Annotated in this window: 55 protein-coding genes, 1 pseudogene and 1 riboswitch; of the genes and pseudogenes, 26 read left to right on the top strand and 30 right to left on the bottom strand. The window is 67.8% G+C overall.

The features are described 5' to 3' along the window. A pseudogene (locus NF876_RS17765) lies at positions 1–245 on the top strand (IS630 family transposase); the annotation flags it as partial. 29 nt (positions 246–274) lie between these two features. Here NF876_RS17765 and NF876_RS17760 read toward each other — a convergent pair. After that, positions 275–565: a hypothetical protein gene (locus NF876_RS17760; protein ID WP_262270110.1), complete on the bottom strand. Its 291-nt coding sequence runs from the start codon at positions 563–565 to the stop codon at positions 275–277. Positions 566–940: 375 nt separating this feature from the next. On the opposite strand from NF876_RS17760, the gene NF876_RS17755 reads away from it, so the two are divergent. Both NF876_RS17755 and NF876_RS17750 read left to right on the top strand, forming a co-directional pair. After that, complete coding sequence (locus NF876_RS17755) at positions 941–1,114, top strand: hypothetical protein (RefSeq protein WP_262270109.1); 174 nt, start codon at positions 941–943, stop codon at positions 1,112–1,114. A 122-nt stretch (positions 1,115–1,236) separates the two neighbouring features. Then, positions 1,237–2,730: a tetratricopeptide repeat protein gene (locus NF876_RS17750; protein WP_262270108.1), complete on the top strand. Its 1,494-nt coding sequence runs from the start codon at positions 1,237–1,239 to the stop codon at positions 2,728–2,730. Positions 2,731–2,805: 75 nt separating this feature from the next. Here the strand turns inward: NF876_RS17750 and NF876_RS17745 are convergent, their stop codons facing one another. Next, positions 2,806–3,654, bottom strand: coding sequence for a type 1 glutamine amidotransferase (locus tag NF876_RS17745; RefSeq protein ID WP_262270107.1), 849 nt, complete (start codon positions 3,652–3,654; stop codon positions 2,806–2,808). 146 nt (positions 3,655–3,800) lie between these two features. After that, a complete protein-coding gene (locus tag NF876_RS17740; protein ID WP_262270106.1) occupies positions 3,801–3,962 on the bottom strand; it encodes a NepR family anti-sigma factor in 162 nt (53 codons plus the stop codon). A gap of 225 nt (positions 3,963–4,187) precedes the next feature. Between NF876_RS17740 and NF876_RS17735 the strand changes: the two genes are divergently transcribed. Continuing rightward, positions 4,188–5,621: a pyridoxal phosphate-dependent decarboxylase family protein gene (locus tag NF876_RS17735; protein ID WP_262270105.1), complete on the top strand. Its 1,434-nt coding sequence runs from the start codon at positions 4,188–4,190 to the stop codon at positions 5,619–5,621. A gap of 17 nt (positions 5,622–5,638) precedes the next feature. On the opposite strand, the gene NF876_RS17730 is transcribed toward NF876_RS17735, so the two are convergent. The 3 genes from NF876_RS17730 to NF876_RS17720 form a co-directional block, all read right to left on the bottom strand. Beyond that, on the bottom strand, positions 5,639–6,115 hold the full coding sequence (locus tag NF876_RS17730) for a VOC family protein (RefSeq protein WP_262270104.1): 477 nt from the start codon (positions 6,113–6,115) through the stop codon (positions 5,639–5,641). A 152-nt stretch (positions 6,116–6,267) separates the two neighbouring features. After that, on the bottom strand, positions 6,268–7,641 hold the full coding sequence (locus tag NF876_RS17725) for an MBOAT family O-acyltransferase (RefSeq protein ID WP_262270103.1): 1,374 nt from the start codon (positions 7,639–7,641) through the stop codon (positions 6,268–6,270). A 483-nt stretch (positions 7,642–8,124) separates the two neighbouring features. Beyond that, positions 8,125–8,277, bottom strand: coding sequence for a hypothetical protein (locus NF876_RS17720; RefSeq protein WP_262270102.1), 153 nt, complete (start codon positions 8,275–8,277; stop codon positions 8,125–8,127). Between the two features lie 627 nt (positions 8,278–8,904). Between NF876_RS17720 and rpsU the strand changes: the two genes are divergently transcribed. Continuing rightward, positions 8,905–9,195, top strand: coding sequence for a 30S ribosomal protein S21 (rpsU, locus tag NF876_RS17715; RefSeq protein WP_262270101.1), 291 nt, complete (start codon positions 8,905–8,907; stop codon positions 9,193–9,195). Positions 9,196–9,336: 141 nt separating this feature from the next. Beyond that, positions 9,337–10,422: a PLP-dependent cysteine synthase family protein gene (locus NF876_RS17710; RefSeq protein ID WP_262270100.1), complete on the top strand. Its 1,086-nt coding sequence runs from the start codon at positions 9,337–9,339 to the stop codon at positions 10,420–10,422. A 451-nt stretch (positions 10,423–10,873) separates the two neighbouring features. On the opposite strand, the gene NF876_RS17705 is transcribed toward NF876_RS17710, so the two are convergent. Next, entirely contained in the window at positions 10,874–11,764 is an 891-nt protein-coding gene (locus tag NF876_RS17705) for an NAD(P)H-binding protein (protein WP_262270099.1), read from the bottom strand. Between the two features lie 141 nt (positions 11,765–11,905). Between NF876_RS17705 and NF876_RS17700 the strand changes: the two genes are divergently transcribed. Together NF876_RS17700 and NF876_RS17695 are read left to right on the top strand one after the other, a co-directional pair. Then, complete coding sequence (locus tag NF876_RS17700; protein ID WP_262270098.1) at positions 11,906–12,907, top strand: AraC family transcriptional regulator; 1,002 nt, start codon at positions 11,906–11,908, stop codon at positions 12,905–12,907. Beyond that, the gene (locus NF876_RS17695) at positions 12,904–13,176 is read left to right on the top strand and encodes a DUF2312 domain-containing protein (protein WP_262270097.1); all 273 of its coding nucleotides are present in this window, start codon (positions 12,904–12,906) and stop codon (positions 13,174–13,176) included. The genes NF876_RS17700 and NF876_RS17695 overlap by 4 nt, the downstream gene beginning before the upstream one ends. 132 nt (positions 13,177–13,308) lie before the next feature. Here NF876_RS17695 and NF876_RS17690 read toward each other — a convergent pair whose 3' ends face one another. Continuing rightward, on the bottom strand, positions 13,309–13,935 hold the full coding sequence (locus NF876_RS17690; RefSeq protein WP_262270096.1) for a hypothetical protein: 627 nt from the start codon (positions 13,933–13,935) through the stop codon (positions 13,309–13,311). 507 nt (positions 13,936–14,442) lie between these two features. On the opposite strand from NF876_RS17690, the gene NF876_RS17685 reads away from it, so the two are divergent. Continuing rightward, entirely contained in the window at positions 14,443–14,763 is a 321-nt protein-coding gene (locus NF876_RS17685) for a hypothetical protein (RefSeq protein WP_262270095.1), read from the top strand. Positions 14,764–14,979: 216 nt separating this feature from the next. On the opposite strand, the gene NF876_RS17680 is transcribed toward NF876_RS17685, so the two are convergent. Together NF876_RS17680 and NF876_RS17675 are read right to left on the bottom strand one after the other, a co-directional pair. Next, positions 14,980–15,876, bottom strand: a complete 897-nt coding sequence (locus tag NF876_RS17680) for an aminoglycoside phosphotransferase family protein (protein ID WP_262270094.1) — start codon at positions 15,874–15,876, stop codon at positions 14,980–14,982. 393 nt (positions 15,877–16,269) lie between these two features. Continuing rightward, positions 16,270–17,184: an alpha/beta fold hydrolase gene (locus NF876_RS17675; protein WP_262270093.1), complete on the bottom strand. Its 915-nt coding sequence runs from the start codon at positions 17,182–17,184 to the stop codon at positions 16,270–16,272. Between the two features lie 135 nt (positions 17,185–17,319). On the opposite strand from NF876_RS17675, the gene NF876_RS17670 reads away from it, so the two are divergent. Continuing rightward, positions 17,320–18,219 carry a LysR family transcriptional regulator gene (locus NF876_RS17670; RefSeq protein WP_262270092.1) on the top strand — a complete coding sequence of 300 codons (900 nt, stop codon included), beginning with the start codon at positions 17,320–17,322 and terminating at the stop codon, positions 18,217–18,219. 132 nt (positions 18,220–18,351) lie between these two features. Here the strand turns inward: NF876_RS17670 and NF876_RS17665 are convergent, their stop codons facing one another. Together NF876_RS17665 and NF876_RS17660 are read right to left on the bottom strand one after the other, a co-directional pair. Then, positions 18,352–18,627, bottom strand: a complete 276-nt coding sequence (locus NF876_RS17665) for a hypothetical protein (protein WP_262270091.1) — start codon at positions 18,625–18,627, stop codon at positions 18,352–18,354. Positions 18,628–18,808: 181 nt separating this feature from the next. Next, positions 18,809–19,018: a helix-turn-helix domain-containing protein gene (locus NF876_RS17660; RefSeq protein ID WP_262270090.1), complete on the bottom strand. Its 210-nt coding sequence runs from the start codon at positions 19,016–19,018 to the stop codon at positions 18,809–18,811. A gap of 209 nt (positions 19,019–19,227) precedes the next feature. Here NF876_RS17660 and NF876_RS17655 point away from each other — a divergent pair, with 209 nt between their 5' ends. Further along, positions 19,228–19,752 (top strand): YqhA family protein, encoded by a 525-nt coding sequence (locus NF876_RS17655; protein ID WP_262270089.1) that lies wholly within the window; start codon positions 19,228–19,230, stop codon positions 19,750–19,752. Between the two features lie 559 nt (positions 19,753–20,311). Next, complete coding sequence (locus NF876_RS17650; RefSeq protein WP_262270088.1) at positions 20,312–21,250, top strand: DMT family transporter; 939 nt, start codon at positions 20,312–20,314, stop codon at positions 21,248–21,250. A 48-nt stretch (positions 21,251–21,298) separates the two neighbouring features. Here the strand turns inward: NF876_RS17650 and NF876_RS17645 are convergent, their stop codons facing one another. Then, entirely contained in the window at positions 21,299–22,189 is an 891-nt protein-coding gene (locus tag NF876_RS17645; RefSeq protein WP_262270087.1) for a LysR substrate-binding domain-containing protein, read from the bottom strand. A gap of 216 nt (positions 22,190–22,405) precedes the next feature. Between NF876_RS17645 and NF876_RS17640 the strand changes: the two genes are divergently transcribed. Next, complete coding sequence (locus NF876_RS17640; RefSeq protein ID WP_262270086.1) at positions 22,406–22,732, top strand: DUF1127 domain-containing protein; 327 nt, start codon at positions 22,406–22,408, stop codon at positions 22,730–22,732. Here the strand turns inward: NF876_RS17640 and NF876_RS17635 are convergent. The 3 genes from NF876_RS17635 to NF876_RS17625 form a co-directional block, all read right to left on the bottom strand. Next, positions 22,729–23,466, bottom strand: coding sequence for a DUF937 domain-containing protein (locus NF876_RS17635; protein ID WP_262270085.1), 738 nt, complete (start codon positions 23,464–23,466; stop codon positions 22,729–22,731). The genes NF876_RS17640 and NF876_RS17635 overlap by 4 nt on opposite strands. 91 nt (positions 23,467–23,557) lie before the next feature. Next, positions 23,558–24,940 carry an MATE family efflux transporter gene (locus tag NF876_RS17630; protein WP_262270084.1) on the bottom strand — a complete coding sequence of 461 codons (1,383 nt, stop codon included), beginning with the start codon at positions 24,938–24,940 and terminating at the stop codon, positions 23,558–23,560. Beyond that, positions 24,940–26,787, bottom strand: coding sequence for a monovalent cation:proton antiporter-2 (CPA2) family protein (locus NF876_RS17625; RefSeq protein WP_262270083.1), 1,848 nt, complete (start codon positions 26,785–26,787; stop codon positions 24,940–24,942). Before NF876_RS17625 ends, NF876_RS17630 begins: the two co-directional genes overlap by 1 nt. Before the next feature lie 311 nt (positions 26,788–27,098). On the opposite strand from NF876_RS17625, the gene ispH reads away from it, so the two are divergent. Genes ispH through rnhA form a run of 3 tightly spaced genes read left to right on the top strand, consistent with a single transcriptional unit; the run spans position 27,099 to position 29,491 of the window. Then, positions 27,099–28,058, top strand: a complete 960-nt coding sequence (gene ispH / locus NF876_RS17620; protein WP_262270082.1) for a 4-hydroxy-3-methylbut-2-enyl diphosphate reductase — start codon at positions 27,099–27,101, stop codon at positions 28,056–28,058. Between the two features lie 3 nt (positions 28,059–28,061). Further along, positions 28,062–29,027: a homoserine kinase gene (locus NF876_RS17615; protein ID WP_262270081.1), complete on the top strand. Its 966-nt coding sequence runs from the start codon at positions 28,062–28,064 to the stop codon at positions 29,025–29,027. Continuing rightward, positions 29,024–29,491, top strand: coding sequence for a ribonuclease HI (gene rnhA / locus NF876_RS17610; protein ID WP_262270080.1), 468 nt, complete (start codon positions 29,024–29,026; stop codon positions 29,489–29,491). Before NF876_RS17615 ends, rnhA begins: the two co-directional genes overlap by 4 nt. 225 nt (positions 29,492–29,716) lie before the next feature. Here rnhA and NF876_RS17605 read toward each other — a convergent pair whose 3' ends face one another. After that, positions 29,717–30,199 (bottom strand): peroxiredoxin, encoded by a 483-nt coding sequence (locus NF876_RS17605; protein ID WP_262270079.1) that lies wholly within the window; start codon positions 30,197–30,199, stop codon positions 29,717–29,719. A 41-nt stretch (positions 30,200–30,240) separates the two neighbouring features. Continuing rightward, positions 30,241–31,056 carry a protein-disulfide reductase DsbD domain-containing protein gene (locus NF876_RS17600; protein WP_262270078.1) on the bottom strand — a complete coding sequence of 272 codons (816 nt, stop codon included), beginning with the start codon at positions 31,054–31,056 and terminating at the stop codon, positions 30,241–30,243. Positions 31,057–31,162: 106 nt separating this feature from the next. On the opposite strand from NF876_RS17600, the gene NF876_RS17595 reads away from it, so the two are divergent. Beyond that, positions 31,163–31,774, top strand: coding sequence for a YqgE/AlgH family protein (locus NF876_RS17595; protein WP_262270077.1), 612 nt, complete (start codon positions 31,163–31,165; stop codon positions 31,772–31,774). A 12-nt stretch (positions 31,775–31,786) separates the two neighbouring features. Here the strand turns inward: NF876_RS17595 and NF876_RS17590 are convergent, their stop codons facing one another. From NF876_RS17590 to thrC, 3 genes are all read right to left on the bottom strand, one after another. Beyond that, on the bottom strand, positions 31,787–34,666 hold the full coding sequence (locus tag NF876_RS17590) for an EAL domain-containing protein (protein WP_262270076.1): 2,880 nt from the start codon (positions 34,664–34,666) through the stop codon (positions 31,787–31,789). Between the two features lie 201 nt (positions 34,667–34,867). Continuing rightward, positions 34,868–36,151 carry a M16 family metallopeptidase gene (locus NF876_RS17585; protein ID WP_262270075.1) on the bottom strand — a complete coding sequence of 428 codons (1,284 nt, stop codon included), beginning with the start codon at positions 36,149–36,151 and terminating at the stop codon, positions 34,868–34,870. Continuing rightward, the gene (thrC, locus tag NF876_RS17580) at positions 36,148–37,563 is read right to left on the bottom strand and encodes a threonine synthase (RefSeq protein WP_262270074.1); all 1,416 of its coding nucleotides are present in this window, start codon (positions 37,561–37,563) and stop codon (positions 36,148–36,150) included. Before thrC ends, NF876_RS17585 begins: the two co-directional genes overlap by 4 nt. Before the next feature lie 138 nt (positions 37,564–37,701). Between thrC and NF876_RS17575 the strand changes: the two genes are divergently transcribed. After that, positions 37,702–38,058, top strand: a complete 357-nt coding sequence (locus NF876_RS17575) for a hypothetical protein (RefSeq protein WP_262270073.1) — start codon at positions 37,702–37,704, stop codon at positions 38,056–38,058. Here the strand turns inward: NF876_RS17575 and NF876_RS17570 are convergent. The 8 genes from NF876_RS17570 to coxB all read right to left on the bottom strand — a co-directional run bounded on the left by NF876_RS17570 (position 38,041) and on the right by coxB (position 44,680). Beyond that, positions 38,041–38,805: an SURF1 family protein gene (locus NF876_RS17570; protein WP_262270072.1), complete on the bottom strand. Its 765-nt coding sequence runs from the start codon at positions 38,803–38,805 to the stop codon at positions 38,041–38,043. The genes NF876_RS17575 and NF876_RS17570 overlap by 18 nt on opposite strands. Next, positions 38,805–39,173: a DUF983 domain-containing protein gene (locus tag NF876_RS17565; RefSeq protein WP_262270071.1), complete on the bottom strand. Its 369-nt coding sequence runs from the start codon at positions 39,171–39,173 to the stop codon at positions 38,805–38,807. The genes NF876_RS17570 and NF876_RS17565 overlap by 1 nt, the downstream gene beginning before the upstream one ends. A 216-nt stretch (positions 39,174–39,389) precedes the next feature. Beyond that, positions 39,390–40,253 (bottom strand): cytochrome c oxidase subunit 3, encoded by an 864-nt coding sequence (locus tag NF876_RS17560; RefSeq protein ID WP_262270070.1) that lies wholly within the window; start codon positions 40,251–40,253, stop codon positions 39,390–39,392. Between the two features lie 68 nt (positions 40,254–40,321). After that, the gene (locus NF876_RS17555) at positions 40,322–40,912 is read right to left on the bottom strand and encodes a cytochrome c oxidase assembly protein (RefSeq protein ID WP_262270069.1); all 591 of its coding nucleotides are present in this window, start codon (positions 40,910–40,912) and stop codon (positions 40,322–40,324) included. Positions 40,913–40,919: 7 nt separating this feature from the next. Further along, positions 40,920–41,081, bottom strand: a complete 162-nt coding sequence (locus NF876_RS17550; protein ID WP_262270068.1) for a cytochrome c oxidase system small membrane protein — start codon at positions 41,079–41,081, stop codon at positions 40,920–40,922. A 4-nt stretch (positions 41,082–41,085) separates the two neighbouring features. Further along, the gene (locus NF876_RS17545; RefSeq protein ID WP_262270067.1) at positions 41,086–42,042 is read right to left on the bottom strand and encodes a heme o synthase; all 957 of its coding nucleotides are present in this window, start codon (positions 42,040–42,042) and stop codon (positions 41,086–41,088) included. 131 nt (positions 42,043–42,173) lie between these two features. Then, the gene (gene ctaD, locus NF876_RS17540; protein ID WP_262270066.1) at positions 42,174–43,793 is read right to left on the bottom strand and encodes a cytochrome c oxidase subunit I; all 1,620 of its coding nucleotides are present in this window, start codon (positions 43,791–43,793) and stop codon (positions 42,174–42,176) included. A gap of 29 nt (positions 43,794–43,822) precedes the next feature. Then, complete coding sequence (gene coxB / locus NF876_RS17535) at positions 43,823–44,680, bottom strand: cytochrome c oxidase subunit II (RefSeq protein WP_262270114.1); 858 nt, start codon at positions 44,678–44,680, stop codon at positions 43,823–43,825. A 326-nt stretch (positions 44,681–45,006) separates the two neighbouring features. Between coxB and NF876_RS17530 the strand changes: the two genes are divergently transcribed. Both NF876_RS17530 and NF876_RS17525 read left to right on the top strand, forming a co-directional pair. Then, positions 45,007–45,519 (top strand): invasion associated locus B family protein, encoded by a 513-nt coding sequence (locus tag NF876_RS17530; RefSeq protein WP_262270065.1) that lies wholly within the window; start codon positions 45,007–45,009, stop codon positions 45,517–45,519. Positions 45,520–45,546: 27 nt separating this feature from the next. After that, the gene (locus tag NF876_RS17525; RefSeq protein WP_262270064.1) at positions 45,547–46,128 is read left to right on the top strand and encodes a hypothetical protein; all 582 of its coding nucleotides are present in this window, start codon (positions 45,547–45,549) and stop codon (positions 46,126–46,128) included. A 406-nt stretch (positions 46,129–46,534) separates the two neighbouring features. Here the strand turns inward: NF876_RS17525 and NF876_RS17520 are convergent, their stop codons facing one another. Further along, entirely contained in the window at positions 46,535–47,839 is a 1,305-nt protein-coding gene (locus NF876_RS17520) for a hemolysin family protein (RefSeq protein WP_262270113.1), read from the bottom strand. A 169-nt stretch (positions 47,840–48,008) separates the two neighbouring features. After that, positions 48,009–48,100, top strand: a riboswitch (glycine riboswitch). A 155-nt stretch (positions 48,101–48,255) separates the two neighbouring features. On the opposite strand from NF876_RS17520, the gene gcvT reads away from it, so the two are divergent. The 6 genes from gcvT to NF876_RS17490 all read left to right on the top strand — a co-directional run bounded on the left by gcvT (position 48,256) and on the right by NF876_RS17490 (position 53,883). Continuing rightward, positions 48,256–49,404: a glycine cleavage system aminomethyltransferase GcvT gene (gene gcvT / locus NF876_RS17515; protein ID WP_262270063.1), complete on the top strand. Its 1,149-nt coding sequence runs from the start codon at positions 48,256–48,258 to the stop codon at positions 49,402–49,404. A gap of 24 nt (positions 49,405–49,428) precedes the next feature. Next, the gene (gcvH, locus tag NF876_RS17510; protein ID WP_262270062.1) at positions 49,429–49,803 is read left to right on the top strand and encodes a glycine cleavage system protein GcvH; all 375 of its coding nucleotides are present in this window, start codon (positions 49,429–49,431) and stop codon (positions 49,801–49,803) included. A gap of 125 nt (positions 49,804–49,928) precedes the next feature. Next, a complete protein-coding gene (locus tag NF876_RS17505) occupies positions 49,929–50,405 on the top strand; it encodes an OsmC family protein (protein ID WP_262270061.1) in 477 nt (158 codons plus the stop codon). Positions 50,406–50,426: 21 nt separating this feature from the next. Continuing rightward, positions 50,427–51,767: an aminomethyl-transferring glycine dehydrogenase subunit GcvPA gene (gene gcvPA / locus NF876_RS17500; RefSeq protein ID WP_262270060.1), complete on the top strand. Its 1,341-nt coding sequence runs from the start codon at positions 50,427–50,429 to the stop codon at positions 51,765–51,767. Then, positions 51,767–53,413, top strand: coding sequence for an aminomethyl-transferring glycine dehydrogenase subunit GcvPB (gene gcvPB / locus NF876_RS17495; protein ID WP_262270059.1), 1,647 nt, complete (start codon positions 51,767–51,769; stop codon positions 53,411–53,413). The genes gcvPA and gcvPB overlap by 1 nt, the downstream gene beginning before the upstream one ends. Before the next feature lie 50 nt (positions 53,414–53,463). Then, the gene (locus tag NF876_RS17490; RefSeq protein ID WP_262270058.1) at positions 53,464–53,883 is read left to right on the top strand and encodes a GNAT family N-acetyltransferase; all 420 of its coding nucleotides are present in this window, start codon (positions 53,464–53,466) and stop codon (positions 53,881–53,883) included. Positions 53,884–54,041 lie beyond the last annotated feature (158 nt).

Here is a 54,041-nt window from a genome sequence, read left to right as displayed (position 1 = left end):
TCCACCTGCACTTCACCCCGACTTCGGCTTCGTGGCTCAACCTGGTCGAGCGCTTCTTCGCCCTGATCACGCAGGAGCGCATCCGGCGCGGCGCCTTCACGAGCGTGCCCGATCTGGAGCGCGCGATTATGGCCTATCTGGAGCACCATAATGCCGACCCTCGCCCCTTTGTCTGGACCGCCCCGGCCTCAGCGATCCTGGAAAAGGTCGCCCGTGCGAAACAAGCGTTAGAGTCACAACACTAGGTGGCGGGCGCCCCGAACGGAGAGAGGTCTTAGAACACGCCCAGGCTGTGGCCGTTGTCGACGAGCGTGTCGCTGTCGACGATGCCGCCGACCTGAGCCGAGGTCGCGCTGCCGCCGTAGGCGGTGTTCGTCGCCATCTGGTCGATGTCGTTGTAGGAGAGCTGTTCGTTGTAGCCGCCGCCGAACCAGTCGTGGCTGCCGTCGAGAAGCTTGTCGGCATCCGTGATGTTGGCCACCTGGGCCGACGTCGCATTGCCGCCGAGGGCCGTGTTGAAGGCGTCCTGGAAGATGTCGTTTTCAGAGAACTGGAAGTTTTCCATGGTAGGTTCCTCTTCGGGTTAAGCGTTGCTCTCGAGACCGCCTGAGATGCTCTCTCCGTTGGCGATGATGAGACTTTGAACCACCGTCGAGGATGGCGCTGTGAAGCGCGTCACACCGGCGAATTTTCTGCAGATGTGTCTGATCGTCGGGAGCCGCCGTTCGAGCTCCGGCGGCCATCGCGGCGGGAAACGCGGCCGGATTGCGGCTGCGCCGGAGGAACCAGCTTGTCCCGTTCGAGTTCAGACCTGAAGCATCGACCGGGACGACGTTAGGCTTCCGGGTCAATTCCAGATATCGATTCCGATGCCGGCGCATCGTTCGGCGCGCAACCCAGGGTTCCGCGCGATGCGCGAGCCTCGGGCCAGGAGAGCACGATGGGCATTCGCAATTGGACGGCACTGGCAGTGATTGCCCTTGCCGTCGTGGTCGTTTTCTTCGCCTTGCGCGAAACGCATTCCGACCCGGAGAGTGCCCCGGGACGGGCCGCCAGCCAGGAGACGATCAAGCCGATCCCGTCCAACCCGGATACCGTCGCCCCGCGCCCCTGACGGTCGAGGTCCATGGGTTTCCACGCCGTGCCGCGTCGGCCTGCAAGGTCCAGCAAAGCCAGCGCGGCTAATCCTTGATCCGATGGCCCGCCTCCGGCGCAAATGATATTTGGATCCTTTTCATGACGACCATTCAGCTTCCCGACGTCGCCGTCACGATGACGCTCGTCGCCACCCTGCAGGCGAGCCTGCCGCATTTCGGCCGCATGGTCGATCAGTGCGGCGATCCGGCCCCCGCCCTGCGTCAGCTCGGCCTCGTTCACTGGGAAAACGGGCGGTTCGACGCGGCCGCCCAATGCTTCGCCGCCGCACTGTCCCTGGCGCCCGGGAACCCGGACCTCTGGCGCGATCTGGCGAGCGTCTCCAGCGCCGCCGACCGCGACGAGGAGGCGCTGACGGCGATCCGCCGGTCCCTCGACCTCGATCCGCTGAGCGCTCCGTCCTGGCAGACCCTCGCCGGCGTGGCCGACAGGCTGGACGACGCCGAGACGGCCGAGGACGCCTACCGGCGCACCATCGCGCTCAAGCCCGAGGCCGCCGCGTCTCATCTCGGGCTCGGCCTGCTGCTGTTCCGGAAGAAGCGTTACGACGACGCTCTGGCGGCCGTGCGCGCGTCCATCGCGCACGATCCGGTGAACGGCCTTGCCCATTATGCCCTCGGGCATCTGTCCTTCATCGCGTCCGATTTCGCCGGCTGCGCGCGGGCGTTCGACGAGGCTGTCCGCCTGACGCTGCCGCTCGATCCGCCGACCCGGCAGAAGCGCGCCCGCGCGCTGACGTTCCAGGCCATGATCGAGGGCCGGGTCCGTGACGCCCTGCGCGATTATCCCGCAATCGCCGGCGAGGACCGCGAGGATCTCGAGATCATCACGCGCGACGCGTTCTCCGTTCTCAGCGCCGCCGGTCATCTCGAAGCCGCCGCGGAGATCGGCCGGATGAGGCTCGCGGAAAGGCCCGACGATCCGGTCAGGCGCTATCTGCTCGACGCCGTGCTCGGGCGAGCCATGACGGCTGCTCCCGTGGAGTACATCGAGACTTATTTCGATCAGTTCGCGCCCCAGTTCGACGGCAAATTGCTCGAGACGCTGCAATACGAAGCCCCGCGCCGGATGGCGTCGCTCGTGGCCAGGCACCGGACCGGCTTCGGGACCATGCTCGACCTGGGCTGCGGCACCGGCCTGGCCGCCGCGGAACTGGCGCCCCTCGGGGCGAGCCTGATCGGGGTCGATCTCTCCGCCGGCATGCTCGCCGAGGCCGCCAGGCGCGGCGGCTATGCCGAGCTCGTCAAGGCGGAGGCCGCCGCCTATCTCGCGGCGTCGCGGAACCGTTTCGATCTCGTCTTCGCGGCGGATTCCCTGATCTATTTCGGCGATCTCGGCCCGCTGTTCCGCGCGGCCGCCGGGGCCCTGGTGCCGGGCGGATTGTTCGCCCTGAGCATCGAGCTCGCAGCCGGTGACGGGTTCACGCTGCAGCCCTCCGGCCGCTTCGCCCATTCGCTCGAACACGTCCGGTCGACGGCCACGGACTTCGTCGTCCTGGAGACCATGGAGAGCCGCATCCGGCTCGAAGCGGGGCGCCCGGTGCCCGGCCTCTACGTTCTCCTGGAACGACGCTGATGCGGCGCCGGTGCGCCGCGCCTGCGGGATCTGCGCCGCGCACCGGAACTCGCCGCGCACCGGAACTCCTGGCGGCTATCGACCCTCGACCGCGAAGCGAATGAAATTGCGCAGTTCCGTCAGGCGGTGCTCTCCCTGCGTGACCTGCGCGTCGAGCCCGAGCATCCAGGCAAGATCCCGTCGGTCGGGATCCTGGTGGAGCGCCTCGACCATGGAAGCATAGTGATCGAGATCCCCGGAGCTGCCGACGTATCCCTCCCGGACCAGGTCGTCGCACTGACGCCGCAGCGCTCCCGCGACCTCGCGCAGGTCGAGTTCGGGATGGTACTGGACACCCCAGAACACGCCCGCTTCGTGCCGGATCTCGACGGCCTGAACCTCGGTGACCGTGTTGAAGGCCAGCAGCGTTCCTCCTTCCGGCAGCGTCTCCACTTCGTCCGAGTGGAACGCCGGAGCGTCGAAGGAGGCCGGCCTCCCGGCCAGGAGCGGATGCCGATGCCCGTCCTCCGTGAGCGTGATGCGGCGCGCGAAGCCGGCCTCCCGGCCCCGGCGACCGGGGCGCACCGCGCCGCCGGCCGCCACCGTGGCCACCTGCAATCCGGCACAGGACCCGAAGGAGGGGACGCCTGCGTCGAACACCGCCCGCATCAGGTCGACCTCCCGCCGCGTCTCGGGAGTGTCCTGGTAGAGGTGGAGCGGCGAGCCGGTCACGAACACCGCATGGTAGGCCCGCAACCCGGCCCGGTCGGGCAGCGCGGCGCCCCTGTCGGCCGGCTTCACGCGATGGCAGACGGCCTCGGGTGCGAGGCTGCGCAAGGTGTCGATATAGGTTTCGCCCGAGCTGCGCCCCACGCTCTCGCGGCGGTTTTCCCGGGCTTCGGGCGGCTCGCTTTCCGCAACGAGGAAACGCAACTGTTCTGGCAAGGGGAGCTTTCCGGAAGACGCCGAAACGGCAGGCAAGACGGAACACCGCGAGCCGCATTCGGGTTCCGGGTCGCACCTGCGGCATGAGGAACGGCCCGCTCGGTCGATGACGAGCCGTGCTTCAACCGATCCCGGATCCGTTCCCGTCAGGGTTCCTTGCGCGCGAGCTCGCGCTCGGCCCGCCGCAGGGCGAGCAGCAGGTCGATCTGATCGTCCGGGATCGGCTGACCCTCGATCTCCGCGAAGATGGCCTGAAGGTGGGCGGCGATCTGCTCCCGCGCGTCGGGGCCAAGCCGCGGACCCGACATCGTCTGATCCGAATTTCTCTCGGTACTCATTGGGCTCCCTGTTGCTACTCCGCCCCTGACGTGATCGGCTGCGAACCAGCCTGAGATTGTCTCGTCAGTATTTCCCATCGTGGTTAACGGATCGTAAGCGTCGCGCCTCGACCGTCGGGACAGGGCAGGCCGTTCCGGTTGTGATCGCCCCCGCGATGCGTCATGCTGGGCGCAAGGTTGCCCGGAGCCCGAGCCATGGATCGGAGACAAGCGGCCGATGCCGGCCTGACGCGCACGCTGTTCGAGACCGTAGCGTCCGTGGCCTCCGACTTCCGTAGCGTCATCAGCCGACGCCTCCAGCGCCCCGAGCAAACCTACCCGGACGCCCTGGCGGCCTTCGCCCAGCCCACGCCCGAGACCGGTCTGGCGGCCGAGGAGGTGATCCGCGATCTCGTCCGGCGGGCCACGCCGGGGCTCCACGCCAGCACGGGGCCGCGCTTCTTCGGCTGGGTGATCGGCGCCTCCCATCCGGTCGGCGTCGCGGCCGACTGGCTGACCTCGGCCTGGGGGCAGAATGCGGGCAACCACACGGCCTCTCCGGCGGCGGCCGCCGCCGAGACCGTGGCGGCCGGGTGGCTGCTCGATCTTCTGGATCTCCCCCGGGAGGCCTCGGTCGGCTTCGTCACGGGCGCCACCGTGGCGAACTTCGTCTGTCTGGCGGCCGCCCGCGGCTCGGTGCTGCGCCGGGCGGGCTGGGACGTGGAGCGCCATGGCCTGTTCGGCGCCCCGCCCATTCACGTGCTCATCGGCGACGAGGCCCACGCGACCGTGTTCTCGGCGCTCCAGTTCCTGGGCCTCGGCCACGACCGGGTCGTGCGCATCGACACGGACGGCCAGGGCCGCATGCGCCCGGACGCCTTCGCCCGGGTCCTCGACCATTGTCACGGGCCCACCATCGCGATCACGCAGGCGGGCCAGATCAACACCGGGGCATTCGACGATCACGCGGCCATCGTGCCTCGGGCCCGCGCGCAGGGCGCCTGGGTGCATGTGGACGGGGCCTTCGGCCTGTGGGCCCGGGCCTGCCCGTCCCGGGCGGATCTGGCCGCCGGCATCGAGGGCGCGGATTCCTGGGCCACGGACGGGCACAAATGGCTCCAGACCCCTTACGATTGCGGCTATGCCATCGTCCGGGACGCAGACGCGCACCGGCGCGCCATGACCAGCGCGGCGAGCTACCTGCCGGTCATCGGCGAGGGCGAGCGCGACCCGTCCCATTATGTGCCGGAACTGTCCCGCCGGGCCCGCGGCTTCGCCACCTGGGCGATGCTCAACCATCTCGGGCGCGACGGGATCGCCCGCATGGTCGAGGAGCATTGCCGGCTCGCGCAGCGCCTCGCCGGGCGCCTCGCCGGCGAGCCCGGCCTGCGCATCGTCAACGACGTGGCCCTCAACCAGGTGATCGTCCGCTTCGGGCCCGACGCCCCTGCGGCGGACGGCGACGCCCTGACCCTGCGGACGATCCGGCGCATCCAGGAGGACGGGACGCTCTTCGCCGGCGGGTCGCAATGGCGGGGCGCCTGGGTGCTGCGGCTCTCGGTGATCTCGGGCCCGGCCACGGAGCAGGATATCGACCGCTCCGCCGACGCGATCCTGGCCGCCTGGCGGCAGGTGCGCGCCTCCGGCTGAGCGGGGCGGACCTCAGGTCATCCTCCGCGCCGCGCCGCCTCGATGGCCGCGACGTCTATCTTCCGCATGGTCATCATGGCGTCGAACGCACGCTTGGCTTCCGCGCCGCCGGCCGCCAGCGCCTCCGTCAGGACCCGCGGGGTGATCTGCCAGGACACGCCCCAGCGGTCCTTGCACCAGCCGCATGCGCTCTCCTGGCCGCCGTTGCCCACGATGGCGTTCCAGTAGCGGTCGGTCTCCGCCTGGTCGTCGGTGGCGATCTGGAACGAGAAGGCTTCGGTGGGCTTGAACGCGGGACCGCCGTTGAGGCCGAGACAGGCCACCCCCGCCACCGTGAACTCGACCGTCAGCACGTCGCCCTCCCGGCCGGACGGGTAGTCCCCGGGGGCGCGGTGCACGGCCGTCACCCGGCTGTCGGGAAAGGTCTCGGCATAGAAGCGGGCGGCGGACTCGGCGTCCTTGTCGTACCAGAGGCAGATCGTGTTCTTCGCCATGGCGTGCTCCCTGCTTGGACGGAGCCGGAGGCTCCGGTCTTGGCGCGTGCCTTTCTTCCTACCTCTTTTCCGGCCGGTGCGGCAAACCGGGCCCGTCGGCGCAGACGCCGGAACGCGTCCGCGATGTCCGCCCCATGGCCCGGGCGGCCGCGTCAGAACTGGAAATAGATGAACTCATAATTCGCGTCGTCGCCGATCTTGAACAGAACGACCACCAGGAGAACCGCGAAGACGACCGCGATGGCCCGGCGCGGCGGGATCCGGTGCACGAAGGCCCAGGCCGTCGGGCCGAGCACGGCGACCAGCGCGGCGATCAGGATCGTCCGCCACTTGATCGACGGGTCCGCTCCGCCGAGGCCGATCAGGCCCTCGTAGATCCGCAGCGCCGCGTCGAAGGTCGTGGCGCGGAAGAGCACCCAGGTGAGCATCACGAACAGCATCGTCAGGACCCAGCCTGCCGCGCGCGGCATGGCGAGCCCGGCGCGCCGCCACAGCACGCCCGCTGCGAGCGCGAGCCCGTGGGCGGCCCCCCAGGCGACGAAGGTCAGCCCGGCGCCGTGCCAGAGGCCGCCGAGCGTCATGGTGGCCAACAGGGCCGCGAGCTGCACCGCCAGGCCCTTCCGGTTGCCGCCCATGGCGATGTAGAGGTAGTCGCGCAGGAAGCGAGACAGGGTCATGTGCCAGCGCCGCCAGAAATCCTGCAGCGACACGGACCGGTAGGGCGCGTCGAAGTTCTGCGGCAGCACGATGCCGAAGAGCAGCGCGAGACCGAGCGCCATGTCGGTATAGCCCGAGAAATCGAAATAGATCTGGAACGTGAAGCCGAGCATCGCCTGCCAGGCCTCGCCCAGCGCGACGGCCTTTCCGGCGGCGGCGGCCTGGAAGATCGGGTTGACGTATTCGGAGAGCGGGTCGCCGAGCAGGGTCTTCTTCGCCAGGCCGCAGACCAGCAGCATGAGCCCCCGCGCGATGCGCTCGTCGGCGTCGGGCCGCCGGTAAGGCCGCTCCTCGAACTGGTGCATGATCTCGCTCCAGCGCACCAGGGGGCCGGCGAGAACCTGCGGGAAGAACGCGATGTAGAGGCCGTAGCGGACCGGATCGTACAGGGGCGCTTTGCCCTTCTTCAGATCCGTCAGGTACATGATGTGGTGGAACGTGAAGAACGAGATGCCGAGCGGCAGCGCGAGCTCCACGTGGAGCCTCGGCAGCCCGGGCACGAGGGCGGCGAGGTCCATGAAGAAGTTGAAATACTTGAAGACCGCCAGGACGAGCAGGTTGGCGGCGATCGCCAGCGGGATCAGGACGGATCGCCCCGAGCGCACGAAGGCCCTGGCGACGAGCCAGTTGACCATGATGGAGCCGGCCAGAAGCGGTACGAACCGCCAGTCCCAGTAGCCGTAGAAGACAACGGACAGCCCGAGCAGCACGGGCAGCCGCCATGCGGGACGGAACCGCTCGACGGCCCCATGGGCCAGCAGCGCGACCGGCAGGAAGGCGAACAGGAAGATGAACGAGTTGAAGAGCATTCCCGCAACAGCATCGTTGAGCGGCGCGGAATGCTCCCTTCCACGCCCTGACAGGGGTCTTGTGCGGGACTGCTTACCTTGCGTCAACTCATGGATCGGGAAGGCGGCCCATGTTCCTCACGCTTCCGGCCGCCGGAACGGGCCCTGGATCACTGTGCCGCGCCCGATCGGCTCCGGGGCGGTCCTCCCGGTCGAGCGGCTGCGGCTCGCGTCCGTGCCAAGTCACCACCGGCTCACACCACCCTCCATGTCATCACCGGGCCCGTCCCGGTGATCCCGATGGATTGAAGCGCGGCGCCTTTCCGGTCGGGATGGCCGGGACAAGCCCGGCCATGACGTGGCGAGGGTGGCAGGAAGGGCGGAGGGTGCCATGACGCCGGAGGGTGTCCGTGGGAGCATGAGACGGCCGGGACAGGCCCGGCCATGACGGATAGGGCGGAGCCCCATCGTGCCCGGGCGTGATCGCCCGTGACCCCGGCGCCCTTATCCGATCTGCTCGAGGATGATGGCCCGGATCTCTTCGCGGGTGAGGCTGCTTTGTTGCGGCTGCCAGGTGAGGCTGGACTTGCGGGGTGGCGTCGTCGCCGAGGCCTGAAGGCGGGCCTTGGCGGGCTTGGTATGGGAAATGGTCTTCATGATGTCCTTGGTCAGCTCCGGCGTCGCGCCGGGCAGACGTTATTGTTCGTTGATGATGTCGCGTGCGGTGCAAAACGACGGATCCGCCGCGTTGTTCCACGCAGCGACCAAACTTCAAAGATGCGGAAAGCGGGCTCGGCGCTCGATCAGGAGCTTCAGAGAGCAGGCCGAACATGTCGGTTGGATGACCATCATATGGACGATGTTCGGGATGAATGCAAGATCAAAGCGCAAACAGAACAGAAGCGGGAACAATAACGACAAGGCGGAGCCCTGTCGGACAGTGGTTTTATTGCGTGTCTGTTCAAGCTCTTCCGGTTGTCACGAGGATCGACTGTCCGCCTCTGCCTTGTATTCGCCCCATCCAGGCCCTAGATGAATGCTATTGATATCCGCCGGACAATCGGGCCGCCGCGCCTTCGCCGTCAAGGCGCACGTTCGGACACTCTCCCCGACATCGACGAACCGAGCGCGAGGTCTTCTCCCGCATCAAGGCGGGAGTGGTCGAGCGCGCCGTGCGCGAAGGCAGGATCCGCAGCGCGTGACCATCGAGGCGTCGTGCGATGGATCCGTGACGCCGGCCCGACATCCGACCCCATGTGAGACAGATTCGAGAAAGGACATCCCTTGCAGGTTTTCGTCAGAGACAACAACGTCGACCAGGCTCTTCGGGCCCTCAAGAGGAAGCTGCAGCGGGAAGGCGTCTTCCGTGAGATGAAGGCGCGGAAGTCCTACGAGAAGCCCTCCGAGCGCAAGATCCGCGAGAAGGCGGAAGCGGTTCGCCGGGCGCGCAAGCTCGCCCGCAAGCAGGCCATCCGCGAAGGATTGATCGCCGCGCCGAAGCGTCCCGCCCGGCCCGGGCGCGGGGGGGCCGGTTCCGCACGTCCCGCCGCGCCGGCTCCGAAGCCCGCCGAGTAACCGCGTCGGCCGCGTCGCCGCGCAGGGTGCCCTGCGCGGCCTTCCGCCCGCCCGGAGCCGAAACTCCTGGCGGAGCCGAAATTCCTGGACGGATTCGGCCCCTTTCACTAAGCTTGAGAGGGAGAAACGAGGAGGGCCCGCATGGACAACCCGAAGCCTCAGATAAGGACGACCGACGGCCGAGGACGGCTGTTCGACAGCGTCGTCGACACCATCGGCGACACGCCCTGCATCCGCGTCAACCATCTCGCGCCCGCGCATGTCACGCTCTACGTCAAGGCCGAGTTCTTCAACCCCGCCGCCTCGGTCAAGGACCGGCTCGCCATCGGGATCATCGAGGCGGCCGAGCGGTCCGGCGCGCTGAAGCCCGGCCAGACCGTCGTCGAGGCGACGAGCGGCAACACGGGCATCGGGCTCGCGATGGTCTGCGCCCAGAAGGGCTATCCGCTCGTCGTCACCATGGCGGACAGCTTCTCGGTCGAGCGGCGCAAGCTCATGCGCATGCTGGGCGCCAAGGTGGTGCTCACGCCGCGCGCCGCCAAGGGCTTCGGCATGTACCAGAAGGCCGTGGAGCTCGCGGAGGCGAACGGCTGGTTCCTCGCCCGGCAGTTCGAGACGCAGGCCAACGCCGACATCCACGAGGCGACGACCGCGCGCGAGATCCTCGGCGACTTCAATGGCCGGCGACTCGATTATTTCGTCACCGGCTACGGCACGGGCGGCACCGTCACGGGCGTCGGCCGGGTGCTGCGCCGGGAGCGGCCCGAGACGAAGATCGTTCTGAGCGAACCGGCGAACGCGCAACTCGTCGGCAGCGGCCGCGCCCAGGGCCGCGCCGAGAACGGCGCCCCGGCCGAGAGCCACCCGGCCTTCGAGCCGCACCCGATCCAGGGCTGGACGCCCGACTTCATCCCGTTCGTGCTCCAGGAGGCGATCGACCGGAAGTTCTACGACGAGCTGATCCCGGTGGCCGGCGCCGAGGGCATGAAATGGGCCCGGATGCTCGCCCAGAAGGAGGGCATCTTCACCGGCGTCTCCGGAGGCTCCACCGTCGCGGTCGCCATGCAGGTGGCCGAGCGCGCGCCCGAGGGATCGGTGATCCTCGCCATGCTGCCCGACACCGGCGAGCGCTATCTCTCGACACCGCTCTTCGAGGCGATCCCCGAGGACATGACCGACGAGGAGGCCGCCCTGTCGCGCTCGACCCCGGGCTTCCAGATGGGCTGACGGTCTGGCGTGTCGGACGGGAGGGATGCCCTCACGCCGCCGGCCGCCGTCCACCCGCCACGTCATCACCGGGCTTGTCCCGGTGATCCCGATACGAGAGGCGCGGCGCTCAAGACAATCGGGATGGCCGGCACAGGGCCGGCCATGACATGGGGAGGGGCGCGCCACTCCAATGGTCATCCACCACGTCATCACCGGCCCTGTGCCGGTGATCCCGATCATGGGAAGCGCCGCGCCTCACCGCATCGGGATGGCCGGGACAAGCCCGGCCATGACCTGGGGAGGGTGTCCGTGAGAGCATGGGACGGCCGGCACGAGGCCGGCCATGACAGGGGAGGTCGTGCAAACCGCCCATCGGGTCAGACATTCCGAGGCCCTGATCCCGGCCCTTATGCGGATGGTGTGCAACCTTGCGGACGAAGCCGTTGCCCGGCGGCCTGAACGAGATCGTTCACGCCCGTCCCATCACGGCCGGCCGCAGCACGTCCTCGCACCATTGCCGGAAGGTGGTGGGCGTCGTGTTCTCGGCCGTGCGCGGCTCGGCGTTGTCCAGGCCCTCGGCCTTGGCCGTCATCATGTCGGCGTAGCCCTCCACGAAGGCGGGCGACAGGCCCGCGGCCGACAGCTGAGCCTTGAAGGCCTCGATCGGAACCGCGCGGTGCACGAGCGGCCGGCCCAGCACCTCCGCCATGATCCGCGCCATGTCGTTTGGGGAGAGATCTTCCGGGCCGAGCACCGCGCGATGTCCCTGGCCGCTCCAGCCTCGATTCACGAGGAGGTCGGCGGCCACCGCGGCGATATCGCGGGTTGCGCAGACGGGGGCCTTCCGGTCGCCGCGACCCGGCGAGAAGAACTCGCCCCGGTCGCGGATCGACGCCACCTGCCGCAGCAGGTTGTCCATGAAGGACGGCATCGTCAGAGCGCGATAGTTCACGCCCGTGCCGGCGATCATATCGTCCATGGCGAGCGACGCGGTGACGAGCCCGGCCCGGTCCGCCATCGGGGTGCCCCGGCCCAGGGCCGAGATCCCGACCACGTGACCGACGCCGCGCATCTTGAACGCCTCGCAGGCGGGACGGGCGAAGCCCGCATAGACCGCGTTCAGGCTCTCCGCATGCGGGTTGGGCGGAGGGAGCCAGAACACTGCGTCCGCCCCGTCGAAGGCGCGCTCCACCACGTCCGCCTCGCCATGCGAGCCCTGGACGACCTCAATCCGCGCGAGCGTCTCTTCGGGCAGGCGGGACGGATCGCGCGCGATGACGCGGACCGGTTCGCCCGCGTGCAGCAGCCGGGCCAGGACCTGGCGGCCGATGGACCCGGTGGGCGTTGTGACGACGATCATGCCTGTTCCTTCCTTGATGATACCCACGCGACGGCCCGGGATGTGTTGCCCGTGCCCATGCTTTAAGCTCTCCTGGCTTTAATCCGCTGCGGCCGGACGCTCCATGCGCGTCCGTCCGAACAATCGTCGAGATCGTCCAGAATGCCAGTCGATCCTCTCTCCGACGTGTTGGCGCTCATCAAGCCGCGAGGCTCCGTCTCGGCGGGCTTCGAGGCCGGGGGCGAATGGGCGGTCCGCTTCGCCGACCAGCACGCCCGCATCAAGTGCTACGCGGTCACCCGCGGCGCGTGCTGGCTCGCGGTCGAGGGCACGGACGAGACCGCTCTGATCCGGGCCGGCGACTGCTTCATACTGCCGAGCGGCCGGCCGTTCCGGATCGGGAGCGATCTCGATCGGCCGCCGGTCGACGCCGCCACGATCTTCCCGCCCCCGCGGGACGGGGGCGTCGTCTCCCTGAACGGGGGCGGCGCCTTCGCGCTCGTGGGCAGCCGCTTCGCCGTCGAGGGGCGTCACGCGTCCATGCTGCTCGGCGCCCTGCCGGCGCTCATCCACATCCGGCGCGAGAGCGACCAGGAGGCGCTGCGCTGGTCGGTGGAGCGCATGATGCGGGAGATCCGCGAGGGTCAGCCCGGCAGCGCCCTGGTGGCGCAGCATCTCGCCCACATGATGCTCGTCCAGGCGCTGCGGCTGCACCTCGCAGAGGCCGGGCCGACACGCGTCGGCTGGTTCTTCGCCCTCGGCGATCCGCGCCTGTCGGCCGCGATGGCCGCCATGCACGGCGATCCGGCGCGTCGCTGGACCCTGCGGGAGCTCGGACGGCTCGCCGGGATGTCGCGATCGAGCTTCGCCCTCGCGTTCCGCGAACGGGTCGGGGAGACCCCGATGGCCTATCTGACCCGGTGGCGGATGCTGCTCGCGGCCGAGCGGTTGTCGGCGGGCGATCAGATCGCCTTGATCGCCCCGAGTCTCGGCTACGAATCCGAGGGCGCGTTCAGCACCGCGTTCAAGCGCGTGATGGGCCGCTCGCCGCGCGCCTTCGGCGGCAGTCAGGACGGGACGGCACGGCGGCCGCCCGGCATTAACGGGGTGCTTACCCGCCTGCCCGATAGTGCCGGTCTGGTGACAGCAAAGGAGAAGCCATGAGTGACGTCGCTGGAATTCCGGGCAATCGGATCCGCTCGTTCGTGGAGCGCATCGAGCAGATCGAGAACGAGATCAAGGAGCTGAACGAGGCCAAGAAGGAGGTCTTCTCCGAGGCCAAGGGCGAGGGCTTCGACGTGAAGATCCTCAAGGAGATCATCAAGCTGCGCAAGCAGGACCAGGACGAGCGCGACGAGCACGACAGCCTGCTCGACGTCTACATGCGGGCCATGGACGAGGCCGGTCCCGAGCCGGTCGCCGAAGCGGCCTGATCAGCCCCGCGCGCCTCCGACGCGACGAAGGCCGCCTCCGACGAGGCGGCCTTTTTCATGCGCGTGCGCGTGCCAAGAGTGGAGCGTCGGATTCACCCCAAAAGGGCAAGTCCACGTTTCGCGTCCGATGCTTCAGCCGCGCGACGGCGCCGACTTCTTGCGCGCGCCGCCCGTCCGCGCGGCGCCGGTGCCGCGATCCTCGCCGCCCTGGCCGCCGAGCGCGCCCGTCAGCACCTCGCCCGCCGCTCCGATGGCGGCCGCCGCCACTTCAAGGGGCGCGGCCACGATCTCGGCCCCGAGGCTGCCGGCCGCCGACACGGCCCGGCGGCCTTCCTGCACGCCGCCCTGGCCCTGCGCGCCGCCCTGCGGCGCCTCGAGCACGTTCGCCACCGCCCTCAGGGCCTCGGCCATCACGGCACGGGCCTGCGGGGAGGTGAGGGTGGTCTCGAGGCTCGAGAGCCACGCCATCGGGTTCAGCAGGCCGCCCTGCGGACGGGACGCGGAGCGCGCCCGGCTGGTGGAGCGCGACGCGCCGGCGCTCGCGCGGGCGGAGGAGCGCGATCCCGCCGCGGAGCGGGCTTTGGCCGGAACGGCCTGCGACTTCGTCGCGGAGCGCGCGCTCGCCTTGGGCTGCGCGCGCTTCTGCGCGCGCTTCGATGCGGCGTCTCCCGTCTTGGTCGCCGACCGGGACGCGGATGCTCCCGAGGTCTTGCGGGCCTTGCTGGGTTGTGAGGTCCCACTCTTCCTGCTCGTCGCCATGGTCATGTCCTCTTCTGGTGAATCCGAGAGCCGGCCGCGCCGGGGCGCGGCCACACCCATGACAATGACACCGTGTCCATTCGGTTCGCGAAAAGCCGCGGAATCACCGCGCCGCGTCGTCGCTCCTCTCGTGGCGAGAGAGGGCCTCTCACCCCTTTTCGATGATGGGGAACGCCGTGCCGCGCAGAAGCGGGATGGCCGGTCATGACGTGTGGAGGGTGTTCGCACCGCCTCATGCAACCCGCCACGTCATCACCGGGCTTGTCCCGGTGATCCCGATTGCTTTGAGCAGCGTGTCCCCCAGAATGACGAGGCGCCACTCACGTTCCGGGAGACCCACCAGTGGCAGACTTGACCGTGAGCCCTACCTGCTTCTGAGAGCGCGGCATTGTGAGCCGGCACGGGAGAGGGACGATCCATGCGAATGCGCGTTCTGGCATGCGGGGCGGGCGTGGTCTTGTCGTTGGCGGCCTGCAACACGGTGACCCGTGGGGTCGAGGAGAGACGGTGACCATCACGGCCAGCCCGAACTCGGCGCGGATCCGAACGTCGCTCGGGCAGGAATGTCCCCGCTCGCCTTGCGTCGTGAAGGTGAGTCGAAAGACCGAGTTCACCGCCTATGCGGACGCCAGAGGATACCGGCCGGGGTCGCTCCTGGTGAAGTCGGTGCTGACCGATCAGGCGGCTCCTGGCGTGATCGGGAACGCCATTCTGCCCGGCGGATCGGTTGGCCTGGTCCTCGATGCCGCAAACGGCGCCATGCTGGACCACCGGCCCAATCCTGCCCATATCGACCTCGTTCCCGTCGGCCGCGCCCGAAACCGGTAGCACCGGGCACGTCCGGCGATTCCGATCGTGTGGAGCGCCGCGCTTTTCCGGATCGGGATGGCCGGGACAGGCCCGGCCATGACAGGTGGAGGGTGTCAGTGAGACTGTGAGAGGGCCGGACGTCGCGCTCTGGACGCGGGTCACTTGCCTCGATGGGCGGACGTTTCGTCGGCGAGCATTCCGTCGTTCCCGAAGGTCTCCCGGCGCCGGTCCCGTTCAGACGAGGGGATCGTCGAGCAGGCGGGACAGCGTGCTTCGACCCAGGTCACTCATCCTCGGATTGGTCCGCCGATAGTACCAGACCAGCCCCATCGCCTGCTGGAGCGCCCATGCGGCGCCGCGCATCCACTCCACGTCGCCCGATCCGAGACGCGACCGCACGATGTCCCTGCGATCCCGGTCGAGAAGATGCCACGCCGCCACGAGATCCAACGCCGGATCGGCCGGTCCGAAGCCGCCGGCATCGAGCACGCCCGCGAGACGCCCGTCGCGCACGAGAAGATTGGCCGGAATGAGATCCCGATGGCTCATGACGTCCGGGCCGGAGGGCGGCAGCTCCCGCAGCCGGGCCCACAGGCCACGCAGGCGGGCGACGTCCAGAAGGCCGTCGCTGTTCCTGAAGCAGACATCCATCCAGTCATCGTGATCGGGAAGGCGGCCGCCTCTCCCCGGTCCGTCGAAGCGGCGGCCACGGGTGTCCGCGGCCCGCAGGGACGCGATGAGGTCGGCGATGTCCCGGGCGAAGGCCGCGGACGCCGCAAGTCCGGTCGGCGTCCCCGTCTCGCCGTCGATCCAGCTCTGCACCGCCCAGGCCATCGGATAGCGCGCGCCGGGCCGACCGAGCCCGAGCGGTCGAGGAGTCGCATAGGGAGAATGCGTCGCGAACTCGGTCATGGCGGCCGCGTCCCGGCGAAGCATCTCGGCGCATGCGACCGCGTCCATGGCGCGCAGAGGGAACCGTGCCGCGACGCCCGGTCCAATGCGGAAGATGGCATTGTCCGTGCCGGCCGATGCGAGCCGCACGATCCGTTCATGGCGATACTCGGGAAACTGATCGACGACCAATTCACGAACCATATCGGCGTCGATGGGAACCTGATCATCGTGCATCATGCGACCCATCTCTCCGGCCCGCCCTGCTCATGAAGGCTGGCGACAGACATGAGGTGCAACGCCACGGCCGGCAAGCCTTCGGAACGGACCCGGGTGTCTCATCCTCCCACGTCATCACTCGCACGTCATCACCGGGCTCGTCCCGGTGATCTCGATCGTCTGAAACGCAGCGCTCTACCGATCGGGATGGCCGGCACAAGGCCGGCCATGACGTGGGAGGGTGGCGGGAAGGGCGGAGGGTGCCATGACGGGGGAAGGGTGGCGCCACGCGGCGGCCCGCAGCCTTCCGTTCGGGATGGAGCCAGGGCTGAACGGGTTGGGTGGTACAAGTTCAGCTTTGTGACATGAGCGCTCCGTCCGTCGCGGCGATCCGTCGGCCGAGCAGTGCGACGTTCACTGGGACGTCAGGAAGGAGCGAACCATGACGCTCGTCGCCGTCGGGTTTTCTTCCATGATCCAATGGCCCGAATCGGGAATGATCCCTTCGGTCACGTCACTGGCGGCAAATCGCATCACGGTCGCCATCATCGGGCCGAACGACTTCTCGCCCCCGATCGCCAGCACGGGCATTTCGAGCTTGCCCTTGGTGGCGAGGAAGGCCTTGTTGTCGACGGCATCCTGATCGAACGCGGCAAACTGGGCGAAGCCCGAATGCATGGCGCCCGGCATGGCGTACAGGCTGGCATAATGCTCCCGTGCAGCCTCGGAGAAGCGGCTCGGCGTGGCCGAGAACTCGTTCCAGAAGCGATCGAGATAGATGCGCTCGCGGCCGGCGACGAGGCGCTCCATGTCGGGCCCCCCGAACCGGAAATGCCACAACAGCGGATTCTTCAGGACCTCTTCCCACGGGCCGATACCCGGCAGGGGAGCATCGATAAGAACGAACCGCCTCACCCGTTCCGGATGCTGGACGGCGAAGGCGTAGCCGACCATGTTGCCGATGTCATGCGTGACCAGATCGGCGCGATCGATCTGGAGCGCGTCGAGCACGCCTGCCACGTCGCCGGCCTGGGTCTTCTTGTCGAACCCCGCTTCCGGCTTGGAGGAAAGCCCCAGGCCGCGCAGATCCGGGACCACGACCGTATGGTCACGGACAAGATCCTTGGCCAGGGGCGCCCACATGTCGCCGGTTTCGCCATAGCCGTGCAAGAGAACCACGGCCGGGCCCGTGCCGCCGACGCGGACGTGGATCGTGGCGCCGTTGGTGGTGATCTCCCGTGTCCGGACTTCGGCTGGGAACGGCATCTGCGCAGCAGCCGGCAGCGCGAGGGCTGCGGCTCCCAGAGCAAAGATTGCGAACCTGAGCATCTCTCATCTCCTCTCAACCGGAGAGCGTTTGCCGTGGCTGCGGTCAGGGCTTCTCCGTCGGAGGCGGAGATAGCGCTCGGGCATCTTCCGGATTAGGCTCCAAAAGGAGAAACTGGCCTCCGGAAAGTCCGAACGATGATGAAGCTCGATGGCATCGCCACCTTCGTGGCTGTTACGGAGGCCGGCTCGATCAGCGAGGCGGCGCGCCGTTTGAGACTGTCGAAGTCCGTGGTCAGCGACCGCCTGGTCGAGCTCGAGCGCAGCCTTGGCGTGAGGCTCGTGCATCGGAGCACCCGTCGGCTGAGCCTGACGGAGGATGGGATCACATTTCGCGAGAGGGCGTCCCGCATCGCCCGGGAGGTCGAGGAGGCGATGGCGGAGATGGCCCAGCGCAGCGGCGCTCTGGTCGGCCCCTTGCGCATCTCCGCGCCGGTGACGTTCGGTCGAATGCATCTCGGGCCGGCGGTCTATCCGTTTCTCGCCAGGCATCCCGGCATCGAGCTGACGCTCGATCTCGACGACCGGCGGGTGGATGTGTCGGCGGAGGGCTACGATGCCGTGGTCCGGCACGGTCCGCTCATGGATTCGCGGCTGGTCGCCTGGCGGCTGGCGCCCAGCCGGCGCGTTCTCGTCGCGTCGCCGGATTATCTGGCACGGCACGGCACGCCCGGCGCGGCAGACGACCTCGAGGCTCACCGCGGAATCTTCTATACCAACCGGGGCGTCGATGACTGGCGGTTCCCAGGGCCGGCCGGGGCAACAATCGTGCGCGGTCGGGTGGCCCTGCGCGTCAACAACGGCGACATGATGCGGGATGCCGCGCTGTCGGGGATCGGCATTGCCCTCCTGCCGACCTTCATCGTCGGCCACGACATCGCGAGGGGCCGCCTTCAGATCGTCGACGTGGGGCTCCGGTCCGCTCCCGAATTCATCTATGTCGCCCATCAGGAGGGGCGGCGGCCTTCGGCGAAATTGAGGGCTTTTGCCGAGTGCTTGCGCGAAGCATTCGGAGAGCCGCCGTATTGGGAGCGTTGACGGCGCGCCCGGACGATCAACCACCACGTCGTCACCGGCCTCGTGCCGGTGATGACGAGAGAGGGCGCACGGATGCTGTCACTCCGGGACGCCGCGGCCCCGGATGAACAGGGAGGCCGCCCGCGCCGCGCGTCAGAAAATATGCCAGTCGGGCGAGGTGCCGGTCAGGAGCCCGTAGACGCCCGCGACGACGTTCGCATGGGCTTCGAGCCGGTCCTCGGTGGTCGTGGCCTCCTGGAGATCGCGGTCGTGGGCGTAGAAGAGTTTGTCGTAGGCATCGACCGGAGGCGGATCATTGTCCCCGGTGATCTTGCCGCCCTCGACGCCGCCCGAGTAGTCGAGGCCGCCGTAGAGGCCGTAATGGATCCCGGTCTTGCCGAAATGGAAATAGTCAGGATTGGGAAGCATGGCCGTCCCTCGCCGATTGTCCCGAAGGCCCCATGCTTGTCCCGGTTTGTGTCGATTGAGGGGTTGGCGCATCGGCTCAAAAGTGGATCGCCCCATTTGGAACCGATGCTCCACTCCTGCTGGGGCTGGTCGTCTGACGCGGGATCCCAGGTCCGACGACGCGCGACGCCCCGGGCGGTCTCTATCCGTAGGGAAACGGCCGGGAGCCGAAGATCCGCTTGGGCGGCATCGGCAGCTCCTTGAAGGTTTCTCCCATCACGGCCCGCTTGATGACCGTCCGGTCGACCCCGTAGTCGCGGGCGAACCGGCTCCACTCCCGCTCGCCCGACGCGTATCGCAGGCGTGCCTCGAGAACCTGCTCGGTGGAAAGCTTCCTGGTCTGCGGCGCCACGACGAATCTCCATAAGAACGAAGCATGAACGTCTCATGGAGCTCCGGGTTCGTCGATGGGCTGTGGCGGAGCCTGTGGAGAACGGGGAAAGGTCCCTTCGGGACGCATCAGCGGCTGCGCGGCCATCTCGCGTCGGATCGGGTGTGTTTCCCGGCCGATATGGTAAAAATGGACCGGTGCCGCGAAACCGTCCGTGGGGTCTCCGTCAGATGTTCCACGTCATCCTGTCCCTGCGCTGGGTCACGCTCGTGGCCGCCATCGGGGCGGCCATCGGCGCCATGCTGATGTTCGTCGAGGGCTGCCTGAAGCTGGGATACGCCCTGCAGATGGTCGTTCAGCCGAGCGCCGACACGCAGACCCTGGTCATCGCCACCGTGATGCAGGCTACGGATGCGTTCCTGTTCGGCCTCGTCCTGATCGTGTTCGCCTATGCGATCACCTTCGGCTTCGCCTTCCGTCTGCCCTCCGGCCTTCGAGCCAAGGCGCCGTTGTGGATGCGGGTCGAGGGCCTCGGCGAGATCAAGATCACCCTGATCCAGGTGGTTCTGGTCTACCTGGTGGTGGACTTCGTCACCGACGTGGTGGAGACCGAGACGCGCGTCACCTGGGAGATGCTCGTGAAACCGGCGGCCATCGTGCTGATCGCCGGAGCGCTCCGTCTGCTCGGCTCCGCGCTCGAGGACGACCGGCCGGGGAGTCCCGAGAAACCGCAGCGGCCGTCGGAGACCGTCTAAAGCATCGGACGTGGACTCGACTTCACGCCCGATGCTTTTGGCTTTTGTTTTGGAGCATCTTTTCACGCAAAACCGGTTCCCACTTTTACGTTCGATGCTCTGGCGCATCGTGCGGACGAAAGCGCGCCACCCTCCACGTCATCACCGGCACAAGGCCGGCCATGACGTGGGGAGGTTGTCGGCACCGGGTCACACACCCTCCCACGTCATCACCGGGCTCGTCCCGGTGATCCCGCTTCCGTAGGGCGCCGCGCCTCACCGCATCGGGATGGCCGGGACAGGCCCGGCCATGACGTGGGAGGGGACTGGGCGAGGCCGACCGTGATGCGGGAGGGTTTGCGCCCGAGCCTGGCCCGCTCTGTTCCGACCGGGCCGGCAGGTTTCCCAAGGGAAAGCCCTTGGCCGGCCCTGGAGCGCTGAGATCCGGGCCGTTCCAGGACGTTCCAGGGCGGCACCTTGGGACGTCTCATCACCGTTCCAGGGGAAATCGATCAGATATCATCATTTGTGCTGATGCGTCCGCGGGCGTATCCGGGAGGCTTCGAGGGAACGAGACGCCATGACCGACGCCGCCATGCCGACGCAGACCACGCCCGCGCGCGCCCTGAAGGGGCTCGACGGGACCACGCTCGGGCTCTACGCCGCCACCGTGTTCCTGTGGGGGGTGAGCTGGATCGGGATCCGGGCGCAGCTCGGGGTCGTGGCCCCGGAGATGTCGGTGCTGTGGCGCTTCCTGCTGGCGGCCGTCCTCATGTGGGCTCTCGTGCTCGCCACTGGGCACCGGATGCGCTTTCCGCTCGCCGATCACGGGCGCTTCCTGGCCGTGGGCTGCTGCCTGTTCTCGTTCAACTTCCTGTCGTTCTATTACGGCGGCCTGAGCATCCCGTCTGGGCTGCTCTCGGTGGTGTTCTCGCTCGCCTCCGTGTTCAACCTGGCCCTGAGCTTCATCGTGTTCCGCCAGGTCGTCGAGCCCCGGGTGGCGCTCGGCGGGGCGATCGGCGTCGCGGGGATCGGCCTGCTGTTCTGGCCGGAGATCGCGGGCGCGGGCTTCAACGCGGCGGCGCTCAAGGGCCTCGGCCTGTGCGTGATGGGCACCCTGTTCTTCTGCTCGGGCAACATGATCTCGACGGTGGTGCAGCGCCGGGGCGTGCCGCTGCTCTCGGCCACCGCCTGGGGGATGACCTATGGCTGCGCGGTGCTGCTCGCGCTCAACCTCGCGCGCGGCAACGCCTTCATCATCGAGCCCACCGCGAAGTACATCGGCTCGCTGCTCTATCTCTCCGTCGGGGCGTCGGTGCTGGCCTTCATGGCGTATCTCACCCTGCTGCGCCGCCTCGGCGCCGCGCGGGCGGGCTACGCCACGGTGCTGTTCCCCATCGTGGCGCTCACGGTCTCGACCCTGATCGAGGGCTATGTGTGGACGCCGCTCGCGATCGTCGGCGTCGTGCTGGCGCTCGCCGGCAACGTGCTCGTGCTGCGCCGGCCGGCCGCCAAATAGGCGTTGTCGCCGGCGCGACGTCTCGTCGGCGGGTCGGCCTTTGCCGCGCTACTCGGCCGCCAGCGGCGCCATGGTGCGGGTCGAGCCGAGATTGTCGAGGGACTGCTTGATGTGGAAGCCGAGCGCGTCGGCGAGCGGGTTCTCCTCGCCGCGGGCGCGGATCAGGCCGATCTTGCACGAGGGCAGGGCCGGGAAGCCATCGGAGGGCCCCAGGATGCGCATGCCGGGCCGCACGGCGCTCTCCGGCAGGACCGACACGGCCAGGCCCGCCATCACGGCGGCCCCCACGGCGGTGGAATGCCAGCTCACATAGGCCACGCGGAACGGCCGGCCGGCGCTCTCGAGCGCCTCCGTGGCCGAGTGGCGCCAGTCGCAGCTCGGACGGCCGAGCGCCAGGGGAATCGGGCTCTCCTCGTGCACCCCGTGGCGCGTGGACGTGACCCAGAGCAGCTGCTCGATGCGCACGATCTCGGACGGCCCGCGCCGGTCCACATGGGTGATGATGGCCAGATCCAGGTCCCCGTGCTGCACGCGCTCGATCAGGTTGGGCGTCGGCTCGCACATCACCGTCACCTCGGCCTTGGGGTTCGAGCGCGAGAACCGGGCCAGGATCTCCGGCAGGTAGCGGTCGGCGTAGTCGTCGGGCAATCCCAAGCGCACGCGGCCGGTGAGCTCGTTGTCGTTGAAGGACGCCATGCATTCCGCGTTCAGCCGCACGATCCGGCGCGCGTAGTCGAGCAGGCGCTCGCCCTCGTCGGTGAGCTTGGACAGGCGCCCGTCGCGCTCGAAGATCGCCTTGCCGACCCGGTCCTCCAGCCGCTTCATCTGCATGGAGACGGCGCTCTGCGTCTTGTGCACGATCTCCGCCGCCCGGGTGAACGACCCGGTATCCGCGATGGCCACGAAGGTGCGAAGCTGGTCAATGTCGAGCAGGTGCATGGCTTTGCCCTCATCATCAATCAAGTTGATGATACATATCTCAAACAATCGTTTCAAGTGATGAAAGGCGTCTGGTAGAATCTTTCATATCCTGAGAAAAGAGTCAGGATCATCAACGCGTTGCCTGGAAGGCCGCTGGTAGGGGCCTTCCATGAAACGCCCGGAAACGGGCGTTCCAAGGCCGACGAACCGAACGTGAGAGCAAGGAGACCTCCGATGAACCGGTCCGCATTATCGACGATGACCTTCTCAGGAACGGCCGCTCTGGGGCTGTTCGCCCGCGCGCTCACGAATCTCGTCAAGGCTCTGCAGCACCGCCGGGAGGTCAGGAACCTCGCCGAGTTCGATGACCGGATGCTCGCGGATATCGGGCTGACCCGGGGCGACGTGATGGGCGCGCTCGACGAGCCTCTGACCCGCAACCCGTCATGGGTGTTGGTTCGAAGCGCGGAGCGACATTCCCGCGCCGAAAGGGCCGTCCCTTCGGCGGGGCCGGTCCGACCCGTGGTTCCAATGGTGAAGCCGCTCAAGCGCTTCGCCTAAGCCTTTCCGTCCTGGCTCCGCCAGGCATCCGAGAAGATCGACTGAAGGGACGCGAGATACTGGAGCTGCATCTCGCGCCCCTTTTCCATCATGTCGTCGAAGGATGCGGACGAGGGCGGGGCTTCTTCCTTCGGCTCTTCCGGCGGTGGAGCCCTGAGAATGCTCGCCATCATGTCCTCGAACGGATTGGCATGCTTCTTCTCGGGCGCCGTCGCGGTCATCCACCCGGCCCAGAGATCGGCCCAGGGATTGGCGGTGCCCGGCTTCTCCTTGGCGGTGTCCTTGGCCGATGCGAAGGATTGAAGAGCCTGCGCGTGCGCGGTCATCCAGTGGGACATGCCGCCGGCCATGATGCCGGCGAGAATCGGAAGCAATTGCTGCATGGTGTCGGTGCTGATGCCCGCGTAATCGGCGGCCTGATGCGCCACGCGGCGGCTGACGTCGTCGGAGCCGAAGAGTTGGTCGAGCAGCCGCCGCCCCTCCTGCTGGGCCTGCGGCGTGAAGGGGTTGCCGGCCGCCTGCCAGAAGTTCTGATAGGCGCCGCTCATCATGGATTGGAACAGGCGGGCCGGATCGCTCGAAGCGGTGGCGTGCTGGAGCCCCATGGCGAAGGCCGGCATGAAGGCCGCCATCGTCTTCTGCGCCTGATCGCCCGACAGGTTGAACTGCTGCGCGAGGGTGGCCAGGGCTGCGTTGGTCTGAGCCTGGCGCATCAGATCGAACCAATTGAACATGGCAGTCTCCTCGCTGACGAAACGCTCGTGCTTGGCCCCAAGCGGGGCGGCGAAAACGAACCGGTGATCCAGGCCGGAGGCGCCCGGACCGTCACACCACCCGGACAGCTTGCCTCTCCAGGCGCCGGATTGTCCAGAACGCAGTGATGACCGCCGCGATCCCGAACGCCACGGATCCCGCGCCGATTCCCAGGAGCGCGCCCTTCGGGCCGCCGATCTGCGCGCCGAAATACGCGAACGGGATCATGCCCAGCGTCGCCCGCCCCCAGTTGAAGAAGGTGGAGAGAAGCGGATAGCCGAGATTGTTGAACGAGGCATTGGCCACGAAGACGAGGCTCACGAAGAACCAGATGAAGCCGCTGAGCTGACAGAAGAACTGCACGATCTCGGCCGTGGCCGGCGGCGCGTTGAACGCCTGGGTGATCGGAACCCGCACGAGGAACAGCATCAGCCACATGCTGCAGACATAGACGGTCATGAAGATCAGCGCATCCTTGAGCGTCTGCTTCATGCGGTCATAGCGCTGAGCGCCCCAGTTCTGCCCGAGCACGGGCCCGATGGCGCCCGCCAGGGCGAAGACGCCCGCGAAGGAGACGGGCGTGACCCGGTCGATGATGGCCGAGGCGGCGATCGCCTGATCGCCGAACTGCGCCATCACGCCCGTGAAGAAGCCGTTCGCCACGGGAGCCGCGATGTTGGTCAGGATGGCCGGAACCGCGATGGCGAAGAACGACCGCGCGTCGACGGCCATCGCAGACCAGTCGGGCCGGCCCAGAAGACGATGGGCGCGGGTGAGATAGAGGAAGCTCACATAGATATAGGCCACGCGCGCGATGCCGATGGTCAGCGCAGCGCCGTTGGCCTTCAGGCCGAGACCGAAGATGAGGATGGGATCGAGCACCACCGTGACGGCCGCCACGGACAGGGTGGCGTACATGCTGCGCTTGGCATCGCCGGCTGCGCGCAGCACCGTGGAGAACGCCATGCCGATGGCCATGAGACCGTTTGTCGGCAAGGTGATCCATAGGAAGTTGCGGGCCACCGCGTAGGTCTGCTCGCTTGCGCCGATCGTGGTCAGGATCAGCGGCAGCAGGGGCAGAATGACGAGGCTGACGACGGTCGCGACCGCCGTCATGAGAATGCAGCACGAGGTGGCGAGACGGCGCGCGTCGTCCGGCCGGCGGGCGCCGAGGGCGCGCGACACGAGCGCCCCGATAGGGATCATCAGGCCCACATTGATCGAGATCGTGAAGAACATCACCACGGTGGCGAGACCGACGCCGGCCGTCAGGCTCGGCTCGTTCAGCCACGAGATGTAGAGCAGGGACACGAGATCGACGATGAAGATCGCGATGAGACCGACGGACGCCGTTCCGGTCATGACGAGAACGTGGCGCATGGTCGATCCGACCACGAAGCGCGGCGGGAGCTCGCCCGCCATGCCGGCTTTCTTCACCGAGGGTTCCGCATCCATCACGACACGCCTTCGCCGAGAATGTCCCGCGTCTCCGGGCTGAGGGCCCGGGCCTTGCTGGTGGGAACAGTGAGGGGCTCCGGCGTGATCCGGGCGCCCACCACCAGCTCGGCTCCTCCCATGCTGCCCACCTCCTTCTGCAGCACGAGGCGCGCGATGTCGCGCTTGCGCACGTCGTTGGCGGCCGCGGCCGCGGCCTCCGGCGCGGTGCCGAGCTCCTCGAGGGCCGCCCGTCCGAACACGATGGCGGATTCGAACACCTCGCGGATCTGGTAATCCACATCCCGGTTCATGAGCTCGATCGCATGGATCCGGTCGAAGGCGCGCACGAAGCTGCGGGCATTCTGGAAGTTCTCATGAATGATCTCGATGATCTTCAGGAGCGCCTCCCGGTCGTCGATGCAGATGCAGATCATCTCGGCCTTCTCGGCGCCGGCCGCGCGCAGAACGTCGAGGCGTGTGCCGTCGCCGTAATAGACCTGAAGCCCGAACCGGCCCGCGTCGCGGATGCGCTCGACATCCTTGTCGATCACCGTCGCCTCGATCCCCTGGGCGAGCAGAACCTGGTTCACGATCTGGCCGAACCGGCCGAAGCCGATCACGAGAACGCGGCTTTCGAGCTCGCCTTCCTGGCCGGCGAGCCCGGGCAGATCCGGCTGCTCGTCGGCCTCGGCGCGGCCGGCCACCATTCTCTCGACGAAGGTCGACAGAAGCGGGCCCAGCAGCATGGTGATGGCGGCGAGCGCCGTGACCGGCTGCGCCTCCGCGGGAGACATGAGCCCCAGTCCCGTGGCGACGGGAATCAGCACGAAGGCGAACTCTCCGGCGGTGCACAGCAGGGTGCCCGAACGAAGCCCGTCGCGCCAGCTCGCGCCGAAGAGCCGCGACAGAACCGCGATGAGGAGGCTCTTGCCGACGATCACCGCAGGCGCCGCGATGACGAGGAGCAGCCATTGCTCGCGCACCAGGGCAAGGTCGATGGACATGCCCACGCTCATGAAGAACAGGCCGAGCAGCATGCCGCGGAAGGGCTCGATATCGGCTTCGAGCTGGTGGCGGAAATTCGATTCCGCGAGCAGCAATCCGGCCAGGAAGGCGCCCATCGCCATGGACAGACCGACCTCCTGCATGAGCAGGGCGGCACCGAGGACGACGAGAAGCGCGGAGGCGGTCATGACCTCGCGGGCGCCGCTGCGGGCGAGGATGCGGAAGAAGGGATTGAGGCCGTAGCGGCCGACCAGCACGACGGCGGTGATCCCGAGCAGGGCCTCGCCCATCGCCAGGAGGCGATCCACCAGGGAGTCCTGCTCCGCCGCCCCGGAGGCGAGGAGCGGCAGCACGGCCAGCAGCGGGACGACGGAGAGGTCCTGGAACAGCAGGATCGCGAAGGAGCGCTGGCCGTACGGCGTCTGCAGGTCGTTCCGCTCGCCCAGCATCTGGAGCGCGATGGCCGTGGCCGAGAGCGCGACCGCCACCCCTGTCACGAAGGAAGCCTCGGCCGAGAACCCGATGGCATAGGCGGCTCCGCCGAGAGCGAGGGCCGTTACGGCCAGCTGGGCCGAGCCGAGGCCGAAGATGTCCCGCTTCATCTCCCAGAGATGGGACAGCTTCAGCTCGAGCCCGATGATGAACAGGAGCAGCACCACGCCCAGTTCAGCGACGGTCGCGATGGTCTGGGGATCCTCGACCAGGCTCAGGCCCGACGGCCCGATCGCGACCCCGGCCGCGAGATAGCCCAGGACGGCGCTCAGTCCGAGGAGCCGGAACACGGGCACGGCCACGACCGCCGCCCCGCAGAAGGTCAGGATGGGTGGAAGGAAGCTGACGTGGGAAGCGGTGGAGGCCATGAGCGATCAGGGAAGGTGACGGGGCGTGCCACCTTTCTAGGGATTCCGGCGGGCAAGTGCGAGCGTTTCTTGACGGGAACGGCCCCGCTTCGTGCCCCATCGCACAGGTTCGGTTTCCCGCCCTCCAGGTCGTCACCGTCCTCGGGCCGGGGATCCCGGCGTGAGAAGCGCAGGTGCCCTTCGAAGCGGGATGGCCGGCGAGAGGCGGGTGAAGACTGGCCGGCCATGACCGGGCAGGGGATCACACTCGCGGCGAAACTGCGTCGCTCCCGCTTGACAGGAGGGGTCTCGTCTCGCCACATCGCCAGATCATGACCCAGCCTCCTCTCGACATCCTGCTCTGCGCCCCGCGCGGCTTCTGCGCCGGGGTCGTCCGTGCCATCGACGCGGTCGAGAAGGCGCTCGCGATCCATGGGGCGCCGGTCTACGTGCGCCATGAGATCGTGCACAACAAATACGTCGTGGAGAACCTGAAGCGGAAGGGCGCGGTCTTCGTCCGGGAGCTCGACGAGGTGCCCGACACGAAGGCCCCGGTGATCTTCTCGGCCCACGGGGTGCCCAAATCGGTCCCGGAAGCGGCCGAGGCCCGCAACCTCTTCGGGATCGACGCCACCTGTCCCCTGGTCACCAAGGTGCACCGGGAGGCGCAGGTCCACTACAAGCGGGGCCGCCACATCATCCTGATCGGCCATGCGGGCCACCCGGAGGTGATCGGCACCATGGGCCAGCTGCCCGAAGGGGCCGCCACCCTGGTCGAGACCGTGGACGACATCGCCCGGCTGCAGCCGGCGGACCCGGACAATCTGGCCTTCGTCACCCAGACGACCCTCTCGGTCGACGACACCCAGGACATGGTGGAGGCCCTGAAGGCGCGGTTCCCGTCGATCGTCGGCCCGCACAAGGAAGACATCTGCTACGCCACCACCAACCGTCAGGGCGCGGTCAAGCGCGTGGCGCCCCTGGTCGATGCCATGATCGTGGTGGGCTCGCCCAACTCCTCCAATTCCCAGCGCCTGCGGGAGGTGGCCGAGCGGGAAGGCTGCCCCCTCGTCCGGCTGATCCTGCGAGCCGACGACATCGACTGGAGCCTGTTCGGCGCGATCCGCAGCCTCGGCATCACGGCCGGCGCATCGGCGCCCGAGATCCTGGTCGAGGAGATCATCGACGCCTTCGCGGAACGCTACGCGGTGTCGGTCGAGAGCGTGTCGACGGCGGACGAGAGCGTGTTCTTTCCTTTGCCTCGCGAGCTTCGTGAGCAGGCGGCGGAGTAAGCGGTGGCGGTCTATACGGAAGTCAGCGACGAGGAGCTGTCGGCATTCCTCGATACCTACGACATCGGCACGGTGCTCTCCTACAAGGGCATCGCCGAGGGCGTGGAGAACACCAACTATTTCCTCCACACCACGAAGGGTTCCTACATCCTGACCCTCTACGAGAAACGGGTGCGGGAGGACGATCTGCCCTTCTTCCTCGGCCTCATGCAGCATCTGGCCCTGAGGGGGCTGAACTGCCCGCTGCCGGTCAACAACCGCCGGGGCGAGCCCCTCGGGCGCGTGGCCGGGCGGCCGGCCGTGATCATCACCTTCCTCGAAGGCATCGCGATCCGCCGTCCCACGGCGCAGCATTGCGGGGCCCTCGGCGCCGCCTTGGCGAAGCTGCATCTGGCCGGGCAGGATTTCACGATGCAGCGGCCCAACGCCCTCTCGCTCGAGGCCTGGGCGCCGCTCTTCGCCCAGGCCGAGGCGCAGGCCGACACGGTCTCGACCGGACTCGCCGAGCGCACGCGGCGCGAGCTCGCGAGCCTCGCGGATTCCTGGCCTCGGGGCCTGCCGTCCGGGATCATCCATGCGGACCTGTTCACCGACAACGTGTTCTTCATCGGGTCCGAGGTGTCGGGGCTGATCGACTTCTACTTCGCCTGCACGGACGCCTTCGCGTACGACGTCGCGATCTGCCTCAACGCCTGGTGCTTCGAGAGCGACGCCTCGTTCAACCTGACCAAGGGACGGGCCATGCTGGCGGGCTACCAGTCGGTGCGGCGCCTGGAGCCGGACGAGGTCGAGGCCCTGCCGATCCTCTGCCGGGGCTCCGCCATGCGCTTCATGCTGACCCGCCTGGTCGACTGGCTCAACGTGCCGCCGGGCGCGCTCGTCAAGCCGAAGGACCCGCTGGAATACGACCGCAAGCTCAACTTCCACCGCCATGTGAAGCATGCCCGCGAACTCGGGCTCGCCGCATGAGCGGGGCGGAGCGCGTGATGATCTACACGGACGGCGCCTGCTCGGGCAATCCCGGGCCGGGCGGCTGGGCGGCGATCCTGTTCTTCAAGGGCAGCGAGAAGGAGATCTCCGGCGGGGAGGCCCACACCACCAACAACCGCATGGAGATCCGCGCGGCCATCGAGGGCCTGAACGCCCTCAAGCGGTCCTGCGCGGTCGATCTGTTCACGGATTCGCAGTATGTGCGCCAGGGCATCACCCAGTGGATGCACAACTGGAAGCGGCGCGGCTGGCGCACCGCGGACAACAAGCCGGTGAAGAACGAGGACCTCTGGCGCGAGCTCGACGAGGCCGCGTCCCGGCACGACGTGGCCTGGCACTGGGTCAAGGGCCACGCGGACGATCCGACCAACATCCGGGTCGACGAACTCGCCGTGGCGGCGATGAAGCCGTTCAAGAGCCAGGGCCGCGGGGCGCGCGTCTGACCTTTTGCTTCGGGCGCCGCGCTTCACCGTATCGGGATCACCGGGACGAGCCCGGTGATGACAGCGGGAGGATGATCGTTCGGTTCGCGCTCCACCCTCCGCACGTCATGGCCGGCCTTGTGCCGGCCATCCCGATCCGGAAGGGCGCGGCGCCTCTCAGAAGCGGGATCACCGGGACAAGCCCGGTGATGACGTGGAGGGTGAAGGTCCATTCCTGGAGAAGGATCAGAGATCCTTCAGGATGTTCTCGGCGCCGGAATGCTGCGCCTTGGAGGGGGCGTCCTCCACGTTGATCGCCCGGACCACGCCGTCGTCGACCACCATGGAATAGCGCTGCGAGCGCGTGCCGAGGCCGAAGCCCGAGCCGTCCATGGACAGGCCGATGGCCTTGGCGAAATCGGCGTTGCCGTCGGACAGGAACTCGATGCCCTCGGCTCCGGAAGCCTTGCTCCAGGCATCGAGCACGAAGACGTCGTTGACCGAGGTGACGAGGATCGAATCCACGCCCTTGGCCCGGATCTCGTCCTTCTTCTGCACGTAGCCCGGCAGGTGGTTGCGATGGCAGGTCGGCGTGAAGGCGCCGGGCACGGCGACGAGAACCACCTTGCGGCCCTTGAACAGGTCGTCGGTCGTCTTGGCGACCGGCCCGTCGGGCGTCATGATGCGGAAGGTGACCTGGGGAAGGCGTTCTCCAACCTGGATGGTCATGGGCATGTGTCTCCGAAGGAATGCCGTTGAATGCTCCATCCCTAGCGCGGCAATCCATTCGCGTCGAGGCTGACCTCCGTCTCGACGGATTGTCCCCCGGCCACCAGGGTCAGGCGCAGGGGAACGGCCGCCGCGGCCTCCTTGGGCCTGTCCTCGACGGTGACCGTGAAGCGGTTCGCGTCATCGGGCACGGAGGTCGAGACGATCCAGTTCTCCGGCCCCTCGGCGAACAGGGAGGGCTTGGTGCCCTCCGGGGCGCGGACGGTCACGGAGAAGGCGGGCTTGCTCTGCGTCATGGGCTCGACGGAGAGCACCGCCAGATCCGACGGGGCTCCCAGGGCCTGCGGACGGGGCACCTTCGCGAGCGCCGCCGCGATGGCGGCCCGGTCCTGGCCGCCGGCGGTCAGGTCGAGGCTCAGGTCGGCGCGGGCCGGGATGCAGATGTCCTTGCACACCCCGTATTCGGCCGCCAGGGCGAGCCTGACCGGCTTGGTCCCGTCCTTCGCCCGGACCAGGACGGGCAGCACGACCTTCTTGCCGTAGACATAGGCCACGCCCGCGGCGTCCTCGTGCCGGTCGGGGGCGGGATAGCGGATCTCGGCGCCGGCCACGTTCTCGGAACCGGCCCAGTCGAAACGGGGCGGCAGGCCGGAATCGCCCGGGTTGCGCCAGTAGGTCTTGAAGCCCTGGTCGAGGGTGATCTCGATCCCGGCAAGCCAGACGTCGCCCTGCTGGCCTCCGGAGATCAGGCGGGCGCGGGAGTGGAAACCCTGGGAGGAGGCGGGCTGTGCGACGATGGCATGAACGGGCAATAACAAAAAAATAGCCACTGACGCGGCGCGGAACATGAATGCCATGGAACTGACACCTCCCTGACGCGCTTCCTTTATGCATTTATCTTCGGGCCCGCCATCCACGATCCTGTGATCGGGGGCTTGGGTCCGGCAAGGCAGAATTTAGCATATGGGCTCTTACCTTCCTCCCTACGACGCCGGATCCCCTTACCTGGACGGGCAGGTCCTCGTGGCCATGCCGGGCATGATGGACGAGCGCTTCGCGCGGTCCGTCATCTATATCTGCGCCCATTCGGCCGAGGGAGCCATGGGGATCGTCCTCAACCGGCCGGCCGCCAACCTGAACATGCCGGACCTGCTGGTGCAGCTCGAGATTCTGCCCGAGGCGGAACGCATCCGGCTGCCGCGGAAGGTGGGCGCCATGCAGGTGCTCATGGGCGGGCCCGTGGAGACCAGCCGGGGCTTCGTCCTCCATTCCCCGGACTTCCACCTGGCCCAGTCGACCCTTCCCATCGACGACAGCATCTGCCTGACCGCGACCATCGACATCCTGCGCGCCATCGCGCGGGGCGACGGGCCGGAGAACGCGGTGCTGGCGCTGGGTTATGCAGGCTGGGGCGCCGGGCAGCTCGAGATGGAGCTGCAGGCCAACGGCTGGCTCAACTGCCCGGCCGACGCGGAGCTGATCTTCAACACCGCGGCCGACCTGCGCTACGAGATGGCCCTGCGCCGGATCGGCATCGAGCCGGCCATGCTGTCGATGGAAACCGGCCACGCCTGAGGCAAGACCCTCTTACGCCGCCGCCGGGGCCGCGCCGACGAGCTGGCGCGCCTGAAGGGTCGACATCGGCTCTCCGAAGACCGGTCCCTGGGCGTACTCGCAGCCGAGCTGGTAGAGCTCGATCACCTCGGATTCGCTTTCCGCCCCCTCGGCCACGATCTCCATGCCGAGCTCATGGGCCATCTTGACGATGGAGCGCAGGATGACCGGCTTGCCGGAGCCCATCAGGCGCACGAAGGACTCGTCCACCTTGATCGTGTCGAACGGGAAGCGCTGCAGGTAGGAGAGGGCGGAGTAGCCGGTCCCGAAATCGTCGAGCGAGAGGCCCGCGCCGAGATCGCGCAGGCGCGTGAGCATCTGGGCGGAATATTCCGGGTTCTCCATCACGAGGCTCTCGGTCATCTCGATCTTGAGCGTGCCGGGAACGACCCCCGTGCGGGCGACGACCGATTTCACGTCCTGCAGCAGGTCGTGGCGCAGCAGGTGATGGCTCGACATGTTGACGCTGGCGAAGATCGGCGGCTCGACCTCGAGGGCGTTCTGCCAGGCGGCGAGCTCGCGGCCGGTCTGCTCCAGCAGGAAGACACTGAGCTTGATGATCAGCCCGGTCTCCTCGGCGATCGACATGAAGTCCTCGGGCCCGATGCGTCCGAGCCGCGGATGGTCCCAGCGCAGCATGGATTCGAAGCCCGCGATGGTCCGGTCCTCCAGGCGCACGATGGGCTTGAACAGCACGCGCATCTCGTTGCGGTCGAGCGCGTGGCGCAGGTCCGTCTCCATGGTGAAATGGTCGCTGCGGTCGGAGCGCATGGTCGGCCGGAAGACCTCGATCCGGTCGCCGCCGTGGCGCCGGGCATGGGCCATGGCGATCTCGGCGTTGCGCAGCACCTCCTCGCGCCGCGCCGCGATCTGCGGATCGTAGAGGGCGATGCCGATGGACGCGGTGAGGAAGATCTCGCGCTCGGCATAGGTGAACGGCGTCGTCACGACGCGGCGGACCATGTCGGCGAAGGAAATGATGCGGTCGGGCTCGCGCTCCGAGAGCAGGATGATGGCGAACTCGTCGCCCGAGATGCGTGCGAGCGTGTCCTGCGGCTTGAGCAGGCGGCTCAGGCGGCGGGACAGGGTGAGCAGCACCGAATCGCCGGCGGCATATCCCGCCGCGGCGTTCGCATCCTTCAGCTTGTCGATGTCGACGACGAGCACGGTGGGACGCAGGGCATCGTCCTGGCCGGCGAAGGTGAGGGCGGCCTCCAGCCGGTCGTAGAAGAGCTGCCGGTTCGGCAGGCTTGTCAGGTTGTCATGCACCGCGTCGTAGAGCAGGCGCTCTTCGGCGGTCTTGCTGTCCATGACGTCGGCCAGGGTCCCGACGATGCGCAGCACCTCGCCGTCCGAGCCGATCACGGGCCGCGCCTTCAAGCGGAACCAGTGGTGCGCGCCGGAGGCCGAGCGCAGGCGGAAGTCCTGGGTCAGCCGGCCGCGGCGCTGCTCGATCACCGCATCCAGGGCGAGACGGTACCGGTCCTTGTCGAAGGGATGGATCAGGTCGAACCAGGCGGAGGCGGGTCCTTCCAGCGAGCCGCGCTTCAATCCGAGCTGGTGCTCGACCTCGGGGCTGACGAAGATGTTGTCGGAGACCACGTCCCAGTCGAACACGATGTCGCCGGCGCCGGTGAGGGCCAGGGCCCGGCGTTCCGTGTCGTTCACGAAGCCGCGGGTGAAGGCGCCGCCCGCGAAGGCGTGCTGCATGACCGTGAAGCCGATGAGCATGACGACGAGAACGAGGCCGCCGACGAGGGCCGGGGGCACGAGGTCGGACGTGAGCTGGCCGACGACCGTGAAGCTCGCGGCCGTCACCCAGGCGACCAGGAGGAGCCAGGTGGGGACCAGCATCACCGCGCGGTCGTAGCCGTGCGTCGCCAGATGGATCACGAGGACGAAGCCGATGCCCGCGACCGCCGCGATCGACATGCGGGCGACGCCCGAGGCCACCGGCGGATCGACGATGGCCAGCGCCACCATGGCCCCGAGGAACAGCAGCCAGAAGGCGGTCACGTGGCTGTAGCGCACGTGCCAGCGGTTGAGGTTGAGATAGGCGAAGAGGAAGACCAGCAGCGTCGCGGAGAGCACCGCCTCCGCGCCGGCGCGATAGATCTGCTCGGTCGCCTCGCTGATCGGGAAGATGCGCTGGAAGAAGCCGAAATCGATGCAGGCATAGGCCAGCACCGCCCAGGCCAGTGCCGCGGCGGCCGGGAAGATCAGGGCGCCCTTCACCACGAACACGATGGTCAGGAACAGGGCCAGCAGGCCCGCGATGCCGATGATGATGCCCTTGTAGAGGGTCAGCCCATTGACCCGGTCCTTGTAGGCGTTGGCATCCCACAGGTGGAGCTGGGGCAGGTTGTTGGAGCGCAGCTCCGCCACGAAGGTGACGGTCGTGCCCGGATCGAGGGTGATGAGGAAGATGTCCGCATCCGCGCTGTCGTCCCGGTCGGGCCGGATGCCCTGGCTGGCCGTGATCGCGGCGATCCGGGTCGCGCCCAGATCCGGCCAGAGAACGCCGGAGCCGGTGAGGCGGAAGTGCGGCGCCACCAGAAGGCGGTCGACCTGTTCGTCGGTGTCGTTGGTGAGCGCGAAGACGATCCAGTCGGGCCGGGTTCCGGCCTCGCGCGCCTTCACGGCGATGCGCCGGACGATGCCGTCGCGCCCCGGCGCCGTGGAAATCCTGATCTCGTCCCCGTCCGAGTTGTAGCGCTCGATGGCCGGGGTCAGGTCGATGGCCTTCATCTTGGGATCGACGCGGACGGATTCCACCGCCCGGCCGGATGACGGAAAGGCCAGCCCCAGGAATGCCGCCAGAAGAAGGGTTATGGCGAAAGATACGATCCGCAATGCTTCGGTCTTTCGTCCGGTACTAAAACAATGGAACAGGATTGGTACCGGTCAGGAGCCTTGAGAGCAAGCTGGGGCCGGAGGAGCCCGTCACTTGTCCGCAGGACTCGTTTGTTATCGTTACTATGTGGCCATGAGGCCCGTTTGCGGCGGGATTGAGGAGAAACAGCCGTGACCATGGGGAAGGTCCGGCTAAAAAATTCAGGCCCGCAGCGCCGAGGCGATCTCGTCCAGGGAGGGCAGCTCCTTGATCGGGCCGATCGCCGCCAGGGTCGGGGCTCCCTGCAGAAGCCGGCGTCCGGCCTCGCGGACATGGTCGACCTCGAGGGCATCGACCTTGCGGACGATCTCCTCGCTCGCCACCACGCGGCCCCAGGACAGGAGCTGGCGCGCGACGCGCTCGATCCGGCCGCCCGGCGTCTCCAGGGCCGTCAGGAGCGCGACCTTCATCTGCGCCTTGGCGCGGATGAGCTCGATCTCGCTGATGTCGCGGGTCGCCTGCGCCATGCAGGCGAGGGTCACGTCCATGAGTTCGCGCACGTCCGAGCCCGCCGTTCCGGCCCCGATGCCGAAGAGGCCGCAATCGGAGAAGGGCCAGTGGAAGGAATCGATCGAATAGGCGAGGCCGCGGGTCTCGCGGACCTCGTGCCACAGGCGCGAGGTCAGGCCGCCGCCGAGCATGTGGGCGAAGAGGTGGACGGCGTAGTAGCCGGGGTCCTTGAACGAGAGGCCCGGCAGTCCGAGCACCAGGTTGGCCTGTTCGAGCTTGCGCGCAATCCGCCTCTCGCCGCCCGCGTAGCGCCCCTGTTCCGGCTGCCGCGGAGCAACGGCCGGCATCCCGCCGAACAGGCGTTCCGCCAGGTCGACGATCCGGGCGTGCTCCACGTCGCCGGCCGCGGCCAGCACCATCTTGCCCGGCGTGTACTCGCGGGCCAGGAAGGCGCGGATCGTCGCCTCGTCGAAGCTCCTGATCGTCTCCGGCGTGCCGAGGATCGGCCGCCCGACCGCCTGGTTCGGGAACGCCGTTTCCATGAACGCGTCGTAGATCAGGTCGTCGGGCGTGTCCTCGACGGCGGCGTATTCCTGCAGGATCACGCCCTTTTCGCGGGCGAGCTCGCCCGCATCGAAAGCCGAGTTGATCAGGATGTCGCCCAGCACGTCGAGCGCGACGTCCACGTTCTCGCCGAGGACGCGGGCCGTGTAGCTCGTGTATTCGACGCTGGTGGCGGCGTTGATGTCGCCGCCCACGTTCTCGATGTCCTCGGCGATCCGGCGCGCCGAGCGGCGGGCCGTACCCTTGAAGGCCATGTGCTCGATGAGGTGCGAAAGACCGTGCTCGTGAGCCTCCTCATGGCGCGAGCCGGTGCCGACCCACACGCCGAGCGTCGCCGTGGCGATCGCGGGCATCCGCTCGGTGGCGACCATCAGGCCGTTGGACAGGGTCGTGATCTCGATCCGCTTCTCGTGGACGAAGTGCTGGTTCATGCGGCCGCGCCTTTGACCGCCCGCGCGCGCTCGCGGATGAAGCGCTCGACCGCAGCCTGGTCGTTGGGAAGAACCGTGAAGCTCTCCCTGCGCTCCATCAAATCAGCCATGTGCGGCGGAAGTGCGGGGCGCAGGCCCGTGGCGCGCTCGACCGCATCCGGAAATTTGGCCGGATGCGCGGTGGACAGGGCCACGACGGGAGTTCCGGGGTCCTGCTCGAGCAGCGCGCGGGCCGCGCGGGTGCCGACGGCGCTGTGCGGGTCGAGCACGTAGCCGGTGGCGCGATAGGTTCCGGCCATCTCGGCCATGACGCTGTCCTCATTCACGGCCCGGGCCGAGAACTCCTCGCGGATGCGGGCAAGCGGCTCGGCCTCGATCATGAAGGCGCGCGACTGGGCGAGGCTTGCCATCAGGCGGCGGATCGCCCCGCCGTCCCGGCCATAGGCCTCGAACAGCAGGCGTTCGAAGTTGGAGGAGATCTGGATGTCCATGGACGGCGAGGTCGTGGGTTCCACGCCCTTGATCTCGTAGGAGCCCGAGCCGAGGGTGCGGGCCAGGATGTCGTTGGCGTTGGTGCCGATCATCAGCTGCCCGACGGGAAGGCCCATGCGCTTGGCCACCCAGCCGGCCAGGATGTCGCCGAAATTGCCGGTCGGCACCGAGAAGGAGACCGGGCGGTGAGGGGAGCCCAGCGCCACGGCGGCCGTGAAGTAATAGACCGCCTGCGCGGCGACCCGGGCCCAGTTGATGGAGTTCACGCCCGAGAGCTGCAGCTCGTCGCGGAAGCGGGCATGGTTGAACATGCCCTTCACCATGGCCTGGCAATCGTCGAACGTGCCCTCCACGGCGAGCGCGTGGACGTTCGGCGAGGCCACCGTGGTCATCTGCCGCCGCTGCACGTCCGAGACCCGGCCATGCGGGTAGAGGATGAAGATGTCGACCTGGTCGAGGCCCTTGAACGCCTCGACGGCGGCGCTGCCCGTGTCGCCCGAGGTCGCGCCCACGATGGTCGCGCGGGCGCCGCGGGCCTTGAGCACATGATCCATGAGCCGGCCGAGGAGCTGCATGGCCACGTCCTTGAAGGCGAGCGTGGGGCCGTGGAACAGCTCGAGCACGAAGAGATTGTCGCCGAGCTGGGTCAGCGGGCACACGGCCGCGTGACGGAAGGCGGCGTAGGATTCGTCGATCATGCGGCTAAGATCGGCGTCGGGAATGTCGCCGTCGACCAGCGGGCCGAGCACGGCCTTGGCGACCTCGGCGTAGGGCCGTCCGGCAAAGCCCCGGATCGCATCCCGGGACAGGGCCGGCCAGTGGTCCGGCAGGTAGAGCCCGCCGTCCCGGGCGAGGCCGGTCAGCAGGGCATCGGCGAAGCCGAGCGCCGGGGCTTCCCCCCGGGTCGAGACATGGAGCACGGTGGATCTCCTGGAAATTCGGCCGGACATTAGGGGGAGCGGCCGGTTGCGGCAAGCCGCATCGGGCCGCACCGGGCGGACTTCGTCCGCGAAATCTGTTATCGTGTTGCCGTCACAGCCCTCGGCCAGGATGGTCCCATGCCCATGACCCGCATCGACTGGATCCTGCTGCCGATCCTGCTGGCCGTGCTGGGCGGGGCCGTCCTGGGGGCCTATCTCATCGCCGGCTTCCTGGGCCTGGGCGTCCTCGGCCTCGTCATCGGGGTCATGGCCCAGCGCATCGAACTGGAGAAGGACGGGGCCACCAGCAACGTCATGACGACCTCGCTCTACGCGCAGCAGATCGAGGCCCAGGAGACCATGACCCGGGCCGAGCGCGCCGAGCGCCGCGAGGAGACGCGGGTCCTGCTGAAAATCCTTTCCATGGCGAAGATCGTCAGCGCCGGGTTCGTGATCCTCGGTTTCGGGCTCTTCTTCCTATTCCAGCTCGGCTGAGGCCGGCTCCTTCAGCCGCCGCCAGGCGAAGGCCGTGAAGACGCCGATCAGGGTGAGGGCGATCCCGAACCAGGTGACGGCATATTGCAGATGGTTGTTCGGCAGGGTGAGCGGGGTCAGGCCGCCGCGGGGCCAGCCGCCCGGATTGGGGCTCCCGTCCGCGTCGATCAGGAACGGCGCGACGCGCGCGAGCCCGTGGGCGGCCGCGATGGCCTGCGGGTCGCGGGCGAACCACTGGTTCCGGCCGGGATCGTCCTTCGGGGTGAAGGTGTTGCGCGCCTCCGGCGCCCGCACGAGCCCGGTGAGCGTCACCTCGCCGGCGGGCTGGCTCCCGGGCCGGCGGGCCGGATCGCGCAGGTCCATGGGCACGAAGCCCCGGTTGACCATCACGACGGATCCATCGGCGAGCTTCAGGGGCGTGACCAGGTAATAGCCCTGGAGCGGCGCGCCCTGGCGGTCGCCGGGGGCGAGGCCATAAACGGGGGCTTCGAAATCGTGCAGGAAGGTGCCGGTGACCCGCACCTTGCGGAACTCGTCCTGGTCGGCCCGCCAGGCAGGCCAGTCGGCCTCGGGCACGATGGGGTCGGGCTCGCCATAGGCCCGGGCCTCGATCTGGGCGATCAGGCCTTCCTTCCAGGCCTTGCGCTGGAGCTGCCAGGTGCCGAGACCGACGAGAATGGCGAGCGCGACGAGCGCCGCCAGTCCCGGGACGATCAGCGAGCGGGCCTTGTGAGACGGGGCAGTCACTAGTGGAAGCGCCCTTCCTCGGCCTTGTGGTGGTATTGCAGGTTGACCAGCACGCCCTTGAGCGGCCGGACCAGGATGAGGCTGAGAACGATGCTCAGGGCCGTCCACATGACCAGATGGAGCCAGATCGGCGGGGAATAGGCGAACTCGACCCAGAGGGCGAGGGCCACCACCACGATTCCCACGAAGGACATGACGAAGAAGGCCGGGCCGTCGCCCGTATCGGCGAAGGCGAGGTCGAGGCCGCAGACCTCGCATTGGGGCCGAACCCTCAGATAGCCCTGGAAGACATGTCCCTTGCCGCAACGGGGGCACAGGCCCTTGAGGCCGGTGAGGATGGGCGAGGGGGCGGACGGATCATGGGCCACGGCGATTCTCCAGAGGGTTGCCGGTCAACGAACTCTCCGGGCGTTGGTGCCGGAGGGGCTCAAAAAGCGAAGGGCGGCCTTGTGAGCCGCCCCTGCTGCTAGAGCATCGGACCCAAAAGTGGTTCCACTTTTGGGTCCGGATCTGATGCTCAGTCCCTCAGGCGGCGCATCGTTCCGCGCGGCCCTCCGGGCCCGCACGATGCGCGAGGAGCGGGCTCAGTGGCCGCCGCCGGCCGCCGCGCCGCCGTAGCCCCACACGTAGATGGCCGCGAAGAGGAAGAGCCACACCACGTCGACGAAGTGCCAGTACCAGGCGGCGAACTCGAAGCCGAGATGCTGCTTGGGCGTGAAGTCGCCGCGATAGGCGCGCAGCAGGCAGACCGCCAGGAAGATCGTGCCGATGATCACGTGCGCGCCGTGGAAGCCCGTCGCCATGAAGAAGGTGGCGCCGTAGATGTTGCCTTTGAACCCGAAGGTGGCGTGGCTGTACTCGTAGGCCTGGACGCAGGTGAAGATCGCCCCCAGGAGCACCGTGAGCCACAGGCCCGCCTTGAGGCCCTGGCGGTCGTTCTCCAGGAGCGCGTGGTGCGCCCAGGTGACCGTGGTGCCGGAGGTGAGCAGGATCAGGGTGTTGAGGAGGGGCAGGTGCCAGGGATCGAAGGTCTCGATGCCCTTAGGCGGCCACACGCCGCCGAGGGCCTCGACGCGCGAGTAGAGCTGCGGGTCGCCGGCATAGAGGGCCGCGTCGAAATAGGCCCAGAACCAGGCCGCGAAGAACATCACCTCGGAGGCGATGAACATGATCATGCCGTAGCGGTGGTGGAGCTGCACCACGCGGGTGTGGAAGCCGGTATTGGCCTCCTTCACCACGTCGGTCCACCAGCTCAGCATGGTGTAGAGCACGCCGATGATGCCGGCGCCGAAGATGAAGGGGCCGAGATGCATCCCGGCGATGGCGATGTCCTTCCACCAGGTCACGAACCCGGACGCCATCAGGAAGGCGCTGACCGCGCCGACGAGCGGCCACGGGCTCGGTTCAAGAATGTGGTAGTCGTGGTTCTTGGCGTGGGCCTCGGCCATTTCGTGTCGTCTCCGTGCCTCGAATGTGAACTCGCTTTAAGACGTTTCCGCTTAAGTTGTCACGTCCCTTATTGAGCGATGGGTTTGGTGGAAGATGTCACCTCCGCGACCGGCTTGCCCCCCTTGGAGGGGAAGTAGGTGTAGGAGAGGGTGAGGGAGGTCAGGTCCTTCACGTCGCCGTCCTCGACGAGGCGGGGATCGACGTAGAACACGACCGCGGATTCCAGGGTCTCGCCCGGCTGCAGGGTCTGCTCCGTGAAGCAGAAGCATTCGAGCTTGGAGAAGTAGGTGCCGGCGAGATCCGGCTGCACGTTGTACGTCGCGATGCCCGTGCTCGGCTTGTCGCCGGTGTTGGTGACCTTGTAGTAGACCGTCGTGGTCTCGCCGAGCCGGACCGTGACCTCGGGCTTCTCCGGCGCGAAGCGCCAGTTCAGGCCGGGCGCGACATTGGAATCGAAGCGGATTGCGATCGTCCGGTCCATGATCTCCGAGCCGTTGGCGTCGCGCACGATCGGCGTGCCACCGAAGCCGGTGACCTTGCAGAAGAGGTCGTAGAGCGGCACGGACGCGTAGGCGAGGCCGACCATTCCGACGACGATTCCCACGCAGGCGAAGGCCGTGCGGTGCATCTTGCGCTGGAGGTTGGTGGTGTCTGCCATGGGGGCCTCACAGGGGACGCTGAAGGACGCCCGGCCCGAGCTTCACGAGCGTGATGGCGAAGAGCAGGATGCAGAAGGCGGCGAGCGTCAGGGCCAGGGCCACGGAGCGCCTGCGGCGGCGCTTCTGCTCCTCCGGGTTCAGGCGGACGTAATCGATGCGGTCCTTCATCCGACTACCCCAGCACCGGGCGGAAGAAGCCGAAGCCATGCTCCGCGAGCAGGGTCGCGAAGAGCAGGAAGAGGTAGAGGATCGAGAAGCCGAACAGTTGCTGGGCGACGCGCATGGCCGGCTCGCCCTGGCGCAGGCGGTAGACCTGCACGGCGAGCGCCAGCATGCCGAGGCCGCCGATCAGCGCGATGATCGCATAGGCCAGGCCGCCGAAGCCGAGGGCCACGGGAGCGAGGCCGAGCGGGGCCAGGAGGATCGTGTAGGCCAGGATCTGGAAGCGGGTGGAATCGGGCCCGGCCACGTTCGGCATCATGGGGATGCCGGCACGCTCGTAATCGCCGGACTTGACCAGGGCGAGCGCCCAGAAATGCGGCGGGGTCCACATGAAGATGATGGCGAACAGCACGACGCTGTCCCAGGCGACGTGGCCGGTCACGGCGGCCTGCGCGACGATCGGCGGGAGGGCGCCGGCGGCGCCGCCGATGACGATGTTCTGCGGCGTCGTGCGCTTCAGCCACATGGAATAGACGACCACGTAGAAGAAGATCGTGAAGGCGAGCAGCCCGGCCGCGAGCCAGTTGCTGGCGAGCCCCAGGATGATCACCGACCCGGCCGCGAGAGTCACGCCGAAGGCCAGCGCCTCGCCGGGCTGGATCTTGCCGGCCGGGATCGGGCGCTTGCGGGTGCGGGTCATGACGGCATCGATGTCCGCGTCCCACCACATGTTCAGGCATCCCGACGCGCCGCCCCCGATGGCGATCATCAGAAGCGACACGAAGGCCACCACCGGATGGACGTCGGGATGGCTCACGACCATGCCGACGAGCGCCGTGAACACGACGAGAAACATCACGCGCGGCTTGAGAAGGGCGAAGAAGTCGGACACGTCGCCCTGCGAGAGGCCTGCCGTGGCAAGGGGCTCTGCGTGGTTCTCGGCCAGACTGTTCGACATGGTGCTCATCACTGGTGATCTTCCGAAATGCCGGGACGAGGCCGAATAGGCCTCCGGATGGTCGGCTCCTCGCCGGAGGGCTTGACATGCCAAGCCCTCTGGGGAGGAGCGGGCGGCGCGATGCCGCCCACTCGTCGGTTTTAGTGCCCGGTGTCGACGACGCGCGGCAGCGTCTCGAACTGGTGGTACGGAGGCGGGGAGGACAGGGTCCATTCCAGCGTCGTCGCACCCTCGCCCCACGGATTGTCGGCAGCCCGCTCCTTGCGGATGAAGGCATAGACCACGCCGAACATGAAGATGAAGAGGCCGGCGAAGAAGATGTAGGAGCCGATCGAGGAGACCAGGTTCCAGCCCGCGAAGGCATCCGGATAATCCGCGTAGCGGCGCGGCATGCCGGACAGCCCCAGGAAGTGCATCGGGAAGAACAGCACGTTGGCGCCGATGAACGCGACCCAGAAGTGCAACTGGCCGATCCACTCGGGCATCACGTAGCCGGTGATCTTCGGGAACCAGTAGTAGATGCCCGCGAAGATCACGAAGACCGCGCCGAGCGACAGCACGTAGTGGAAGTGGGCCACCACGTAATAGGTGTCGTGCATGTAGCGGTCGACGGGAGCGTTCGCCAGCACGACGCCGGTGACGCCGCCGACCGTGAACAGGAACACGAAGCCGACGGCCCACTGCATGGCCGCCGTGAAGCGGATGGAGCCGCCCCACATGGTGGCGATCCACGAGAAGATCTTCACGCCGGTCGGAACCGCGATCACCATCGTGGCGAACACGAAGTAGGCCTGGGTCTGGAGCGAGAGGCCGACGGTGTACATGTGGTGAGCCCACACGACGAAGCCCACGACGCCGATCGCCACCATGGCGTAGGCCATGCCGAGATAGCCGAAGATCGGCTTCTTGGAGAAGGTCGAGATAATGTGGGACACGATGCCGAAGGCCGGCAGGATCATGATGTACACTTCGGGGTGGCCGAAGAACCAGAACAGGTGCTGGTAGAGCACCGGATCGCCGCCGCCCGACGGCTCGAAGAAGGTCGTGCCGAAGTTGCGGTCGGTGAGCAGCATCGTGATCGCGCCCGCGAGAACCGGCAGCGACAGGAGCAGCAGGAACGCGGTCACCAGCATGGCCCAGGCGAACAGCGGCATCTTGTGCAGCGTCATGCCCGGGGCGCGCATGTTGAGGATCGTGGTGATGAAGTTGATCGCGCCGAGGATCGAGGCGGCGCCGGCGAGGTGCAGGGCCAGGATGCCGAAGTCGAGCGCGGGTCCCGGATGGCCGGTGACCGAGAGCGGCGGATAGACCGTCCAGCCGCCGCCGAAGCCGAGCGAGCCCGGAGCGCCCTCGACGAAGAGCGAGCAGAGCATCAGGCAGAAGGCCGAGACGGTGAGCCAGAACGAGATGTTGTTCATCCGCGGGAAGGCCATGTCGGGCGCGCCGATCATGATCGGGATGAACCAGTTGCCGAAGCCGCCGATGAGCGTGGGCATCACCATGAAGAACACCATGATGAGGCCGTGGCCCGTCACGAAGACGTTGAAGGCCTGCGGGTTGGAGAAGAACTGCAGACCCGGCTCCTGGAGCTCCAGGCGCATGCCGATCGACAGCAGGCCGCCGACGATGCCGGCCGTGAAGCCGAAGATGAGATAGAGCGTTCCGATGTCCTTGTGGTTCGTGGAGTAGAACCACCGGCGCCAGAAGCTCGGAAGGTGATCGTGGTGATCCGCGTGAGCGGCATCAGCTGCATGTGCCATGATGAGACCTCTGTGGTCCTTCTTAACAATTACTGAGCGGTCGCGAACTTGAGCGGAGCGGAGCCCTCGGTCGAAGCATACTTCTGCTTCGCCTCGGTCAGCCAGGCGGCATATTGCTGCTCGCTCACGACGCGGATTTCGATCGGCATGTAGGGGTGGCCGTTGCCGCAGAGCTCCGAGCACTGGCCAAAGTAGACGCCTTCCTTCTCAGCCTTGAACCAGGTCTCGTTCAGGCGGCCCGGGACCGCATCGACCTTGATGTAGAAGGACGGCATGGCGAAGGAATGGATCACGTCCGCGGAGGTCACCTGCATCCGCACGACCTTGCCGACCGGCACCACCATGGCGTTGTCGGCGCCGAGCAGACGCGGCTGATCGGGCTTGAGGTCCTTGGCTTCGGTGATCATGTTCGAATCGAACTTGAAGCCGCCGCCCTGATCGGCCGGGTACTCGTAGCCCCAGTACCAGGAATAGCCGGTCGCCTTCACGACGATATCGGCCTGCGGCGGCACGAGCTGCTGGCGCAGGAGACGGAAGGACGGAATGGCGATCGCCACGAGGATCAGGACCGGAACGATGGTCCAGGCCACCTCGAGGAGGGTGTTGTGGGTGGTCCGCGAGGGGACCGGGTTCTTGTTCTCGTTGAATCGGGCGACGATCACGAGGAGCAGCGCCAGCACGAACAGGCAGATCGCGGTGATCAGCCAAACCAGGTAGGTGTGGAAGTTGGACACGCTCTGTCCCAACTCGGTCACCATCTCCTGCATGCCGGTTTCCCATGGGGAAGGCCGGCCGGCGGCGGCCCACGCCTCACTTATGCCCAACACAAGTGCGACCGCTGCCGTGGAGAGGGCGGTCACCGATCGACGTCCAGTCTCGATCCGCATCGGCGTTCCAAAGCTCCTAAAGATGTGATGGCCCAGGGCCATGAAAGCATCGGGGAAGGCGCGGGCGTGCGGAAAGCGGTGCCCGGCTTGCGCCATCACCTTTGATCTGCGTCAAAGATCACAGGACGCGGTGAAGCGCAACGGTAGAAGCGTTCCAAACTGTGCGTCATAACCGCCAAAACGCATTTCGGCCCGCCGATCGGCCCCTCTCGCTTGACATCGCGCCCCCTGCCATGGTCCCAACGGGCCAACATGGGACGTGGAAGCGGCGGCCGGCCGCGACCCTCTGGCAGGCTTAACAGCAGGGTTAACAGATGGAGAAACCGATGGGCGCATCGCGGTGGGCTCGCCATTGGGCGGCGGCAATCCTGGGGCTGTCGGCCCTGTTCGGGGCCAGCGGCGCCAGCGCTCAGGGCATGGTCAAGAACACCTTCGGCGAGTGGCAGATGCGCTGCGAGACGCCGGCCGGCGCCACGGCCGAGCAATGCGCCCTCGTCCAGAACGTGGTCGCCGAGGACCGGCCCAACGTCACGCTCGTGATTATCGTGTTGAAAACCGCCGACGGCAAAAGCCGCCTCCTGCGCGTGGTCGCGCCCCTTGGTATTCTGTTGCCGTCGGGCCTGGGCCTCAAGATCGACCAGACGGATATCGGCCGTGCCGGGTTCGTCCGCTGCCTGGCCACGGGATGCGTGGCCGAGGTCGTGATGGAGGAGAGCCTGATCGGCCAGATGAAGTCGGGTCAGGCGGCCACCTTCATCGTGTTCCAGACGCCCGAGGAGGGGATCGGCATTCCCGTATCCCTGAACGGATTCGCGGCCGGGTTCGATGCCTTGCCGTAAGCGGTGACCAAGAACGTGGGGGCGAACATGAGAGAAGGATGGGGCCGGAAGGCCGGGTGGACGTTTGCCGTGGCCGGCCTGGTGGCTCTGGCGGGCTGCGGCGCGCCGGGAGGAGGCGGGCTCGGCATGGGCGACATGCTGCTCACCGCCGGCACGACCCAGGCGCCGGCTCAGGCCCGGACGGTGCAGCTCGACGACGTCTATTGTCCGGCCGTCGAGGTCGTGGACGGCGGCTCCGCCATCCAGGTTCGCGGCGGCGGGGAGGCGGGTTCCGTCCGGAGCCAGATCTCCCTGGGCGACCTGGCCCGCGAATGCATCGGCCAGCCGGACGGCTCGACCCTGGTCAAGGTCGGCATCGAGGCGCGGGCGCTCATCGGCGTCGGCGGATCGGCCGGCCGCTACGACATCCCGGTCCATATCGTGGTGAAGGACGGGTCGACGGTCTTCGCCAACCGGTCCCGCCGCGTGGCGGCCGCGATCCCGGCGGGTCAGACCCAGACGACCGTGTCGGTGGTCGAGGAGGGCATCGTCGTGCCCGCCTCGTCGGCCAACGATTTCGAGATCGAGGTCGGCCTCGGTGGCGCGCCGGCCCGGGGTCGCCGCGGCTGAAGCATCGGACCCGAAGGGCCGCGTCAGCGACCCTTTCCACGACCCTCCGATGTCATGGCCGGGCTTGTTCCGGCCATCCCGATCCGGTGAGGCGCGGCGCTTCAGACCATCGGGATCACCGGCACAAGGCCGGTGATGACGTGGCGAGGTGGTCTGGGCCGGCACCAACACCCTCCCACGTCATGGCCGGGCTTGTGCCGGCCATCCCGATCGGAAGAGCGCCGCGCTTCACCGTATCGGGATCACCGGGACAAGCCCGGTGATGACGTGGAGACTGTCAGGATCCGTATCCTCAGGCGGCTAGCGCATCGGACGGACCCAGAGGGCCGCCTCATCCGATGCGCCGGTCAAGAGAGGGAGCCTCGGATGAAGCCCAAATGTCGTGTCCACTTTTCCGCACGATGCGCTAGTACAGCGCGGCAGCGCCCGCCCGCTGGTTGAGCGGGGCAGCCAGGACCTTGTCGATCCTCCGTTCGTCGAGATCGATCACCTCGAAGCGCCAGCCGAGGGTGTCCACGTGCTCGCCCGTGTTGGGCAGATGCTGGAGCTCGCTGATCACCAGGCCGCCGACCGTGTGGTAGCTGCGGGTCTCCGGCAGCGTGACGCCCAGAACCTCGGCCATTTCGTCGACCGGCATCGATCCGGCGAGCAGCCAGGAGCCGTCGTCGCGGCGGACGGCGTCGGGTTCCGGCGCCTCGCCGTCGGACCGGAACGCGCCCACGATGGCCTCCAGGGCGTCCGCCGGGGTCACGACCCCTTCGAAATGCCCGTATTCGTCGTGGACGATCGCCATCGGGACCTCGGCGTCGCGCAGGGTCGCGAGCGCATCGAGGGCGTAGAGCGTATCGGGAATGACCGGCGCCTGCTGAACGTGGCCGCGGATGTCGAGGGGCTGGCCCGACAGCAGGGCCGCCAGGAGCTCCCGCGACTGGACGACGCCGATCACGTTGTCGGGCGTGCCCTCGCTGACCGGCAGGCGGGAATGCGGGGTCTCGATCAGCAATGCGCGGATGGAGTCCTCGTCGTCGTCGAGGTCGATCCAGTCCACGTCGGTCCGGGGCGTCATGAGCCCGCGCACCGTCCGGTCTCCGAGGCGGAGCACGCCCGAGATCATGCGGCGCTCCTCCTCCTCGATCACGCCGGCGCTTTCGGCCTCGCCGACGAGCATCTTGATCTCCTCTTCCGTCACCGTCGTGCCGTCGTCGGACTTGGCCCCGAGCAGGCGGAAGATGAGGCTGGTCGAGGCGTTCAGGAGCCAGACGGCGGGCGCCGCGACCTTGGACAGCACCAGCATGAGGGGGGCCATGGTGCAGGCGATGGCCTCGGGGTTGCGCAGGGCGAGCTGCTTGGGCACCAGCTCGCCGATGACGATGGACAGATACGTGATGATGCCGATCACGAGGCCGTAGCCGAGGGGTTCGGCCACGCCCTCGGGCATGCCGCGGTCGAGGAAGATCTGGGTCAGCCGGTCGCCGAGGGCGGCGCCCGAGAAGGCGCCGGCCAGGATGCCCACGAGGGTGATGCCGATCTGGACCGTGGACAGGAAGCGGCCCGAATCCTCCATGAGGGTCAGGGCCGTGTTGGCTCCGGAGCGGCCCTGTTCGGCCATGGCCTTGAGCCGGGGCCTGCGGGCGGACACGATGGCGAGTTCGGATAGGGCAAAGACGCCGTTGAGGGCGACGAGAGCAAGGGCGATGATCAGTTCGAGCAACGATGCCAGGAGCTGCCGACCGGATCGGGCCGCGTTCTCCCCTTCTGTGAAAGATGGGCCTAACATGGAGCGTCGCGGCCCTGCCGTCAATTAAGGCAGGGAGTTATCCCGTGCGGCAGCCTGCTTTGTTGACAGGACCCGATTTCCTCTTCAGAGCTAAACCCAGCCGATGATCCCCGCGGAAGAGACCGGGCCCAAGAGCCCGGCGCCGAAGGCGCAACCGCCCCGGAAACGCTCAGGCCAAAGGACCGCGCGGGAGCTGGCACTCTGGAAAGCGGCGACGTTCCGACGTCGCCCACCGACGGGCGTAACCTGCCGCGAGAGCGGTCGGGGAAATCTCTCAGGTCTCGGGACAGAGGGGGCGCACAGCAACGGGCCGAAAGGCTCGATGGAACGCGCACCTTTGAGGGAATCCCATGGCCGAGCATGCGCCTAGCGACGAGCCGCTCCTGCAGACCCCGCTCCATGCCGAGCACGTGAGCCTCGGCGCCCGCATGGTGCCCTTCGCCGGCTACGCCATGCCCGTGCAATACCCGACCGGCATCCTGACCGAGCACAACTGGACCCGCGAGCATGCGGGCCTGTTCGACGTCTCCCACATGGGCCAGGCCTTCCTGGTCGCCGAGGACAAGAGCCACGAGACCGTCGCCCGCGCGCTCGAGGCGCTGATCCCCGCCGACGTCCTGAACCTCAAGCCGAACCAGCAGCGCTATTCGCAGCTGCTGGCGGAGGACGGCGGCATCCTCGACGACCTCATGGTGACCCGCGTCGGCGCCCCCGGGCACGAGGGCTGGCTCTACCTGGTGGTGAACGCCTCCATGAAGGAAGCCGACTATGCCCATATCGAGGCCCGGCTGCCCAAGAGCGTCAGCCTGAAGCGCAAGGACGATCTGGGCCTCATGGCCCTCCAGGGCCCGGCCGCCGAGGCCGTCCTGGCCAAGCTCGCCCCCGAGGCCGCCGCGCTGCCCTTCATGATGTCGGCGGACGTGCAGATCGACGGGATCTGGTGCCATGTCTCCCGCTCCGGCTACACCGGCGAGGACGGCTTCGAGATCTCCTGCCACGGCAACGATGCGCCCACGCTCTGGACCAGGCTCCTGACCGACCCGGAGGTGAAGGCCATCGGCCTCGGCGCGCGCGATTCGCTCCGGCTCGAGGCCGGCCTGTGCCTCTACGGCCACGACATCGACACCACCACGTCGCCCATCGAGGCGGGCCTGAACTGGTCGATCCAGAAGCGCCGCCGCGAGGAGGGAGGCTTCCCCGGGGCGGAGCGGGTGCAGCGCGAGATCCGGGACGGCGCCGCGCGCGTCCGCGTCGGCATCAGGCCGGAGGGTCGCGCTCCGGCCCGCGAGGGAACCGTCATCACGACGCCGGACGGGCGTGAGGTCGGCCTCGTGACCTCCGGGGGCTTCGGCCCCACGGTCAACGGCCCGGTCGCCATGGGCTATGTCGCCAGGGACGTGTCCGCCGCCGGCACGGACCTCCATCTCATCGTCCGCGGCAAGCCGCTGCCCGCGAAGGTCGCGGCCATGCCGTTCGCCCCCCACCGCTACAAGCGCTGACATTTCAACGAGAGGGAATCCATCATGACCACGCGCTACACCAAGGATCACGAATACGTCCGCGTCGAGGGCGACGCCGGCATCGTGGGCATCTCCGACTACGCTCAGGGCCAGCTCGGCGACGTGGTCTTCGTGGAGCTTCCGAGCGTCGGCAAGACCCTGTCGAAGGGCGACGAGGCCGCCGTCGTCGAGAGCGTGAAGGCGGCGAGCGAAGTCTATGCCCCGGTCTCCGGCGAGGTGGTCGAGGTCAACAGCGCGCTCGAGGCTTCCCCGGGCACGGTGAACGAGGATCCGGCCGGTCGCGGCTGGTTCATGAAGATCCGCCTCACGGACCCGGGCGAGCTCGACGGCCTCATGACCGAGGAGCAGTACCAGGACTTCGTGAAGTCGATTTCGTAACTCCATCGGAGCCCGTCACGCCCCACGTCGTCACCGGCCCCGTGCCGAAGACGACCGAGAGGGACGGGACCGATCGGTTGGTTTCCCGGGATGGGCTCAGCGGATACTCAAGGTCGGGCAAGGCAATGGCACACGAATACACGGCCAGGGTGGCCTGGAAGCGCGGAGAGGGGGAAGCTTTCTCCGACAACCGCTACAGCCGCGGCCATGTCTGGCGCTTCGACGGCGGCATCGAGGTGCCGGGCTCCGCGTCGCCCTCCGTCGTGCCGCTGCCGCTCTCGCGGGAGGACGCCGTCGATCCGGAAGAAGCCTTCATCGCGGCGGTTTCCAGCTGCCACATGCTGACCTTCCTGTCGATCGCCGCCAAGAAGCGCTTCGTCGTCGACGCCTACGAGGACGAAGCGCTCGGAATCATGACCAAGAACGAGAACGGCAAGCTCTTCGTGTCCAGGATCACCCTGGACCCGCGAATCGAATTCTCCGGCGACAGGCTGCCGGCGCCGGAGCAGATCGCCGACATGCATCACCTCGCCCACAAGGAATGCTTCATCGCCAATTCCGTCCTCACGGAGATTGTCGTGGCGGGCATTCCCTCGCACTAACTCATCCAAGGTTTTTTGCCGATGCGCTATTTGCCTTTGTCCGACACCGACCGCGGCGAGATGCTCGCCCGGATCGGCGTCGATCACGTCGATGAATTGTTCGCCGACGTGCCCAAGAACCTGCTCCTCAAGGAGCCGGTGGATCTGCCGCGCCGCAAGGGCGAGCTCGAGGTGGAGCGGATCCTCTCCCGCATGTCCGCCAGGAACATCCCGGCGTCCTCGGTGCCGTTCTTCGTCGGCGCGGGCGCCTACAAGCACCACGTGCCGGCGACCGTCGATCACCTGATCCAGCGGTCCGAGTTCCTCACGAGCTACACGCCGTATCAGCCCGAGATCGCCCAGGGCACGCTGCAATATCTGTTCGAGTTCCAGACCCAGGTGGCGGCGCTCACCGGCATGGATGTGGCGAACGCCTCCATGTATGACGGCTCCACCGGCACGGGCGAGGCGGTGCTCATGGCGCACCGCGTCACCAAGCGCCGCAAGGCCGTTCTCTCCGGCGGCCTGCATCCGCACTATGCCGACGTGGTGAAGACGCTCTCCGACATGGCGAGCGACGAGACCGTCATCCTGGCGCCGGACGTGGCCGGCACCGAGGACATCCTCTCGCAGATCGACGACACGACCTCCTGCGTGGTCGTGCAGACGCCGGACGTGTTCGGCAACCTGCGCGACCTGAAGCCCATCGCCGACAAGGCGCACCAGCACGGCGCGCTGCTGATCGCGGTGTTCACGGAAGTCGTATCGCTCGGCCTGCTGACGTCGCCCGGCAGCCAGGGGGCCGACATCGTGGTGGGCGAGGGCCAGTCGATCGGCAACGCGCTGAACTTCGGCGGGCCTTACGTGGGCCTCTTCGCCACCCAGTCGAAATACATCCGCCAGATGCCGGGCCGCCTCTGCGGTGAGACGGTGGACGCGGACGGCAACCGCGGCTTCGTGCTCACCCTGTCGACCCGCGAGCAGCACATCCGCCGCGACAAGGCGACGTCGAACATCTGCACCAATTCGGGACTGTGCTCGCTCGCCTTCACGATCCACATGACCCTGCTCGGGGAGGCGGGGCTGACGCGCCTGGCGCGCATCAACCACGCCAACGCGGTGAAGCTCGCGGACCAGCTTGCAGGCGTGAAGGGCGTCGAGGTGCTCAACCGGACGTTCTTCAACGAATTCACCGTGAAACTCGCGAAGCCCGCCGCCGAGGTGGTGGAGCGTCTCGCCGAGAAGGGCGTGCTCGCGGGCGTGCCCGTGTCGCGCCTTCTGCCGGGGGCCGGCCTCGACAACCTTTTGCTCGTCGCTTCCACCGAAGTGAACACCGATGATGACCGCGCGGCCTTTGTGGCCGCCTTGAAGGAGGTTCTGTGATGTTGAACCGCCAGGGACGTCCCACCACACCCCAGGCCCACGGCGTGGCGGATCCCGCCGCCGGCATGGGCGATCAGGCCGCCCGCCTGCAGGGCGACGCCACCCGCGCGGCCGGACCCGCCGGCGGGTCTCACCCGACCTTCACCGGCAACAAGGCGCTGGCGCAGGTCGAGCCGCTGCTCTTCGAGATCGGCCGCACCGACACGACCGGCGTCGATCTCGACGAGCCGGAGGATTTCGCGCCGCGCCTCGGCGGACTGGAGCGCCGGGAGCCCATCGGCCTGCCGGGCCTCTCAGAGCCCGAGACCATGCGCCATTACGTGCGCCTCAGCCAGCAGAACTACGGCATCGACACGGGCCTGTTTCCGCTCGGCTCCTGCACCATGAAGCACAATGCGCGCCTCAACGAGCGCGTGGCGCGCCTGCCCGGCTTTGCCGACGTGCATCCGCTCCAGCCGGTCTCGACCGTGCAGGGCGCCCTGGAGCTGATGAACGAGCTCGGCCGCTATCTGGTCACGCTCACCAACATGACCACCGTGGCGCTGTCGCCGAAGGCGGGCGCCCATGGCGAGCTCTGCGGCATGATGGCGATCAAGGCCGCCATCGAGGCCAAGGGCGAGGGCGCGACCCGCAACGTGGTGCTGGTGCCCGATTCGGCGCACGGCACGAACCCGGCGACCGCCGCCCTCATCGGCTTCAAGGTGAAGCCGGTGCCGGCCCGCGAGGACGGCTGGGTGCACGTGGAGGACGTGAAGGAGCGGCTCGGCCCCGACGTGGCGGCGATCATGCTCACGAACCCCAACACCTGCGGGCTCTTCGAGCCGCAGGTGGCGGAGATCGCCAAGGCGATCCACGATGCAGGCGCCTATTTCTACTGCGACGGCGCGAACTTCAACGCCATCGTGGGCAAGGCGAAGCCGGGCGATCTCGGCGTCGACGCCATGCACATCAACCTGCACAAGACCTTCTCGACGCCCCACGGGGGCGGCGGCCCGGGCTCGGGTCCGGTGGTCCTGTCCGAGCGCCTCGCGCCCTTCGCGCCGGTGCCGTTCGTGCGCGCGGGCAAGGATGGGTTCGAGCTGGTGGAGCAGGAATCCGATGCCGCTGAAAAGCCCTTCGGCCGCATGACGGCGTTCCACGGCCAGATGGGCATGTATGTGCGGGCCTTGTCCTACATGCTCTCGCACGGCGCGGACGGCATGAAGCAGGCGTCCGAGGACGCGGTGCTCAACGCCAACTACATCCGGGCCGGCCTGTCGGACCTGCTGTCGCTGCCCTTCGGCGACAAGCCGTGCATGCACGAGGTGCTGTTCGACGATTCGTGGCTCAAGGACACGGGCGTGACCACCCTCGACGTGGCCAAGGCCATGATCGACGAGGGTTACCACCCGATGACCATGTACTTCCCGCTGGTGGTGCACGGCGCCATGCTGATCGAGCCGACGGAATCCGAATCGAAGTCGTCCCTCGACCTGTTCATCGCGACCCTGCGCGATCTCGCGTTTGCCGCGAAGAACGGCGACACCGAGCGCTTCACCGGGGCTCCCTACCACGCCCCGCGCCGCCGCCTCGACGAGACCCGCGCGGCGCGCAGCCCCGTGCTCAAGTGGACGCCGCCCGCCCCGGTGGCGGAAGCCGCGGAGTAATCGGCCGAATTCAGGCTTGAACGACGATTTAGTTGATATAGAGTTGCGCCATGACCATCATGGCGCCACCTCATTATGAGCTTGTCGCAGGCGTTCCTGACGTAGGCGATTACGTTCGCCTACGTCGGGTTGCAGGACTGAGCGAGCGAACGCCCGAGGCCGCGGCAGCTGGGCTGCCGAATACTTGGTTTGGCATTATCGTAAGGCACAAGGCCGAGATCGTCGGCATGGGCCGCATCATCGGCGACGGCGGATGCTCCTTTCAGATCACGGACATGGCTGTGGCTCCCGATCATCAGGGCAAAGGATTGGGGCAGTGCATCATGCAGGCATTGATCGACCATCTGAAGGCCCATGCTCCTGAAAGCGCTTATATCAGCCTGATCGCGGCATTGCGGGCACAGAGCCTTTACGAGCGCTTCGGTTTCAGACCGGTGCGAGGCTTAGGCATGACGATCGATCTGGGCTGAGGCTGCGAAACAGGGCGCCGCCGGGCGACATCCCCTCTCACGTCATGGCCGGCCCTGTGCCGGCCATCCCGATCGGAAGAGCGCGGCGCCTCACGGAAGCGGGATCACCGGGACGAGCCCCGGGGTGTGGCGGGGGGGGGGCACGCCGGCACCGCCCC

The sequence above is a fragment of the Microvirga yunnanensis genome (assembly GCF_025460875.1).
This window is presented reverse-complemented; position numbering and strand designations above follow the sequence as displayed.

Excerpts from the sequence above, each read along its gene's own strand:
- NF876_RS17760 (WP_262270110.1), bottom strand. The coding sequence starts at position 565 with ATGGAAAACTTCCAGTTCTCTGAAAACGACATCTTCCAGGACGCCTTC.
- NF876_RS17755 (WP_262270109.1), top strand. The coding sequence starts at position 941 with ATGGGCATTCGCAATTGGACGGCACTGGCAGTGATTGCCCTTGCCGTC.
- NF876_RS17750 (WP_262270108.1), top strand. The coding sequence starts at position 1,237 with ATGACGACCATTCAGCTTCCCGACGTCGCCGTCACGATGACGCTCGTC.
- NF876_RS17740 (WP_262270106.1), bottom strand. The coding sequence starts at position 3,962 with ATGTCGGGTCCGCGGCTTGGCCCCGACGCGCGGGAGCAGATCGCCGCC.
- NF876_RS17735 (WP_262270105.1), top strand. The coding sequence starts at position 4,188 with ATGGATCGGAGACAAGCGGCCGATGCCGGCCTGACGCGCACGCTGTTC.
- NF876_RS17730 (WP_262270104.1), bottom strand. The coding sequence starts at position 6,115 with ATGGCGAAGAACACGATCTGCCTCTGGTACGACAAGGACGCCGAGTCC.
- NF876_RS17725 (WP_262270103.1), bottom strand. The coding sequence starts at position 7,641 with ATGCTCTTCAACTCGTTCATCTTCCTGTTCGCCTTCCTGCCGGTCGCG.
- NF876_RS17720 (WP_262270102.1), bottom strand. The coding sequence starts at position 8,277 with ATGAAGACCATTTCCCATACCAAGCCCGCCAAGGCCCGCCTTCAGGCC.
- NF876_RS17710 (WP_262270100.1), top strand. The coding sequence starts at position 9,337 with ATGGACAACCCGAAGCCTCAGATAAGGACGACCGACGGCCGAGGACGG.
- NF876_RS17705 (WP_262270099.1), bottom strand. The coding sequence starts at position 11,764 with ATGATCGTCGTCACAACGCCCACCGGGTCCATCGGCCGCCAGGTCCTG.
- NF876_RS17700 (WP_262270098.1), top strand. The coding sequence starts at position 11,906 with ATGCCAGTCGATCCTCTCTCCGACGTGTTGGCGCTCATCAAGCCGCGA.
- NF876_RS17695 (WP_262270097.1), top strand. The coding sequence starts at position 12,904 with ATGAGTGACGTCGCTGGAATTCCGGGCAATCGGATCCGCTCGTTCGTG.
- NF876_RS17690 (WP_262270096.1), bottom strand. The coding sequence starts at position 13,935 with ATGGCGACGAGCAGGAAGAGTGGGACCTCACAACCCAGCAAGGCCCGC.
- NF876_RS17680 (WP_262270094.1), bottom strand. The coding sequence starts at position 15,876 with ATGATGCACGATGATCAGGTTCCCATCGACGCCGATATGGTTCGTGAA.
- NF876_RS17675 (WP_262270093.1), bottom strand. The coding sequence starts at position 17,184 with ATGCTCAGGTTCGCAATCTTTGCTCTGGGAGCCGCAGCCCTCGCGCTG.
- NF876_RS17670 (WP_262270092.1), top strand. The coding sequence starts at position 17,320 with ATGATGAAGCTCGATGGCATCGCCACCTTCGTGGCTGTTACGGAGGCC.
- NF876_RS17665 (WP_262270091.1), bottom strand. The coding sequence starts at position 18,627 with ATGCTTCCCAATCCTGACTATTTCCATTTCGGCAAGACCGGGATCCAT.
- NF876_RS17655 (WP_262270089.1), top strand. The coding sequence starts at position 19,228 with ATGTTCCACGTCATCCTGTCCCTGCGCTGGGTCACGCTCGTGGCCGCC.
- NF876_RS17650 (WP_262270088.1), top strand. The coding sequence starts at position 20,312 with ATGACCGACGCCGCCATGCCGACGCAGACCACGCCCGCGCGCGCCCTG.
- NF876_RS17645 (WP_262270087.1), bottom strand. The coding sequence starts at position 22,189 with ATGCACCTGCTCGACATTGACCAGCTTCGCACCTTCGTGGCCATCGCG.
- NF876_RS17640 (WP_262270086.1), top strand. The coding sequence starts at position 22,406 with ATGAACCGGTCCGCATTATCGACGATGACCTTCTCAGGAACGGCCGCT.
- NF876_RS17635 (WP_262270085.1), bottom strand. The coding sequence starts at position 23,466 with ATGTTCAATTGGTTCGATCTGATGCGCCAGGCTCAGACCAACGCAGCC.
- NF876_RS17630 (WP_262270084.1), bottom strand. The coding sequence starts at position 24,940 with ATGGATGCGGAACCCTCGGTGAAGAAAGCCGGCATGGCGGGCGAGCTC.
- NF876_RS17625 (WP_262270083.1), bottom strand. The coding sequence starts at position 26,787 with ATGGCCTCCACCGCTTCCCACGTCAGCTTCCTTCCACCCATCCTGACC.
- ispH (WP_262270082.1), top strand. The coding sequence starts at position 27,099 with ATGACCCAGCCTCCTCTCGACATCCTGCTCTGCGCCCCGCGCGGCTTC.
- rnhA (WP_262270080.1), top strand. The coding sequence starts at position 29,024 with ATGAGCGGGGCGGAGCGCGTGATGATCTACACGGACGGCGCCTGCTCG.
- NF876_RS17605 (WP_262270079.1), bottom strand. The coding sequence starts at position 30,199 with ATGACCATCCAGGTTGGAGAACGCCTTCCCCAGGTCACCTTCCGCATC.
- NF876_RS17600 (WP_262270078.1), bottom strand. The coding sequence starts at position 31,056 with ATGGCATTCATGTTCCGCGCCGCGTCAGTGGCTATTTTTTTGTTATTG.
- NF876_RS17595 (WP_262270077.1), top strand. The coding sequence starts at position 31,163 with ATGGGCTCTTACCTTCCTCCCTACGACGCCGGATCCCCTTACCTGGAC.
- NF876_RS17585 (WP_262270075.1), bottom strand. The coding sequence starts at position 36,151 with ATGAACCAGCACTTCGTCCACGAGAAGCGGATCGAGATCACGACCCTG.
- NF876_RS17575 (WP_262270073.1), top strand. The coding sequence starts at position 37,702 with ATGCCCATGACCCGCATCGACTGGATCCTGCTGCCGATCCTGCTGGCC.
- NF876_RS17560 (WP_262270070.1), bottom strand. The coding sequence starts at position 40,253 with ATGGCCGAGGCCCACGCCAAGAACCACGACTACCACATTCTTGAACCG.
- NF876_RS17555 (WP_262270069.1), bottom strand. The coding sequence starts at position 40,912 with ATGGCAGACACCACCAACCTCCAGCGCAAGATGCACCGCACGGCCTTC.
- NF876_RS17550 (WP_262270068.1), bottom strand. The coding sequence starts at position 41,081 with ATGAAGGACCGCATCGATTACGTCCGCCTGAACCCGGAGGAGCAGAAG.
- NF876_RS17545 (WP_262270067.1), bottom strand. The coding sequence starts at position 42,042 with ATGAGCACCATGTCGAACAGTCTGGCCGAGAACCACGCAGAGCCCCTT.
- ctaD (WP_262270066.1), bottom strand. The coding sequence starts at position 43,793 with ATGGCACATGCAGCTGATGCCGCTCACGCGGATCACCACGATCACCTT.
- coxB (WP_262270114.1), bottom strand. The coding sequence starts at position 44,680 with ATGCGGATCGAGACTGGACGTCGATCGGTGACCGCCCTCTCCACGGCA.
- NF876_RS17530 (WP_262270065.1), top strand. The coding sequence starts at position 45,007 with ATGGGCGCATCGCGGTGGGCTCGCCATTGGGCGGCGGCAATCCTGGGG.
- NF876_RS17525 (WP_262270064.1), top strand. The coding sequence starts at position 45,547 with ATGAGAGAAGGATGGGGCCGGAAGGCCGGGTGGACGTTTGCCGTGGCC.
- gcvT (WP_262270063.1), top strand. The coding sequence starts at position 48,256 with ATGGCCGAGCATGCGCCTAGCGACGAGCCGCTCCTGCAGACCCCGCTC.
- gcvH (WP_262270062.1), top strand. The coding sequence starts at position 49,429 with ATGACCACGCGCTACACCAAGGATCACGAATACGTCCGCGTCGAGGGC.
- NF876_RS17505 (WP_262270061.1), top strand. The coding sequence starts at position 49,929 with ATGGCACACGAATACACGGCCAGGGTGGCCTGGAAGCGCGGAGAGGGG.
- gcvPA (WP_262270060.1), top strand. The coding sequence starts at position 50,427 with ATGCGCTATTTGCCTTTGTCCGACACCGACCGCGGCGAGATGCTCGCC.
- gcvPB (WP_262270059.1), top strand. The coding sequence starts at position 51,767 with ATGTTGAACCGCCAGGGACGTCCCACCACACCCCAGGCCCACGGCGTG.
- NF876_RS17490 (WP_262270058.1), top strand. The coding sequence starts at position 53,464 with ATGACCATCATGGCGCCACCTCATTATGAGCTTGTCGCAGGCGTTCCT.